This is a genomic window from Paracoccus sp. pheM1, from assembly GCF_018499825.1.
GTDB lineage: Bacteria > Pseudomonadota > Alphaproteobacteria > Rhodobacterales > Rhodobacteraceae > Paracoccus > Paracoccus versutus.
This window is the reverse complement of record NZ_JAGXCX010000001.1, coordinates 274,363-330,026: the sequence shown is the minus strand read 5'-3', so window position 1 is coordinate 330,026 and position 55,664 is coordinate 274,363. Positions and strand designations below refer to the sequence as shown.

53 protein-coding genes and 1 tRNA gene are annotated in these 55,664 nt (G+C 69.6%); 17 read left to right on the top strand and 37 right to left on the bottom strand.

All coding sequences use genetic code 11. From position 1 onward, the window contains the following. Positions 1 to 68: 68 nt before the first annotated feature. The 9 genes from secE to tuf form a co-directional block, all read right to left on the bottom strand. Entirely contained in the window at positions 69 to 263 is a 195-nt protein-coding gene (secE, locus tag KF941_RS01725) for a preprotein translocase subunit SecE (RefSeq protein WP_024845742.1), read from the bottom strand. 78 nt (positions 264 to 341) lie between these two features. After that, a complete protein-coding gene (locus KF941_RS01720) occupies positions 342 to 1,217 on the bottom strand; it encodes a hypothetical protein (RefSeq protein ID WP_114536195.1) in 876 nt (291 codons plus the stop codon). Between the two features lie 49 nt (positions 1,218 to 1,266). Beyond that, positions 1,267 to 1,342: transfer RNA gene (locus KF941_RS01715), tRNA-Trp, on the bottom strand. A gap of 50 nt (positions 1,343 to 1,392) precedes the next feature. After that, complete coding sequence (locus KF941_RS01710) at positions 1,393 to 3,234, bottom strand: ABC transporter ATP-binding protein (RefSeq protein ID WP_072464178.1); 1,842 nt, start codon at positions 3,232 to 3,234, stop codon at positions 1,393 to 1,395. Positions 3,235 to 3,291: 57 nt separating this feature from the next. Next, the gene (locus tag KF941_RS01705) at positions 3,292 to 3,945 is read right to left on the bottom strand and encodes a CatB-related O-acetyltransferase (protein ID WP_036754100.1); all 654 of its coding nucleotides are present in this window, start codon (positions 3,943 to 3,945) and stop codon (positions 3,292 to 3,294) included. 212 nt (positions 3,946 to 4,157) lie between these two features. Then, complete coding sequence (locus KF941_RS01700; RefSeq protein WP_116222134.1) at positions 4,158 to 4,571, bottom strand: GFA family protein; 414 nt, start codon at positions 4,569 to 4,571, stop codon at positions 4,158 to 4,160. After that, the gene (locus KF941_RS01695) at positions 4,568 to 4,960 is read right to left on the bottom strand and encodes a VOC family protein (protein WP_214272407.1); all 393 of its coding nucleotides are present in this window, start codon (positions 4,958 to 4,960) and stop codon (positions 4,568 to 4,570) included. Before KF941_RS01695 ends, KF941_RS01700 begins: the two co-directional genes overlap by 4 nt. 51 nt (positions 4,961 to 5,011) lie before the next feature. Beyond that, a complete protein-coding gene (yghX, locus tag KF941_RS01690) occupies positions 5,012 to 5,902 on the bottom strand; it encodes a YghX family hydrolase (protein WP_214272406.1) in 891 nt (296 codons plus the stop codon). A gap of 306 nt (positions 5,903 to 6,208) precedes the next feature. Then, complete coding sequence (tuf, locus tag KF941_RS01685) at positions 6,209 to 7,384, bottom strand: elongation factor Tu (protein WP_036754146.1); 1,176 nt, start codon at positions 7,382 to 7,384, stop codon at positions 6,209 to 6,211. A 208-nt stretch (positions 7,385 to 7,592) separates the two neighbouring features. Between tuf and KF941_RS01680 the strand changes: the two genes are divergently transcribed. Then, positions 7,593 to 8,534, top strand: coding sequence for a DUF533 domain-containing protein (locus tag KF941_RS01680; RefSeq protein ID WP_116171074.1), 942 nt, complete (start codon positions 7,593 to 7,595; stop codon positions 8,532 to 8,534). Here KF941_RS01680 and dinB read toward each other — a convergent pair. Genes dinB through KF941_RS01665 form a run of 3 tightly spaced genes read right to left on the bottom strand, consistent with a single transcriptional unit; the run spans position 8,525 to position 12,068 of the window. After that, positions 8,525 to 9,616: a DNA polymerase IV gene (dinB, locus tag KF941_RS01675; protein ID WP_036761287.1), complete on the bottom strand. Its 1,092-nt coding sequence runs from the start codon at positions 9,614 to 9,616 to the stop codon at positions 8,525 to 8,527. The genes KF941_RS01680 and dinB overlap by 10 nt on opposite strands. After that, positions 9,613 to 10,329, bottom strand: coding sequence for a folate-binding protein (locus KF941_RS01670; protein ID WP_214272405.1), 717 nt, complete (start codon positions 10,327 to 10,329; stop codon positions 9,613 to 9,615). The genes dinB and KF941_RS01670 overlap by 4 nt, the downstream gene beginning before the upstream one ends. Beyond that, positions 10,329 to 12,068 carry an ABC transporter transmembrane domain-containing protein gene (locus KF941_RS01665; RefSeq protein WP_072461597.1) on the bottom strand — a complete coding sequence of 580 codons (1,740 nt, stop codon included), beginning with the start codon at positions 12,066 to 12,068 and terminating at the stop codon, positions 10,329 to 10,331. The genes KF941_RS01670 and KF941_RS01665 overlap by 1 nt, the downstream gene beginning before the upstream one ends. Positions 12,069 to 12,348: 280 nt before the next feature. Between KF941_RS01665 and KF941_RS01660 the strand changes: the two genes are divergently transcribed. From KF941_RS01660 to KF941_RS01640, 5 genes are all read left to right on the top strand, one after another. Further along, positions 12,349 to 13,521: an aminotransferase class V-fold PLP-dependent enzyme gene (locus KF941_RS01660; RefSeq protein ID WP_214272404.1), complete on the top strand. Its 1,173-nt coding sequence runs from the start codon at positions 12,349 to 12,351 to the stop codon at positions 13,519 to 13,521. A gap of 60 nt (positions 13,522 to 13,581) precedes the next feature. After that, a complete protein-coding gene (locus KF941_RS01655) occupies positions 13,582 to 14,619 on the top strand; it encodes a siderophore-interacting protein (protein WP_214272403.1) in 1,038 nt (345 codons plus the stop codon). A 155-nt stretch (positions 14,620 to 14,774) separates the two neighbouring features. Continuing rightward, positions 14,775 to 16,046 (top strand): tonB-system energizer ExbB, encoded by a 1,272-nt coding sequence (gene exbB, locus KF941_RS01650; RefSeq protein WP_214272402.1) that lies wholly within the window; start codon positions 14,775 to 14,777, stop codon positions 16,044 to 16,046. Between the two features lie 3 nt (positions 16,047 to 16,049). After that, positions 16,050 to 16,595 (top strand): TonB system transport protein ExbD, encoded by a 546-nt coding sequence (gene exbD / locus KF941_RS01645; RefSeq protein ID WP_036752167.1) that lies wholly within the window; start codon positions 16,050 to 16,052, stop codon positions 16,593 to 16,595. After that, positions 16,592 to 17,428, top strand: coding sequence for an energy transducer TonB (locus KF941_RS01640; protein WP_036752170.1), 837 nt, complete (start codon positions 16,592 to 16,594; stop codon positions 17,426 to 17,428). The genes exbD and KF941_RS01640 overlap by 4 nt, the downstream gene beginning before the upstream one ends. On the opposite strand, the gene KF941_RS01635 is transcribed toward KF941_RS01640, so the two are convergent. After that, on the bottom strand, positions 17,409 to 18,392 hold the full coding sequence (locus KF941_RS01635) for a hydrogen peroxide-inducible genes activator (protein WP_214272401.1): 984 nt from the start codon (positions 18,390 to 18,392) through the stop codon (positions 17,409 to 17,411). The genes KF941_RS01640 and KF941_RS01635 overlap by 20 nt on opposite strands. Positions 18,393 to 18,461: 69 nt before the next feature. Next, positions 18,462 to 19,739 carry a hemolysin family protein gene (locus KF941_RS01630; RefSeq protein WP_036752176.1) on the bottom strand — a complete coding sequence of 426 codons (1,278 nt, stop codon included), beginning with the start codon at positions 19,737 to 19,739 and terminating at the stop codon, positions 18,462 to 18,464. A gap of 302 nt (positions 19,740 to 20,041) precedes the next feature. Between KF941_RS01630 and KF941_RS01625 the strand changes: the two genes are divergently transcribed. Next, the gene (locus KF941_RS01625) at positions 20,042 to 21,196 is read left to right on the top strand and encodes a patatin-like phospholipase family protein (RefSeq protein WP_116222124.1); all 1,155 of its coding nucleotides are present in this window, start codon (positions 20,042 to 20,044) and stop codon (positions 21,194 to 21,196) included. Between the two features lie 36 nt (positions 21,197 to 21,232). Here KF941_RS01625 and KF941_RS01620 read toward each other — a convergent pair whose 3' ends face one another. The 11 genes from KF941_RS01620 to hutI form a co-directional block, all read right to left on the bottom strand. After that, positions 21,233 to 22,336, bottom strand: coding sequence for an NADH:flavin oxidoreductase/NADH oxidase (locus tag KF941_RS01620; RefSeq protein WP_214272400.1), 1,104 nt, complete (start codon positions 22,334 to 22,336; stop codon positions 21,233 to 21,235). A 158-nt stretch (positions 22,337 to 22,494) separates the two neighbouring features. Continuing rightward, the gene (locus KF941_RS01615) at positions 22,495 to 23,265 is read right to left on the bottom strand and encodes an amino acid ABC transporter ATP-binding protein (protein ID WP_036752185.1); all 771 of its coding nucleotides are present in this window, start codon (positions 23,263 to 23,265) and stop codon (positions 22,495 to 22,497) included. A gap of 4 nt (positions 23,266 to 23,269) precedes the next feature. Continuing rightward, positions 23,270 to 23,932 (bottom strand): amino acid ABC transporter permease, encoded by a 663-nt coding sequence (locus KF941_RS01610; RefSeq protein ID WP_036752188.1) that lies wholly within the window; start codon positions 23,930 to 23,932, stop codon positions 23,270 to 23,272. After that, positions 23,932 to 24,579 (bottom strand): amino acid ABC transporter permease, encoded by a 648-nt coding sequence (locus tag KF941_RS01605; protein WP_072461605.1) that lies wholly within the window; start codon positions 24,577 to 24,579, stop codon positions 23,932 to 23,934. The genes KF941_RS01610 and KF941_RS01605 overlap by 1 nt, the downstream gene beginning before the upstream one ends. A gap of 59 nt (positions 24,580 to 24,638) precedes the next feature. Further along, the gene (locus KF941_RS01600; RefSeq protein ID WP_036752194.1) at positions 24,639 to 25,457 is read right to left on the bottom strand and encodes a transporter substrate-binding domain-containing protein; all 819 of its coding nucleotides are present in this window, start codon (positions 25,455 to 25,457) and stop codon (positions 24,639 to 24,641) included. A gap of 63 nt (positions 25,458 to 25,520) precedes the next feature. Next, the gene (gene hutU / locus KF941_RS01595; protein WP_036752197.1) at positions 25,521 to 27,185 is read right to left on the bottom strand and encodes a urocanate hydratase; all 1,665 of its coding nucleotides are present in this window, start codon (positions 27,183 to 27,185) and stop codon (positions 25,521 to 25,523) included. Between the two features lie 12 nt (positions 27,186 to 27,197). Continuing rightward, entirely contained in the window at positions 27,198 to 28,352 is a 1,155-nt protein-coding gene (locus KF941_RS01590; RefSeq protein WP_214272399.1) for an acyl-CoA dehydrogenase family protein, read from the bottom strand. Beyond that, positions 28,349 to 29,497, bottom strand: a complete 1,149-nt coding sequence (locus tag KF941_RS01585; RefSeq protein ID WP_214272398.1) for a CoA transferase — start codon at positions 29,495 to 29,497, stop codon at positions 28,349 to 28,351. The genes KF941_RS01590 and KF941_RS01585 overlap by 4 nt, the downstream gene beginning before the upstream one ends. Then, a complete protein-coding gene (gene hutG, locus KF941_RS01580; protein WP_036752206.1) occupies positions 29,494 to 30,285 on the bottom strand; it encodes an N-formylglutamate deformylase in 792 nt (263 codons plus the stop codon). Before hutG ends, KF941_RS01585 begins: the two co-directional genes overlap by 4 nt. Next, entirely contained in the window at positions 30,282 to 31,847 is a 1,566-nt protein-coding gene (hutH, locus tag KF941_RS01575) for a histidine ammonia-lyase (protein WP_214272397.1), read from the bottom strand. Before hutH ends, hutG begins: the two co-directional genes overlap by 4 nt. Next, positions 31,816 to 33,018 carry an imidazolonepropionase gene (hutI, locus tag KF941_RS01570; protein ID WP_214272396.1) on the bottom strand — a complete coding sequence of 401 codons (1,203 nt, stop codon included), beginning with the start codon at positions 33,016 to 33,018 and terminating at the stop codon, positions 31,816 to 31,818. The genes hutH and hutI overlap by 32 nt, the downstream gene beginning before the upstream one ends. Positions 33,019 to 33,114: 96 nt before the next feature. Here hutI and KF941_RS01565 point away from each other — a divergent pair, with 96 nt between their 5' ends. The 4 genes from KF941_RS01565 to KF941_RS01550 all read left to right on the top strand — a co-directional run bounded on the left by KF941_RS01565 (position 33,115) and on the right by KF941_RS01550 (position 37,053). Further along, complete coding sequence (locus KF941_RS01565) at positions 33,115 to 34,476, top strand: formimidoylglutamate deiminase (RefSeq protein ID WP_214272395.1); 1,362 nt, start codon at positions 33,115 to 33,117, stop codon at positions 34,474 to 34,476. Beyond that, on the top strand, positions 34,473 to 35,174 hold the full coding sequence (locus tag KF941_RS01560; protein WP_214272394.1) for a UTRA domain-containing protein: 702 nt from the start codon (positions 34,473 to 34,475) through the stop codon (positions 35,172 to 35,174). Before KF941_RS01565 ends, KF941_RS01560 begins: the two co-directional genes overlap by 4 nt. A 68-nt stretch (positions 35,175 to 35,242) precedes the next feature. Next, positions 35,243 to 36,031: an inositol monophosphatase family protein gene (locus KF941_RS01555; protein ID WP_036752221.1), complete on the top strand. Its 789-nt coding sequence runs from the start codon at positions 35,243 to 35,245 to the stop codon at positions 36,029 to 36,031. A 62-nt stretch (positions 36,032 to 36,093) separates the two neighbouring features. Beyond that, positions 36,094 to 37,053, top strand: a complete 960-nt coding sequence (locus KF941_RS01550) for a DMT family transporter (RefSeq protein WP_083539050.1) — start codon at positions 36,094 to 36,096, stop codon at positions 37,051 to 37,053. Here the strand turns inward: KF941_RS01550 and KF941_RS01545 are convergent. Continuing rightward, positions 37,007 to 39,160: a lytic transglycosylase domain-containing protein gene (locus tag KF941_RS01545; RefSeq protein WP_240540189.1), complete on the bottom strand. Its 2,154-nt coding sequence runs from the start codon at positions 39,158 to 39,160 to the stop codon at positions 37,007 to 37,009. The two genes, KF941_RS01550 and KF941_RS01545, sit on opposite strands and share 47 nt — an antisense overlap. Positions 39,161 to 39,263: 103 nt before the next feature. Between KF941_RS01545 and dapA the strand changes: the two genes are divergently transcribed. Continuing rightward, entirely contained in the window at positions 39,264 to 40,139 is an 876-nt protein-coding gene (dapA, locus tag KF941_RS01540; RefSeq protein WP_072461614.1) for a 4-hydroxy-tetrahydrodipicolinate synthase, read from the top strand. Between the two features lie 229 nt (positions 40,140 to 40,368). Here dapA and KF941_RS01535 read toward each other — a convergent pair whose 3' ends face one another. The 6 genes from KF941_RS01535 to KF941_RS01510 are packed head-to-tail and all read right to left on the bottom strand — an operon-like array spanning position 40,369 to position 46,310. Continuing rightward, positions 40,369 to 40,752: a Na+/H+ antiporter subunit G gene (locus tag KF941_RS01535; protein WP_214272393.1), complete on the bottom strand. Its 384-nt coding sequence runs from the start codon at positions 40,750 to 40,752 to the stop codon at positions 40,369 to 40,371. A 9-nt stretch (positions 40,753 to 40,761) separates the two neighbouring features. Then, positions 40,762 to 41,031 carry a K+/H+ antiporter subunit F gene (locus tag KF941_RS01530; protein WP_214272392.1) on the bottom strand — a complete coding sequence of 90 codons (270 nt, stop codon included), beginning with the start codon at positions 41,029 to 41,031 and terminating at the stop codon, positions 40,762 to 40,764. Next, positions 41,028 to 41,519, bottom strand: coding sequence for a Na+/H+ antiporter subunit E (locus tag KF941_RS01525; protein ID WP_036752230.1), 492 nt, complete (start codon positions 41,517 to 41,519; stop codon positions 41,028 to 41,030). Before KF941_RS01525 ends, KF941_RS01530 begins: the two co-directional genes overlap by 4 nt. After that, positions 41,516 to 43,090 (bottom strand): monovalent cation/H+ antiporter subunit D, encoded by a 1,575-nt coding sequence (locus KF941_RS01520; protein ID WP_072461617.1) that lies wholly within the window; start codon positions 43,088 to 43,090, stop codon positions 41,516 to 41,518. The genes KF941_RS01525 and KF941_RS01520 overlap by 4 nt, the downstream gene beginning before the upstream one ends. After that, on the bottom strand, positions 43,087 to 43,470 hold the full coding sequence (locus KF941_RS01515) for a Na+/H+ antiporter subunit C (RefSeq protein WP_036752235.1): 384 nt from the start codon (positions 43,468 to 43,470) through the stop codon (positions 43,087 to 43,089). The genes KF941_RS01520 and KF941_RS01515 overlap by 4 nt, the downstream gene beginning before the upstream one ends. Then, positions 43,470 to 46,310: a monovalent cation/H+ antiporter subunit A gene (locus KF941_RS01510; RefSeq protein ID WP_214272391.1), complete on the bottom strand. Its 2,841-nt coding sequence runs from the start codon at positions 46,308 to 46,310 to the stop codon at positions 43,470 to 43,472. The genes KF941_RS01515 and KF941_RS01510 overlap by 1 nt, the downstream gene beginning before the upstream one ends. Positions 46,311 to 46,435: 125 nt before the next feature. On the opposite strand from KF941_RS01510, the gene ruvC reads away from it, so the two are divergent. The 5 genes from ruvC to KF941_RS01485 are packed head-to-tail and all read left to right on the top strand — an operon-like array spanning position 46,436 to position 49,918. Next, a complete protein-coding gene (gene ruvC / locus KF941_RS01505) occupies positions 46,436 to 46,930 on the top strand; it encodes a crossover junction endodeoxyribonuclease RuvC (protein ID WP_036752241.1) in 495 nt (164 codons plus the stop codon). Between the two features lie 10 nt (positions 46,931 to 46,940). Next, positions 46,941 to 47,612, top strand: coding sequence for a Holliday junction branch migration protein RuvA (gene ruvA, locus KF941_RS01500; RefSeq protein WP_214272390.1), 672 nt, complete (start codon positions 46,941 to 46,943; stop codon positions 47,610 to 47,612). A gap of 5 nt (positions 47,613 to 47,617) precedes the next feature. Next, positions 47,618 to 48,493: a zinc metalloprotease HtpX gene (gene htpX, locus KF941_RS01495; protein ID WP_214272389.1), complete on the top strand. Its 876-nt coding sequence runs from the start codon at positions 47,618 to 47,620 to the stop codon at positions 48,491 to 48,493. Then, a complete protein-coding gene (gene ruvB, locus KF941_RS01490; protein ID WP_036752249.1) occupies positions 48,490 to 49,515 on the top strand; it encodes a Holliday junction branch migration DNA helicase RuvB in 1,026 nt (341 codons plus the stop codon). The genes htpX and ruvB overlap by 4 nt, the downstream gene beginning before the upstream one ends. Then, complete coding sequence (locus KF941_RS01485; protein WP_214272388.1) at positions 49,508 to 49,918, top strand: PaaI family thioesterase; 411 nt, start codon at positions 49,508 to 49,510, stop codon at positions 49,916 to 49,918. The genes ruvB and KF941_RS01485 overlap by 8 nt, the downstream gene beginning before the upstream one ends. A gap of 487 nt (positions 49,919 to 50,405) precedes the next feature. On the opposite strand, the gene KF941_RS01480 is transcribed toward KF941_RS01485, so the two are convergent. The 5 genes from KF941_RS01480 to pal form a co-directional block, all read right to left on the bottom strand. Continuing rightward, entirely contained in the window at positions 50,406 to 50,723 is a 318-nt protein-coding gene (locus tag KF941_RS01480) for a chorismate mutase (RefSeq protein WP_036752255.1), read from the bottom strand. A gap of 335 nt (positions 50,724 to 51,058) precedes the next feature. Then, the gene (gene ftsH, locus KF941_RS01475; protein ID WP_036752405.1) at positions 51,059 to 52,957 is read right to left on the bottom strand and encodes an ATP-dependent zinc metalloprotease FtsH; all 1,899 of its coding nucleotides are present in this window, start codon (positions 52,955 to 52,957) and stop codon (positions 51,059 to 51,061) included. 60 nt (positions 52,958 to 53,017) lie between these two features. Then, positions 53,018 to 54,247: a tRNA lysidine(34) synthetase TilS gene (gene tilS, locus KF941_RS01470; RefSeq protein WP_214272387.1), complete on the bottom strand. Its 1,230-nt coding sequence runs from the start codon at positions 54,245 to 54,247 to the stop codon at positions 53,018 to 53,020. Further along, positions 54,237 to 55,157, bottom strand: a complete 921-nt coding sequence (locus tag KF941_RS01465; RefSeq protein WP_114536491.1) for a tetratricopeptide repeat protein — start codon at positions 55,155 to 55,157, stop codon at positions 54,237 to 54,239. Before KF941_RS01465 ends, tilS begins: the two co-directional genes overlap by 11 nt. After that, positions 55,157 to 55,654 (bottom strand): peptidoglycan-associated lipoprotein Pal, encoded by a 498-nt coding sequence (pal, locus tag KF941_RS01460; RefSeq protein WP_240540188.1) that lies wholly within the window; start codon positions 55,652 to 55,654, stop codon positions 55,157 to 55,159. Before pal ends, KF941_RS01465 begins: the two co-directional genes overlap by 1 nt. Positions 55,655 to 55,664 lie beyond the last annotated feature (10 nt).

Sequence of the window (55,664 nt, the reverse complement as noted above, 5' to 3'; positions counted from 1 at the left end):
AATCGATGCACGCCGTATCACGGGCAGGTCGGGCGGACATAACGCCCCCTGCCCTTCAATGCAAGCCCTCAGCTGCCGACCAGGTTGATGACGACCGAAAGGCCGGTCTTGATCAGCAGGTCGACGAGGAAGAAGAAGATCGAGGCCAGCGTCGCCATGATGAAGACCATGATCGTGGTCGTCACCACCTCGCGGCGGGTGGGCCAGGTGATCTTGCCAAGCTCGGCGCGGACCTGGCTGATGAACTGGACGGGATTGGCCATGGGTTTTCCTTCGGTCTTGCAGCGGGTCAGATAGCCTGCGTCGGCCGGCATTTCAAGCGCCGATCTGAGCGGCGGCGATCACGGCTCCAGGAACTCGACCCCCGGCATGGCGCGCAGGGCGGCGATGTCCTGCGCATAGTTGCGGGCCGAGCGGGCATGGGTCTCGTCATCCAGCAGGCGCAGCCGGGCATGGCCCGAGGCGGGCTGGAACCGCTCGCGCGCACGTCGCGCCAGGGTGCACTGGTCGACGCCCTCGCCCGATGCGGCGCGGCGCAGCAGCCAGTCATAGCCGGCCTGGGTCAGGCTGACGTTGGCGGGCGGCGGGTCGGGCACCTTGGCGGCAAGGCCGGCGGGCAGCAGCCGTTCAAGCAGCCGCAGACGCAGCGCGGGATAATCCTCGTAGCGCCACAGCACGATGCGCGAGACGCCCTCGACCGCCGCCAGCCGCCCGACCAGCCCCGCCCAGGCCGAACGGGCCGGATCGCGGTCGCCCAGATAGGCGGCGATGTCGATTTCCTTGCCGCCGGCGACCTGGAGCGCGAAGGCCGAGACGATGAAGGAGGCCGGGTCGCGCAGCGACAGATACACCACCGCAGGCCCGCCGCCCGCCAGCGCGATGACATGCCGCAGCCGCTGCGCCGCGCGGGGATAGATCTCGCCGCGCCGGGAAAACAGCCGGCTGCGATGGGTCATGCCCAGGATGTTCTCTTCCGAGATCAGCAGATCGCGGCAGCCCTGCCGCATGTCCAGCAGCATCTGCCGGGCGGATTCCTGGTCCCGGCCGCCGATGCCCTGGGCCAGGACCGCGGACAGCGACAGCGGCTGGCCGCGCAGCATGGCCGGATCGACATAGGCCAGCCCGGCGCAAAGCAGCCGGTCGCGCACCTGGCGCAGGGAAAATTGCAGATGGGTCGAGGCGGTCTTGTGCGCCCCCAGATGTATGCTTAGCGCCATGGGATCTCGGCAGGGATCGGAAGGCACGCGGCATGACACGGAAGGCGGCTGGCAGGGGTTGGGGGACTCGAACCCACGACCCTCGGTTTTGGAGACCGATGCTCTACCAACTGAGCTAAACCCCTAAGCCGCGCGTCTGATTACGGCAGGTGAGGGCGCGGTTCAAGAGGGAAGATCACTCGGCCTCAAGAAACCCGCCCGATTGCCGCGCCCAAAGGCCGGCATAGATGCCGCCGCGCGCCAGCAGCGCCTCATGCGTGCCCTGCTCGACGATGCGGCCCTGCTCCATCACCACCAGCCGGTCCATGCGCGCGATGGTGGACAGCCGATGCGCGATGGCGATCACCGTCTTGCCCTGCATCAGCATGTCGAGCTGCGACTGGATCGCCGCCTCGACCTCGCTGTCCAGCGCCGAGGTCGCCTCGTCCAGCACCAGGATCGGTGCGTCCTTCAGCAGCACCCGCGCGATGGCGATGCGCTGGCGCTGGCCGCCCGACAGCTTGACCCCGCGCTCGCCCACATGCGCCTCCAGCCCGCGCCTGCCCTGCGAATCGGTCAGGGTGGCGATGAAATCCGCCTCGGCCAGTTCGGCCGCGCGCAGGATCTCGGCCACGGACGCATCCGGGCGGCCATAGGCGATATTGTCGCGGATCGAGCGGTGCAGCAGCGAGGTGTCCTGCGTCACCACGCCGATGGCCGCGCGCAGGGATTCCTGCGTGACCTGCGCGATGTCCTGGCCGTCGATCAGGATACGGCCCGATTCCAGGTCGTGAAACCGCAGCATCAGGTTCACCAGCGTCGACTTGCCCGCGCCCGAGCGCCCGACCAGCCCGATCCGCTCGCCCGGCGCGATGGTCAGGCTCAGGTCGTCCAGCACCGCGCCGCGGCCGGGCCGCGCCACCTCGCCATAGCGGAAGGTGACGCGGTCGAATTCGACCCGGCCCTCGGGCACCGCCAGCGGCCGGGCGCCGCGCACATCCGTCACCATGCGCGGCAAGGACAGCGAGCCGATGCCGTCGCGCACCGTGCCGATATTCTCGAAGAGCGTCGCGAATTCCCACATGATCCAATGCGACATGTTGCCCAGCCGCAGCGCCAGCGGGATCGCGACGGCCACCGCGCCCACGTCGATCTGGCCATGGGTCCACAGCCACAGCCCCAGCGCCGTGACGGCAAAGACCAGGCCCGAGTTCAGCGTCGACAGCAGGATGTTCTGGATCGAGGCCAGCCGCATCTGCCCATGCACGGTCTGCAAAAAACCGTCCATGCTTTCGCGGACATAGGCCTCCTCGCGCGATGAATGCGAGAACAGCTTGACCGTGGAGATATTGGTATAGCTGTCCACCACCCGGCCGGTCATCTGCGCGCGGGCATCGGCCTGCGCCTCGCTGATGCGGCCGATGCGCGGGATCAGCCACCACAGCAAGAGCCCATAGAACACGCCCCAGCCGACGAAGGGCAGCGCCAGCCAGCCGTCGGTCGAGGCCGCCAGCACCAGCGCGCCGATGAAATAGACGCAGACATAGGTCAGCACGTCCATGAACTTCATGGCGACTTCGCGCACGGCCAGCGCGGTCTGCATCAGCTTGGTGGCGATGCGGCCGGCGAACTCGTCCTGGAAATAGCTCATCGACTGGCGCAGCAGATAGCGATGCGCCTGCCAGCGGATGCGCTGCGGGAAATTCCCCATCAGCGTCTGGTGCATGAGCAGCGAGAAAAGAACCTGCAGCAACGGCAGGCCGATCACCAGGATGGCGCCCATCAGGATCAGGCGATTGCCCTCGAGCGCCCAGAAATTCTCGCGGTCGGCCGCGGCCAGCCGGTTCACCAGCTCGCCCAGATAGCCGAACAGCACCACCTCGGCCACGGCGATCAGGGCCGAGCAGGCGGCCATCGACAGCATGTAGCCCTCGGCCCCGCGCGAGAAATGCAGGATGAACCGCCACAGCCCCTGCGGCGGCATCCGCGGCGGATCGGCGGGATAGGGATCAAGCCGGCGCTCGAACCAGCTGAACATGACAGACCTCATTCGTATCAGGCCGGGCCCTTGCCCGGTTCGTTTCGTCGCACCGCCTCAGGCGGCCAGTTCCTCAAGCGCCGCGACATCGGCACGGGCCAGCGCGGCGGTGGCGCGGGCGATCCGCGCCACGGGCCAGTGCCACCATTGCAACGCCATGAGCCGGGCGATGGTGGCATCGTCAAAGCGCATCCGCATGACACGGGCCGGGTTGCCCGCGACCACGGCGTAATCCGGCACCACGCCGCCGACCACGGCGCCTGCGCCGATGATGACGCCGCTGCCGATCCGCGCGCCGGGCAGGATGATGGCGCCGTCGCCGATCCAGACGTCATGGCCGATCACCGTATCCGGCAGGCCGCTGATCTGGTCGATATAGTCGCCCACCCGCGCGTGATCGAAGATCGCAAAGGGATAGGTCGAGATCCCGGCCATCGGATGATTGGCCGAGGCGGTGACGATCCGCGCCCGATCGGCGATCTGGCAGAACCGCCCGATCACCAGCCGCTCGGGCGCGCCGGCATAGGTATAGGGCGCCAGCCGCGCCGCCCAGTCCTGCGGCGGGTCGAAGCTGCTGGCATAGGTGAAATCGCCGATCTCGATATTCGGATGGTCGATCACCCGGTTCAGATGCACCAGCCCCCGGTTCAGGGTGCCGTCGGGAAAGCGCATGGGATGGGGCAAAGCCGCATCAAGGAAGTCAGCCGTCATGGGAATCCTCTTCAATCCGTCCGTGAAAGGTCAGATCTGCGAGTTGTCCATGACACCGTTCTCCCCTGTTGCGGCGGGCACCATAGCCGGATTTCGCCGCCGAGGCAACCGGGGGCGCGGCGCCTGCGATCGGGGGCTCTGCCCCCGCCCCTGCGGGGCTCCCCCGGAGTATTTGGAAAACGGAGAAGGCGCATGCGGCGCGCGGCCTGCGGTCACAGGTGCCGCGTCTCGGGCGCGGGATTCCACCAGGCGTCATGCGCCCCGTCGGCATAGAACACCGGCGCGGCGATCAGCTCGGCCTCGGGCACGTCGTCCAGGGCGCCGACGCAGACCTGGACGAAGCGACCGCCCATCTCTTCCAGGTTGCCCTCGGTCCACAGCCGCGTGCCGCAACGGGCGCAGAACATGTGGTGCATGTCCACCCCGTCCTGCTGCCGGCGCGGGGTCTCGGCCAACATGCCGGCGCCATGGGTGATGCGGAAGCGCTCCGGGTCGGGCAGGCGCATCTCCCAATAGCGCATCTTGCGGCAGAAGCTGCAATTGCAGCGCATGGTGCCCTGCGACAGCTCGCCCTCGGCCTCGAAGCCGACGGCGCCGCAGAAGCAGGATCCGCGATAGAGGGTCATGCCGGTTCTCCGTGGTGGACGGCCTCGACATTGTTGCCGTCGGGGTCGAGGACGAAGGCGCCGTAATAGCCCGGATGATATTCCGGCCGCCGCCCCGGCGCGCCGTTGTCCTGCCCGCCCGCGGCCAGCGCGGCAGCATGGAAGGCGTCGTCCGTGGCGCGGTCGGGCGCGGCAAAGGCGACATGGGTGCCCGGACCCGCGGGCCGGCCGCTGCCGATCCAGAAGAACGGCTTGCCCGCGCGGCCATAGCCCAGATGCGCGCCATGGCCGCCGGTCATCTCCGCGGTCACCTCCATCAGCAGCTCGATCCCCAGGGGCGCCAGCGCCCGGTCGTAGAAGGCGCGCGAGCGGGCAAGGTCCGAGACGGGAAATCCGATATGGTCGATCATGCGAAATCTCCTTTCCCGGCAAGGATCGCCCCGCCCTGCTGACAATTCGCGTCAGGAGAGCTTTTCGGCAAAGAAGTCCAGCGTCCGCTGCCAGGCAAGCTCCGCCGCCGCCTCGTCGTAGCGCGGCGTGGTGTCGTTGTGGAAACCGTGCTGGGTGCCGGGATAGAAGAAGGCCTGGTATTCCTTGCCCTGCTCCTTCAGCGCCGCCTCGTAGGCGGGCCAGCCCGCGTTCACGCGCTCGTCGTTCTCGGCGTAATGCAGCATCAGCGGCGCCTGGATCTGCGCCACCTCCTCGGGCCGGGGCTGGCGGCCGTAGAAGGGCACCGAGGCGGCCAGTTCGGGATAGGCCACCGCCAGCGCGTTGCAGACCCCGCCGCCATAGCAGAAGCCGACTGCGCCCACCTCGCCGGTCGAATCGGCATGGTCGCGCAGGAATTCGTGGGCGGCGAAGAAATCCTCCATCAGCTTCACCGGGTCGAGGCTGGCCTGCATCTCGCGCCCCTGGTCGTCATTGCCGGGATAGCCGCCAAGCGGGCTCAGCCCGTCCGGCCCGAAGGCCAGGTAGCCCGTCTTGCCGAGCCGGCGCACGACATCCTCGATATAGGGGTTCAGCCCACGGTTTTCATGCACCACCAGCACGGCGGGAAGCTTGCCCTGCGCCCCGGCCGGCCGCGCCATCAGCCCGCTGATGCGGCCATTGCCCGCGGAACTGTCATAGCTCGCGGTCTGGGTCGCGATGGCGGGATCGTCGGGCGGCACCTGCTGGGCCAGGGCGTAATCCGGCCGCAGCGCCTCGAAGATCGCGGCGGCGCTCATCCCGGCGGTGGCGAATTGCGCCGCCTGCACCATGAAATCCCGCTTGCTGATTCGGCCATGCACGTAGCCGTCGAATATCTCGAGGATGCGGGGATGGAAATCGGAAGCCTTCCTGCGTTCGGTCATCGTCCTCTCCCTTTGCCTGCTGGCGCAAGGATAGCATGAAACCCCCTCTCCGCTCTTTTTCCCGCGCCGCTCTCCCGCCCGGCGCGGCGTGCGCTGCTTCTTTCGTGCCCCAATATCCCGGGGTCCGGGGCAGAGCCCCGGCAGCCGCGCCCGGCAAGCAACCCCGCGGCCACCACCCCCGCGGCAAGGAAAAAGGCCGCCCCCTGCGGAGCGGCCCCTCATCGCGATATCCCTCGTGGGATCACCCGATGCTCATCACCCGATGCTCCAGGCGGGGCCGCGGCTGGAAGCCGCCGCCCCAAAGGATCACTTCAGGATCTTCGACACCACGCCGGCGCCGACCGTGCGGCCGCCCTCGCGGATGGCGAAGCGCAGCTTCTCCTCCATCGCGATCGGCGCGATCAGCTCGACCGTGAACTTCAGGTTGTCGCCCGGCATCACCATCTCGGTGCCCTCGGGAAGCTTCACCGTCCCGGTCACGTCCGTCGTGCGGAAGTAGAACTGCGGACGGTAGTTCGCGAAGAACGGCGTGTGACGGCCACCCTCTTCCTTGGTCAGGATATAGGCCTCGGCCTCGAACTCGGTATGCGGCGTCACCGAGCCGGGCTTGGCCAGAACCTGGCCGCGCTCCACCCCGTCGCGCTCCACGCCGCGCAGAAGCGCGCCGATGTTGTCGCCGGCTTCCCCGCGGTCCAGCAGCTTGCGGAACATCTCGACACCGGTGCAGGTCGTCTTCTTGGTCGGGCGGATGCCGACGATCTCAAGCTCGTCGCCCACGTTCACCGCGCCGCGCTCGACACGGCCCGTCACCACCGTGCCCCGGCCCGAGATCGAGAACACGTCCTCGATCGGCATCAGGAACGGCAGGTCCACCGCGCGCTCGGGCGTCGGGATGTATTCGTCCACGGCGGCGATCAGCGCGCGGATCGAATCCTCGCCGATCTCCTTGTCGCGGCCTTCCAGCGCCGCCAGCGCCGAGCCCTTGATGATCGGGATGTCGTCGCCGGGATAGTCGTAGGACGACAGCAGCTCGCGCACCTCCATCTCGACCAGTTCCAGCAGTTCCGCGTCGTCGACCTGGTCCACCTTGTTCAGGTACACCACCATGTAGGGGATGCCCACCTGGCGGCCCAGCAGGATGTGCTCGCGCGTCTGCGGCATCGGGCCGTCGGCCGCGTTCACCACCAGGATCGCGCCGTCCATCTGCGCCGCGCCCGTGATCATGTTCTTCACGTAGTCCGCGTGGCCGGGGCAGTCCACATGCGCGTAGTGCCGGTTGGCCGATTCGTATTCCACATGCGCGGTCGAGATCGTGATCCCCCGGGCACGCTCCTCAGGAGCCCCGTCGATCTGGTCGTAGGCCTTGAATTCACCGAAATACTTCGTGATCGCAGCCGTCAGCGTCGTCTTGCCGTGGTCAACGTGACCAATCGTCCCGATGTTGACGTGCGGTTTCGTCCGTTCAAACTTTGCCTTTGCCATCATGGCCTCCTATCGGGGGGGCCACCCGCGCGACAGCCCCCGTCGTGAAACATCCGCCGCGACTTATAATCGTGCCGGGGAAAAATCAAGGGCGGCCGGGCCTTTGCCGCCGGGGCTGTGGCGGTGGAACCGGAACCCGGCGAATACGTTGGAATTGCGCAACAAGGCTGCCCGGCCCGCGGCCCCGCAGCGCTTTCGGAGGACCAAGATGAGCCTGATGAAATCCCTCGCCCGCGTCGCGGCCGGCGTCATGCTGGCCAAGGGGATCGGAACCATGATGAAGAACGCCCAGAACCGGCCGCAATCGGGCGGCGGGCGCAGCCCCGGCGGGCTGCTCGACGAGCTGTTCGGCAACAACACCGGCCAGGCCGGCGACCGCCGCAGCGGCGCGGGCGGGCTGGGCGACATGCTGGGCCAGGTGCTGGGCGGGCGCTCGGGCGGCGGCACGGCTTATGGCGGGCCGAACTCGCCCCGCCACAGCGGCACGGCCCAGGGCGGGCTGGGCGGTCTGCTCGACCAGCTGACCGGCGGTCGCGGCGGCTCGGGCACGGGATCGGGCGGGCTTGGCGGCGTGCTGGGCGGCGCGGCGGCGGGTGGCCTGGGCGGGATGCTGGGCGACCTGCTGGGCGGTCGCGGCGCGCAGCCGCAGGGCCAGCAGCCGCAGGGGCAGGCCCCGCAAGGCGGGGGCGGCTTGGCGCAAAAGGACGCGCAGCCGCAGAACGACGCCAGTTTCGGCGAACTCTTCAACGAGGCGCTGGCCAGCGGCGACGAGCCCTCGACCGCGCCCACGCCGGAACAGAACGCGCTGGCCGGGCTGATGCTGAAGGCGATGATCCAGGCCGCGAAATCCGACGGCGAGATCGACGAGGCGGAAAAGGCCAAGCTGATGGCCGAGTTCGGCGAGCTGGACGACGAGGAACGCGCCTTCATCCGCGAACAGATGGCCGCCCCGGTCGATGCCGCAGCCCTGGCGCGCGAGGTGCCGCAGGGCTTCGGCCCGCAGGTCTACCTGATGTCGCTGATGGCGATCGAGTTCGACAACCGCAAGGAGGCCGAATACCTGCACACTCTGGCGCAGGGCCTCGGCCTCGACAAGGAAACCGTGAACGGCATCCACCAGAAGGTCGGGGTGATCAACCTTTACGCCTGATCGAACAGGCCCAGCTGGCGCGGCGGCTCGTCCTGCCGCGCCTCTTCCAGCCCCGACAGCGTGATGCCCAAGAGCCGCACCCCATGCGGATCGGCAAAGACCGGGGCCAGCAATTCGCAGGCCATCTCCAGCATCTCGTCGCGGCTTTCGACCGGGCGCGGCAGCGAGCGCGCGCGGGTGATCTGGCGGAAATCGCCGTATTTCACCTTCAACGTCACCGTGCGGCCCCGGCGCGCGGCCGATGCGGCATGGCGCCAGACCTTGTCGGCCAGCACCGCCAGCGCCTCATGCGCCGCCGCGATCTGGCGCAGATCCTCGAAATAGGTGTTCTCGGCGCCGATGCTCTTGCGGATGCGGTCGGGCTTGACCTCGCGCGTGTCGATGCCGCGGGCGATGTTCCAGTAATAGCTGCCCGACTTGCCGAAGCGCGCGGTCAGGAACTCCAGGCTCTGCCGGGCCAGGTCGGCGCCGGTCAGGATGCCATGCGCCTCCATCCGCGCCGCCGTGGCCGGGCCGATGCCGTGGAAGCGGCCGATGGGCAGGCCCTGCACGAATTGCGCCCCGGCCTCGGGCGGGATCACGAAAAGCCCGTCGGGCTTGCGCTGGTCCGAGGCCAGCTTGGCCAGGAACTTGTTGTAGCTGACCCCGGCCGAGGCTGTCAGCCCCGTCGCCGCGCGGATGCGCGCCCGGATTTCCTGCGCGATGCGGGTGGCGGTGCGGCCGTCCAGGTGATCGGTCAGGTCCAGATAGGCCTCGTCCAGCGACAGCGGCTCGACCAGCGGGGTGTATTCGGCAAAGATCGCGCGGACCTGTTGGCTGACGGCGCGATAGACGTCGAAGCGCGGCTTCACGAAGACCAGGTCGGGGCACAGCCGCATCGCCCGCATCGAGGGCATGGCCGAGCGCACGCCATAGCGCCGCGCCTCATAGCTGGCCGCGGCGACCACGCCGCGCTGGATGCCGCCCACGGCGACCGGCCTGCCGCGCAGCGCCGGGTCGTCGCGCTGCTCGACCGAGGCATAGAAGGCATCCATGTCCACATGCACGATGCGGCGGACGCGTTCCTCGGCCGGGCCGGTCACGGGATGATGCGGGCATCCCCCGCCGTCAATCCCTCGCCCATGCGGTCGAAGCGCATATGGGCGATGGCGCGGCCGCCGGACTGGGTGAAAAGCGTGCCGGCCTCGCGCCCGTCCGCCATCAGGATCGGCGTGCCGACGGGGGCCGCGCCCTCGATGCCGACCGTCACCAGCCCCTTGCGCAATTCGGTCTTGTGCTTCATCCGCGCCGTGACCTCTTGCCCGACATAGCAGCCCTTGCGGAAATCGACGCCATGCAGGCGCTCGAACCCGGCTTCCAGGATGAAGGTCTCGTTCGGGATCAGCTCGACCAGGGTTTCGGGAATGCAATGCGCGACCCGGATGGCGTCCCAGTCGGTGCCGTCGTCCCCCTCGGCGCCGTAAAGCCGCCAGCCGAGCGCCGGGTGCCGCGGGTCGGCGATCGCCCCCGCCGGCGCCGGCCCGGTGCCGCGGGCGACGGCCAGATCCGTCGGCTCGATCGCAACCTTCGAGCGCAGCCGATACATCGACAGCCGCCGCGCCAGGTCGTCCGCCAGCCGCGCGTCCACGTCGATCAGCAGCCGCTCGCCCTCGGGCACGACCAGGAAATCCGCCAGATACTTGCCCTGCGGCGTCAGCAACGCCGCCCAGCACGGCGCCGGGCCGACCTTGTTCGTCACCAGCCCTTGCAGGAACTCGACCCGGTCCTCGCCCGAAACCGCCAGAATGCGCCGCATCAATCCTCTCCGAATTGCAACCGGACCAGCGCGGCATAGGCGCCGCCCTGGGCCATAAGCTGGTCGTGACTGCCTTCTTCGACAACCCTGCCGGCCTCGACCACCACGATCTTGTCGGCTTGCCGCACGGTCGAAAGCCGGTGCGCGATGACCAGCGTGGTGCGCCCGGCCGAAAGCTCGTCCAGCGCCTGCTGCACCACCCGCTCGCTTTGCGCGTCCAGCGCAGAGGTCGCCTCGTCCAGAAGCAGGATCGGCGCATTGCGCAGCACGGCGCGGGCGATGGCCACCCGCTGGCGCTGTCCGCCCGACAGGGCCGAGCCGCGCGGGCCCGCAGGCGTGTCCAGCCCCATCGGCAGGGCGTCGGTGAAATCGGCGACATGGGCGGCGACGACGGCGCGGCGCAGCGCCTCGTCGTCCTGGTCGTGGCCCAGCAGGATGTTCTCGCGCAGCGTCTCGTCGAACAGCGCCGCATCCTGGCTGACGGTCGAGAACTGGTCGCGCAGCACGCCCAGCTCATAGTCGCGCAAGGCCACGCCGCCCAGGGTGATCTGCCCCGATTCCGGGTCGACCAGCCGGGTCAGCAGGTTGAAGACCGTGGATTTCCCCGCCCCCGAAGGCCCGACCAGCGCGGTGGTCCGGCCCGCCTCGGCGGTAAAGCTCAGCCCGTTCAGCACCGGGTGGTTGGCATAGGCCAGCCGCACGTCCTGAAAGCGGATCGTGGTGTCGGGCGGCGGCTCGCGCCGCGAGCCCGAGGTGATGGTCGGCCGCAGGTCCAGCACGGCATAGATGCGCTCCAGGCTCGCGGCGGCGACCTGCCAGGTGCCGGTCAGCGCCCCCAGCCGGCGCAGCGGCTGGAAGGCCAGCGCCATGGCGGTAAAGAAGGACATGAAATCGCCCACCGTACGCTCGCCCCGCGTCACCTCGGCACCGCCAAGCGCCAGCACGCCGATAAAGCCCAGGCCGGTGACGACATCGACCAGCGCCGGCACGGTGGCGCCGATGCCGGACATCTTGACCTCGGCCTGGCGGATGCGGGTGACGATCTGGGCAAAGCGGCCGGCCTGGTAATCCTCCATCCGGTTCAGCTTGACGGCGTTGATGCCGTGCAGCACCTCGTCCAGCCGGGTGGCGCGCTGGCTGGCGTTGACGCGGTTCTGCCGCATCTTGCGCCGGATATAGCGCTGCACCACCAGCGTCGGCAGGATCAGAAGCGGCGCGCCCACCAGCGCCGCCATGGTCCACCACGGATCGACGGCCAGCGCCACCCCGAACAGCGACACCAGCGAGACCATGTCCCGCCCCGCGCCCGAGATGAAGGTGGTCCAGACCCCCTGCACCGCCATGGTGTCGCCCTGCACCCGCTCGATCAGCGCGCCGGGGGGGTTCTGCTGGAAGAAGCCGCCGTCCAAGGTCATGATATGGCGCAAAAGGTCGGTCTGCATCGAGGTCGAGACCGCCAGCGAGACCGAGGTCATCAGGCTGCGGTTGACGACGAAGGTGGTGGCGCGGATCAGGAACAGGCCAAAGATCGCGCCGCCGACCCACCAGATCGCATCGGTGTCGCCGCCGACGAAGACCCGGTCGAACAGCGGCTTCAGCATCCAGCTGAGCATGCCCAGGGTCGAGCCCTCGATGACCAGGAACAGCAGCGCCAGCAGGATGCGGCCCCAATAGGGCCGCAGATAGTCGCGCCACATGCGGGCGAACAGATTGGCCGTCCTGTGAAGTCTGTCCGCCATCGCATCCCCGATCCTCGGTCAGGGCAAGGGATAAGGCGCAAGCCGCGCGGGGGCAAGCCGCCCGCGACGCAGTGCCCCGGCGGGCCCTGCCGAAGGCCCCACCCGGCCCTTTCCGTTTCCCAAATGCCCATCCCGCCCGTGCTGCCCGCCCCGGCCTCGCCGCCCCAGGCCCAGCCCTTCTTCGTTGCCCAAATACCCATGCCCCGCACCTCGCCCGCCCCCGGTTGACCCGGCGCGGGGCCCGTCCTACGGATGACGGATCATCAGAAAGGCATTTCCCATGAGCTTCGCCCAAGGCGCCGCCGTCCTTGCCATTCCCGGCCCCTCGCCCGCGCCCGACCGCGTGCTGCGCGCCATGCACCGCGCCTCGCCCGACATCTACGGCGAAGCGCTGGCGGCCGAGAACCGGGCGATGATCGCCGGGCTCAGGCGGCTGGCCGGGACCACGGGCCATGTCGTGCCCTATATCGGCAACGGCCATGCCGGCTGGGAGGCGGCGAACGTCAACCTGCTCGACCGGGGCGAGCGGGCGCTGGCGCTGGTCTCGGGCCATTTCGGCCGCGGCTGGGCCGCCACGGCCCGCGCGCTTGGGATCGAGGTCGAGGAGCTGGACTTCGGCCTCGCGCCCCCCGACCCGCAGCGGCTGGCCGACCGGCTGGCGCAGGACCGCGAGGGGCGGATCCGGGCGGTGCTGGTCTGCCAGGTCGATACCGCCAGTTCCGCCCGCGCCGACATTCCCGCCCTGCGCGCGGCCATGGGCGGCCATCCCGCCTTCCTGGCCGTCGATGCCATCGCCTCGCTGGGCTGCGAGCCCTTGCGGATGGACGAATGGGGCGTGGACCTGCTGGTCTCGGCCAGCCAGAAGGGGCTGATGGTGCCGCCGGGGCTGGCCTTCGTGTGGTTCTCGGACCGGGTGAAGGCGCGCGGGCGCAGCGGCCTTGCCACGCCCTATTGGGACTGGACCCCGCGGGCCGAGGCCGAGGCGCTGTGGCAGTTCTGGGGCGGCACGCCGCCCGTCCAGCACATCTTCGGCATGAACGAGGCGCTGCGGATGCTTCTGGACGAGGAAACCCTGCCCGCCGCCTGGGCCCGGCACGAGGGGCTGGCGCGGGCGACATGGGCGGCACTGGAGCGCTGGGGCGCGGACCATCCCGGCATCGGCGCGCTGATCGCCGATCCCGCCGGCCGCGCCCGCTCGGTCACCGCGGCCCGGCTGCCGCAGGCCGGCGCCCTGCGCGAATGGACCGCCGCCCGCGCGGGGGTGACGCTGGGCATCGGCCTGGGCGCCGCCGATCCCGACAACGCGCTGCGCATCGCCCATATGGGCCATGCCAATGCGCATCAGCTGCTGGGCGTGCTGGCGGTGGTCGAGGCCGGGATGACGGCGCTGGCGATCCCGCATGGCAAGGGCGCGCTCGAGGCGGCGGCGGCCGAGATCGCGCGGCTCGCCTGAGCCCTTGCGGCAGGGCGCCGCAGACCCAACCTTTCCGGGGCAAGGCACGAAAGGCGACAGATGCGCATCACCCCCCTGCCCGAGTTCCAGTCCGAGGTCCTGCTGCCCGGCCAGGATTTCGCCCCGATCGAGCGGCTGATCCGCGACGAGGCCCAGGAACACGGGCTGGAGCTGCATACCGGCCATGGCCGCTCGATCTGGTGCCAGGTCGAGATGGGCGAGTTCGGCGCCAAGCGGCGCGGCGACGGCGTGCTGGTCTTTGCCCGCGCCCATCGCGCCGAATGGCTGGGCGCGATGCAGCAGGCGATTTCCGAACATCTTGGCCAGCACCTGCCGGCGGCGGCGGCAGCGCTGCGCTGGCCCTCGGCCGCCGATGCCGGCAAGCCGCCCGGCAATTTCAGCCTGGCCGAGGTCGTCGGGGTCCAGCCGCTCTGCCCGGATTTCCTGCGCGTGCGGCTGGCCGCGCCCGACCTGCACCGGCTTGCGACCGAGGATTCGCTGCATTTCCGGCTGGTCCTGCCGCAGCCCGGCGACGACGCGCCGGAATGGCCGCGTCTCGGCGCCAACGGCCAGATCCTCTGGCCCAGGGGCGACAAGGCGCTGCACCGCCCGGTCTATACCGTGCGCCGCATCGACGCCGATGCCGGCTGGCTGGAGCTGGACGTTTTCGACCATCCCGGCGGGCGGGCGGCGCATTGGGCACAGAGTGCCCGGCCGGGCGCGCGCATCGGCCTGCTTGGCCCCAGCGGCGGCGGCATCCCGCAAGCCGCGCAGCTGATGCTTGCCGGGGACGAGACCGCCTGGCCCGCCATGGCCCGCATCCTCGAATCGCGCGCCGGCAGCGCGCGGGGCCAGGTCTTCCTGCTCGGCGCCCGGCCCGGCTATCCGCTGCCCCGGCCCGCGGGCTTCCGCATATGCCACCTGCCCGGCGGAACCGCGGCGCTTTGCGCCCTGCTGCGCGACGAGCCGCCCTTGCCCGGCAGCTATCTGTGGGCGGCAGCGGAAAAATCCGAGATTGCCGCGCTTCGCGCCCTGCTGCTGGAAACGCTGGGCCACGACAGGGCGCAAAGCCACCTGGCCGCCTATTGGTCGGCATAAAGCGCGGCAGCCCGTCCGCGGAATAGTTGACAATTTTACCTTGGTGATCGATACGAAGCCCAAACCGCGGCCAGAGGGTCGGCGGCATGCCAGTTTGCATGTGCCGCGCCCAGCAAGATGCGGACGGATCGAATGCCGGAACTATAAGGATCGCCATGACCCAGAAGTCACTGCCGCGCCGTAGCGCGGGGACCGCCGTTGCTTTGACCTGCCTGCTGCTTGCCACGCCGATCGCGGCGCAGGAAGCCGCCACGGGCGGCCAGACCAGCCCGGCGCCCGAGGTCCAGACCCAGCCGGCCGCCCCCGCCGGCGAAACCGCGGCCCCGCAGCCCCAAGTCCCGCAGCCCGCGACGCCGGAAGCGGCGGCCCCCGGCACGGCAGCACCCGAAGCGGCAAGCACGACCCCCGCCCCGGCGGCCGAGACGACCCCGCCCGAAACCCCCGCACCCGCGGCAACCGCACCGGAAGCCGCCCCGCAGGAAACCACCGCGCCGGTAACGACCGCGCAGGAAACAACCACACCGGCCCCCGCCGCCGATACGCCCGCGGCGGCGCCCGAAACCGCGCCCGCCACCGCCCAGGCCCCGGCGGCATCGGAAACCCCGGCGGCACCGGAAGCCCCCGCCCCCACCGCGCCCGAAGCGGCCGAGCCCGCCGGCTCCAGCATCCTGCCGCAGGCGGTGCAGGACGCGCTGTCGCCGATGCTGAACCCGCCGGAACGCGACCCGAACCTGCCGCACGACCTGTCGCCGATGGGCATGTTCGTTGCCGCCGACTGGGTGGTGAAGGCGGTGATGATCGGCCTGGCCTTCGCCTCGGTCGTGACCTGGACGGTGCTGGTCGCCAAGGTGCTGGAACTGCTGGGGGCCATGCAGCGCGCCCAATCCGGCATCCGCCGGGTCGAAGCGGCGGCGAACCTGCCCTCGGCGCTGGCTTCGGCCGGCAACCGCCGCGACCCGGTCTCGCGCATGATCCGCGCCGCGGCCGCCGAATACGACCGCTCGGCCCCGGCGCTGGACCAGGCCGGCGACGCGGGCGTCAAGGAGCGCGTCGATTCGCATCTGGACCGGATCGAGGCCATCGCCGGCCGCCGCATGAGCCGGGGCACCGGCGTTCTGGCCACCATCGGCTCGACCGCGCCCTTCGTCGGCCTGTTCGGCACCGTCTGGGGCATCATGAACAGCTTCATCGGCATCTCGCAGGCGCAGACCACCAACCTTGCCGTCGTGGCGCCGGGCATCGCCGAGGCGCTGCTGGCCACCGCCATCGGCCTGGTCGCGGCCATCCCGGCCGTGGTGATCTACAATGTCTTTGCCCGCGCCATCACCGGCTACCGCCTGCGGCTCGCCAATGCCGCGGCCGGGGTCAAGCGCCTGGTCAGCCGCGACCTCGACTTCCGCGGCACCGTCTCGCGCACGGAGGTCTGAGCCATGGCCGGCGGCATCCGCGAAACCCAAGGCGACGATCTGGTCGAGAACCACGAGATCAACGTCACGCCCTTCATCGACGTGATGCTGGTGCTGCTGATCATCTTCATGGTGGCGGCGCCGCTGGCGACGGTGGATGTGAACGTGGACCTGCCGGTCTCGAACGCGACCCCGGCGCAGCGCCCCGACCAGCCGGTCTATATCACCGTCAAGCCCGACCTGACGCTTGCCCTGGGCAACGAGGACGTGCCGGCCGGCGGGCTGGCCACGGCGCTGGCCGCCGCGACCCAGAACAACCGCGAGGAGCGCATCTTCCTGCGCGCCGACAGGGAGGTGTCCTATGGCGACCTGATGGGCGTCATGAACACCCTGCGCGAAACCGGCTATCTCAAGATCGCCCTGGTCGGGCTTGAAACCACCGGCGGGGGGGTGGCGCCCGCCGCCCAGCCCGCCGATGCCGAGCTTGATGCGCCCGCGGCAGCACCCGCCGCAGCGCCGGCCCAGCAAACCGCCTCGACCCCGTCAAGCGGAGGAGCCCCCACGCCATGAGTTGGAAGCCTTCCCCGGCCCTGCGCGACAGCGCGCTATGGGGCACCGCCGCAGCGGTGGCCCTGGCCGCGCATATGGGCGGCGCTCTGTGGATCCTGCAACGCGCCGAAGCCGCCGCGCCCCCCGGCCTGCCCGACCCGGTCTATGTCGAGCTGGCACCGATGCCCGAGGCGGCCGCCCCGCCGGACGAGGCCGAGACCCCGGAAATGACCGAGGCCGAACCGGAACCCGAGCCCGAACCGGAACCCGAGCCCGAACCGGAACTCGCCATGCCGCCGCTTCAGGAACTGGAACCGCTGGCGGACATGAACTCGCTGTTCCCGCCGCCGCCCGATGCGGTGGTGCTGCAGAAATCCGAACGCCCGCCCGAGCGTCCCGACCCCGAGCCGGAGCCCGAGCGGAAGGTCGTCGAAAAGCAGCCCGAGCCCAAGAAGCGCGAGAAAAAGGAAAAGGCCCCGGAAGAGCAGCCGGCCCGCCAGGCCACCACCAGGGTCCGGGCGCCGCAATCCGACCGCACCGCCGCACCCCAGGCGCAGGCCGGCACGCCCAGCCCGCGGCAGGTGGCCAGCTGGCAGTCCAAGGTGCAGGCCGCGGTGGCGCGCCACATGCAGCGCACCCGCTTCAACGGGCGCGGCGACACCATGACCGTGACCGTGCGCTTCAGCGTCGATCCCAGCGGCCGCGTGGCCGGGGCGTCGCTGGCAAGCTCGACCGGGGATGCCAGGATCGATTCTGCGCTGAACCGCCAGGCCTCGCGCATGCCGCGCCTGCCGGCGCCGCCCTCGGGCAAGACCACCGCGCTGGTGCTGCCGGTCAAGATCGTGCTGCGCTGATCCTTTTGCGGGCCGGCGCATCGGGTGCCGGATCCGGCACCGGGCAGGGGATCGGCTCGACCCCCAGCACCGGGGCCAGATCGCGCACCACCTGGGCCAGGGCCCGCGCATCCGCCCCGGCCTCGGCATTGCGGCGCCAGACCACGGCCAGATCGCGCGAGGGCGCCGGCTCGGTAAAGGGCACGATGCGCAGCCGGCCGTCGCGGTTCTCGTCCGCCAGGGCCAGCCGCGGGATCAGCGTCATGCCCATGCCGCTGGCCACCATCCGCATCAGCGTCGTCATCGAGGCCGCTTCCAGGTTCAGCTTGCGCCGCGGGCTGCGCAGCCCGCAGACCTCCAGCGCCTGGTCGCGCAGGCAATGGCCGTCGGCCAGCAGCAGCAGGCGGTCCGCCTCGATGCTTTCGGGCCGGGCCGGGCCGGACAGCAGCGTGGTGTCGCTGCCCGACAACGCGACCAGGAAGGCGTCGCGCAAGACCGTCTCGGCCTCGATCCCCGGCTCGTTGACCGGCAGGGCCATGATCCCGGCATCGAAACGGTGGCTCAGCACGCCCGAGACCACCTCGTCGGTCGCGATCTCGTGCAATTCCAGGTTCAGCATCGGATGGCTGGCACGCAACGCCGGCACCAGGTGCGGGATCAGATAGGGGGCGACCGTGGGAATGATCGCCAGCCGCAGCCGCCCCGACAAGGGCAGCCGCCCCGCCCGCGCCAGCGCCTCCAGCCGCTTGGCGGTATCCATCAGCTCCTGCGCCACCGGCAACAGCCGCTCGCCCAGCGCGGTCAGCCGCACCGGCCCCGCGCCGGCGCCGCGTTCGAACAGCGCCCCGCCCAGCCGCGCCTCGAGCTGGGCGATCTGGCTGGACAGGCCCGGCTGCGAGACATGCACCGTCTCGGCGGCGCGGCCGAAATGGCCCAGCCGGGCGACGGCAAGGAAATAGGTGATCTGGCGCAGGGTGAAGTTCATAACCAAGCGTTATCAAACCCGCGGGAAATCACAAGCGTTCTTTCCCGCCCGCCGGCGCGGCCCTGCGGATCAGCCCGGCAGGCGCTGGACCAGCAGCTTGTCGATGCGGCGATGGTCCATGTCCACCACCTCGATGCGCCAGCCCTGCCAATCCACGCGGTCGCCCGCCTGCGGCAACCGGCCGGCCAGGTCCAGCACCAGCCCGGCGACGGTGGAATAGTCGCGATCCTCGTCCAGCGAGACCGAAAGCCGGTCGGCGAATTCGTCGACCGGCATCCAGCCTGCGACCAGCAGGCTGCCGTCGTCGCGCTCGACCAGCTTCGGCTCGTCGTCGTCGAGGCCGGCGAACTCGCCGGTGATCGCCTCCAGCACGTCCATCGGCGTCACCACGCCCTCGAAATGGCCGTATTCGTCATAGACCAGCAGCATCTGCCCCGGCGCGGCACGCAGGCGCGCGATGACCTCGGGCGCGTCCATGGTCTCGGGGATGATCGGGGCGGGCTGCATCACCTGGCGCAGGTCCACCGCCTCGGCGCGGCTTTGCGACATCAGGTCCACGCTGGCGATCACGCCGATCAGGTTGTTCGGGTCGCCGTCGCTGACCGGCAGGCGGGTGCGGCGGCCGTCGCGGAACTTGCGCGCCATCTCTTCCCAGCTGTCGCCGACATCCACCGCCTCGATCTCGCGCCGGGGCGTCATCAGCCCGCGCGCGCTGCGGTCGGCGATGCGCATGACGCCGGCGATCATCTCGGTCTCGGCGCGGTGCATGACGCCCGCGGTCTCGGCCTCCGAGATCACCAGCTTGATCTCTTCGTCGCTGATGGTCTGCCGGTCCTCGCCCGATTGCCCCAGCGCGGCCAGGACCAGCTTGCCCGAACGGTCCAGCAGCCAGACCAACGGCGCCGCCCCGCGCGAGATGGCCAGCATCAGGGGCGCCATCCGCACGGCGACGCGCTCGGGCGCCTTCAGCGCCAGCTGCTTGGGCACCAGTTCGCCCACGATCAGCGACAGGTAGGTGATGGCCACGACCACGCCGCCCATGCCCAAGGGCTGCGCCAGCGAGGGCGGCACCCCCCAGCCCGGCAGCGCCGCCGCCAGCCGCGCGCCCAGCGTCGCGCCGGAAAAGGCGCCCGACAGGATGCCGACCAGCGTGATGCCGATCTGGACCGAGGACAGGAACCGCCCCGGCTCCTCCCCCAGCGCCAGCGCGGTGGCGGCGGCCCGGTCGCCGCGTTCGGCCAGGACTTTCAGCCGCGCCGGCCGGGCCGAGACGATGGCCAGTTCAGACATGGCCAGAAGCCCGTTGAGCAGGGTCAGGACAAGGACGACAAGGACTTCGATCCACATCAAAGGGGCTCGCTCGGGTCAGGGGGATGCCGGGAAGCAGCGGGGCGCAGCAGGCCGCGCCTGTCGGAAGGGTCGTCGATCATGCGCTTGTCGGCGGCTGGCTCCGGCTGTGTCATGCCCCAATATATCGGCTGGCGCGGCCGTGACAATCACCCAGGCGGAAATTGCGCAGGACGCAACGTCACTCGCGCTTTTTTACGCGATTTTTTGCGTTTTTTTCTTTCGTTTCCCGCGGCATTATGGAAATTTTCCATCCCCGGCCATGGCGCGACGGGACCGAACCACAGGATTCGAGGGGGCAGATGAAGGACAGAACCGGGGAAGTTACCGAGAAGATCGTCTTCGTCCTCCAGGGCGGCGGCGCGCTGGGGGCGTTCCAGGCCGGCGCATATGAGGCACTTTGCCGCGCCGGGCAGGAACCGGAATGGCTGGCGGGCATCTCGATCGGATCGATCAACGCGGCGCTGATCGCCGGCAACCGCCCCGGCCAGCGGCTGGAGGCGCTGCGCCGCTTCTGGGAAGAGGTGACGGGCGCGCCCTGGCTGCTGGGCTCGTGCTTCGAGGGCGGGCCGCTGCACGAACAGATGCGGGCCGTCTGCAACGAAAGCCGCGCCACCATGTCCACCATGCTGGGCGCGCCCGGCTTTTTCCGCCCGCGCATCCCGGACCTGTTCTCCTTCCTGCCCGGCCTGATGCGGCAGACCAGCTGGTATGACACCTCGCCCCTGCGCGATACGCTGCTGGCCTTGGTGGATTTCGACTATCTCAACGCCCAGGGCCCGCGCCTGTCCGTCGGCGCGGTGGATGTCGAGACCGGCAACTTCACCTGTTTCGACAGCCGCGAGACGCGGATCACCGTCGATCACGTCATGGCCTCGGGCGCGCTGCCGCCGGGCTTTCCCGCGGTCGAGATCGAGGGGCGGCACTACTGGGACGGCGGGCTGGTCTCGAACTCGCCGCTGCAATTCGTGCTGGCCAAGCCCTGCGACCGGCCGCTGTGCATCTACCAGGTGGACCTCTACCCGTCGCGCGACATCCTGCCCCGCACCATGGCCCAGGTCGAGCAGCGCGAACGCGAGATCCGCTTTTCCAGCCGCACCCGGCTGAACACCGACGAATTCCGCATCCGCCATGCGCTGGCCAGCGCGGCGCGGCGGCTGCACGCGCGGCTGCCGGCCCCGTTCCGCGACGACCCGGACCTGGCCATGCTGATCGAATCCGGCCCGGCCCATCCGGTCAGCCTGATGCACCTGATCTATCGCCATGCCGATTACGAAAGCGCGTCCAAGGACTACGAATTTTCGCGCCTGTCTATGCTGGACCATTGGCGAGACGGGCTGCAGGACGCGGAACGCTCGCTTGCCGATCCGCGCTGGACCCAGCGGCAGGTGCCCGAGGACGGGCTGATGATCTTCGACCTCCACGACCCGCACCGGCAAGAGGCGAAGGCGGTCTGAGCCCCCGCCGCCATGCCGGCGCCCGGCGCGGGCCGGCTATTTGCGGAACAGATCCCGCAGCCCCGAGGGCTGGCTGCGCCAGAACTGCGGCGGCGCCGAGACGCTGGCGCCCAGCCTGGCCGCCGCATGCCAGGGCCAGCGCGGATCGTAAAGCACCGTGCGGGCCAGCGCGACCATGTCGGCATCGCCGGTGGCGACGATGGCCTCGGCCTGCTCGGGCTCGGTGATCAGGCCGACGGCGATGACCGGGATGCCGACCGCCTGCCTGACCGCCCGCGCCAGGGGCACCTGGTAGCCGGGACCGACGGGGATCTGCTGGCGCCGGTCCAGCCCGCCGCTGCTGACATGGATCGCCGCGCAGCCCCGCGCCGCGAGCGCCTGGGAAAAGGCGATGCTGCCCTGGATGTCCCAGCCGCCCTCGACCCAATCGGTGCCCGAGATGCGGACCGTGACCGGATAGCCCGCCGGCACCGCGTCCCGCACCGCCTCGAAGACCTCCAGCGGAAAGCGCATGCGGTTTTCCAGGCTGCCGCCATAGTCGTCCTCGCGCCGGTTCGACAGCGGCGACAGGAACTGGTGCAGCAGATAGCCATGCGCGGCATGGATCTGGATCGCGTCGATCCCCAGGCGCACGGCGCGGCGCGCGGCCTGGGCAAAGGCGTCGCGCACCCGCGCCAGCCCGGCGCGGTCCAGCGCCAGCGGCGGGTTCTCGCCCTCGGCAAAGGCCAGGTCCGAGGCCGAGACGGTCTGCCAGCCATGCGGCGCATCCGGCGCGATCTGCGCCCCGCCCTCCCAGGGCTTCGCGGTCGAGGCCTTGCGCCCGGCATGGGCCAGCTGGATGGCGATGGGCATGTCCGACCAGGCGCGCACGCCCTTCAGCACCCGGTCCATCGCCGCCTCGGTCGCATCGTCCCACAGGCCGACGTCGGCATAAGAGATGCGGCCCTCGGGCAGGACGGCGGTGGCCTCGATGGTCAGGATGGCCGCGCCGGAATGCGACAGCGCGCCCAGGTGGATCAGGTGCCAGTCGGTCATCCGCCCGTCCTCGGCCGAATACATGCACATGGGCGCGACGACGATCCGGTTGGCAAGGGTCCGGCCACCGATGGCGATCGGCTCGAAAAGCTTGGGTTGGGGCATGAGGGGCATCCTTGCTGCTACCCGTCTCAGATAAACCGCAGCCGCCCGGCCGCAAGCCCCGGCCCGCGCGCTTCTTTCGTGTGCAAATATCCTGGGGGAACGCCGGGCCGGCCCCGTCGAGGGGCCGGCCCGGCGTGGGGGCAAAGCCCCCCTCCCGCTCAGAAGCTGTTGCGTTCGTGATAGGTGCGCAGGAAGCCCTGGATGCGCGGATCCTCGGGGTGGTGCAGGATGCGGCCGGGGCTGTCCACGCCGACAAGCTCGCCCTTTTCCATGAAGGCGACCTGGTCGGCGACATGGGCGGCAAAGCCCATCTCATGCGTGACCACCACCATGGTCATGCCCTCGCCGGCCAGCGTCTTCATCACGTTCAGCACCTCGCCCACCAGTTCGGGGTCGAGCGCCGAGGTCGGCTCGTCGAAAAGCATCAGCCGCGGCTCCATGGCAATGGCGCGGGCGATGGCGACGCGCTGCTGCTGGCCGCCCGACAGGCGCGCGGGGTGGTTGCCCATCTTGTCGGCCAGCCCGACCTTGGCCAGCGCCTCGGCGGCGCGGGCCTGGGCCTCGGCTTTCGACAGGCCGCGCACCCGGACCAGCCCCTCGGCCACGTTGCCCAGCGCCGTCATGTGCGGCCACAGGTTGAACTGCTGGAACACCATGCCGATCGAGCGCCGCATCTCGCGCAGCTTGCGCCCCGACATCTTTCGCCCCGGCGCCTCGTAGCCGATCAACTGCCCGTCGATGCGGATCTCGCCCGAATCGTATTCCTCGAGGAAGTTGATGCAGCGCAGCAGCGTGGACTTGCCCGAGCCCGAGGGCCCGATCAGGCAGGTCACCTTGCCAGGCGGGATCGCCAGGTCCACGTCCTTCAGCGCATGGAAGGGGCCGTAATACTTGTTGACCTTGCGAATATCGACGGCAGAAGCCTGCATCGGCTCAGGTCCTTTCGATCAGGTGTTTGGTGATGCGCGCCTCGAACCGGCGGCCGACGCGCGAGATGGTCTCGACCAGCGCCCAGAAGAACAGCGCCAGCACCAGGTTCGCCTCGAGATAGCGGAAGGTCTCGGTGGACATGCGGCTGACCTGGTACATCAGCTCTGGCACGGTGATGATGGACAGGATCACCGTCTCCTTGGTCAGGATGATCGAGAAATTGACCAGCGCCGGCAGCGCCGAGACCAGGCCCAGCGGCAGCAGGACGCGGCGCACGATGGTCGGCTCGGCCATGCCGATGGCGCGGGCGGCCTCGATCTGGCCATGCGGCACGGCGCGAAAGCCCGAGCGGAAGATTTCGGCGAAATAGGGGCTGCCATAGATGGTCAGGCCCAGAAGCCCCGCCGGCAGCGCGTCCAGCCGCAGCCCGACCAGCGGCCCGCCGTAATACAGCACGAACAGCTGCACCAGAAAGGGCGTGCCGCGGATCACCTCGATATAGGCCTGGATGATCCAGCCCAGCCAGCGCGGCCCGTAGCGCTGCATCAGCGCGATCACCAGACCCAGCGCCATGCCGAAGATGGTGCCCAGGATCCAGCACAGCACGGTGACGCCGAAGCCCCTCAGCAGGGCGGGGCCGTATTGTTCAAGGATGCTCCATTCCATCAGACGGCCGTCCTGTGTTCAAGGTAACGTCCCAGCGCCGCAAGGCACAGGTTGATCGCCAGGTAGATGCAGGCGGCGGCGATATAGACCTCCAGCGGGCGGAAGGTGGTCGCGGCCTGCGCCTGGCTGGCGCGGGTCAGTTCCAGGATGCCGACGACCGAGACCAGCGAGCTGGCCTTGACCAGCAGGATCAGCTCGTTGACCAGCGCCGGCAGCGACAGGGTGAAGGCCTGCGGCAGGATCACCCGCATCCAGACGTCGCGCGGGGTCATGCCGATGGCCACGGCGGCCTCGGCCTGGCCCCTGGGCAGCGCCGCGATGGCGCCGCGCCAGATCTCCGAGATATAGGCGCTGGCGCAGATGCCCACGGTAACGACCGCCGCGAAGATCGCCGGCACGTCGATGCCGATCACCGGCAGCGTGTAGTAGAACACCAGCAGCTGCACCAGCAGCGGCACCCCGCGCAGGAAGCTGACCCAGATCCCGCCGAGGCCGCGCAGGACCGGATAGGGCGACAGCCGCGCAGCGCAGACCAGCGTGCCGATCACCAGCCCCAGCGCGATGCCGAGCCCCGAGATCAGCAGCGTATAGCGGGCCGCCCAGAACAGCGGCTCGAAACTTTGAAGAAAGACCGGGATCGAAAACATGCGCGCCTCGCCTTGGCCCTTGGGGGAACGGGCGGGACCAGGCCCCGCTCGCCAGCGACTTAGTTCGCGGGGACTTCGCGGGGCAGTTCGGTATAGCTGCCCAGCCATTTCTCCTGGATCGCCTTGACGCGGCCGTCATCGGTCATCTTCAGCAGCGCGTCGTTGATGGCCTTGGCAAAGCTTTCGCTGCCTTCCTCCTTGCGCAGCACCCAGGCGAAATAGGTGGGCTGGCCGAACTGGGCCGGCTCGAACAGCGCGAAGGTCTCGGGGCGGTTCTTCACCAGATAGGTCAGGTTCGGCAGCGAACCCGCCACCGCGTCCAGACGGCCCGCGGCCAGGTCGGCATAGGCTTCGTCCGTGGTGCCGTATTCCTTGACGTTCACGCCGCCCAGGCTTTCGCCATAGGCCTGCAGCTGGCGGAACTGCGCGGTCCCCTGCTGGACGCCGACGGTCTTGCCCTTGATGTCCTCGGGCTTGGCCAGCTCGGTGTTCGAGGCGGCGCGGACCAGCGAGACGGTGGCATCGGCGATCGGCAGGGTGAAGGTATAGCGCTCCAGCCGCTCGGGGGTGATCGTGACCGGCGCGATCACGATGTCGAACTTGCCGACCTCGAGGCCCGGCAGCTCGGCGGTCCAGGGGATGTCCTGATAGACCGGCTCGACGCCGATTTCCTTGCTGACCTCGTCGAACAGGTCCTTGGTCATCCCCTCGTAGGTGCCGTTGTTCAGCATGTCGAAGGGGGCATAGTGCATGTCGGTCGCGGTGACGATCTTGCCCGCCGCCTTGATGTCGTCAAGCTGGTCGGCCGAGGCCGCCGAGCCGAGCGCAAGCGCGGAAAGCCCGAAGAGCGCGGCCTTGAGGCTGGTGTGGAAGGTCATGTCTGTCTCCTTGTTGGACGGTAGGGGGCGCGGCCCGGTGCGTTGCGGCGCCGCGCCTATGGATCAGAGAATGGCGGGCAGATTCAACCCGTGCTCCCGCGCGCAGTCCAGCGCGATCTGATAGCCAGCGTCGGCATGACGCATGACGCCGGTGGCCGGGTCGTTCCACAGCACGCGGGCCAGGCGCGCATCGGCGTCCTCGGTCCCGTCGCAGCAGATCACCATGCCGGAATGCTGCGAAAAGCCCATGCCCACGCCGCCGCCATGGTGCAGCGACACCCAGGTCGCCCCCGAGGCGGTGTTCAGCAGCGCATTCAGCAGCGGCCAGTCGGAAACCGCGTCCGAGCCGTCCTGCATCGCCTCGGTCTCGCGGTTGGGCGAGGCGACCGAGCCCGAGTCGAGATGGTCGCGGCCGATGACGATGGGCGCCTTCAGCTCGCCGTTGCGGACCATCTCGTTGAAGGCCAGGCCCAGCTTGTGGCGGATGCCGAGGCCGACCCAGCAGATCCGCGCCGGCAGGCCCTGGAAGCTGATGCGCTCGCGCGCCATGTCCAGCCAGTTGTGCAGATGCGGGTCGTCCACCAGTTCCTTGACCTTCTGGTCGGTCTTGTAGATGTCCTCGGGGTCGCCCGACAGCGCCGCCCAGCGGAACGGGCCGATGCCCTTGCAGAACAGCGGCCGGATATAGGCCGGCACGAAGCCGGGGAAGGCGAAGGCGCGCTCGAAACCCTCTTCCAGCGCCATCTGCCGGATGTTGTTGCCGTAATCGACGGTCGGGATGCCCTGGTCGTGGAAGGCCACCATCGCCTCGACCTGCTTGCGCATGGATGCGCGGGCGGCACGTTCGACGGCCTTGGGGTCGGTTTCCTGGCGCGCGCGCCATTCGGCCACGGTCCAGCCCAGCGGCAGGTAGCCATGCACCGGGTCATGGGCGCTGGTCTGGTCGGTCACGATGTCGGGACGCACGCCGCGCTTGACCAGTTCCGGGAACACATCGGCGGCATTGCCGATCAGCGCCACGGATTTCGCCTCGCCGGCCTTGGTCCAGCGGTCGATCATCTCCAGCGCTTCATCGAGCGAATGGGTCTTTTCGTCGACATAGCGGGTGCGCAGGCGGAAATCGGCGCGGGTCTCGTCGCATTCGACGGCCAGGCAGCAGGCCCCGGCCATGACGGCGGCCAGCGGCTGGGCGCCGCCCATGCCGCCAAGCCCGGCGGTCAGGATCCACTTGCCCTTGAGGTTGCCGCCGTAATGCTGGCGCCCGGCCTCGACGAAGGTCTCGTAGGTGCCCTGCACGATGCCTTGCGACCCGATATAGATCCAGGAACCTGCGGTCATCTGGCCATACATGGCCAGGCCCTTCTTATCCAGCTCGTTGAAATGGTCCCAGTTCGCCCAATGGGGAACAAGGTTCGAGTTGGCGATCAGCACGCGGGGCGCGTCCTTGTGGGTCTTGAACACGCCCACGGGCTTGCCGGACTGCACCAGCAGGGTCTCGTCGGTTTCCAGCTTGCGCAGCGCGTCGACGATCAGGTCGAAATCCTTCCAGGTGCGGGCGGCGCGGCCGATGCCGCCATAGACCACCAGCTCATGCGGGTTCTCGGCCACGTCGGGATGCAGGTTGTTCATCAGCATCCGCATCGGCGCCTCGGTCAGCCAGCTTTTCGCGGTGATCTCGGTTCCGGTGGGCGGGAAGATGTCGCGGGTGTTGTGACGGGGATTGTCCATGTCTCTCTCCGTTCAGGCCAGCATGTTGCCGGAAATGATGATGCGTTGGATTTCCGAGGAGCCCTCGTAGATGCGCATGATGCGCAGGTCACGGGCGATCCTCTCGATGGGGAAGTCGCGAGTGTAGCCATAGCCGCCATGCAGCTGCAGCGCGGTGTCGGCGATCCGGCCCGCCGCCTCGCTGGCGGCAAGCTTGGCCATGCTGGAGGCCAGCGAGAAGCGCCCGCCGTGGTCATGGGCGTGCTGGCGCTGCCGCGCGGCGTCCTGCGACAAGAGCAGAGCTTGGCGATAGGCCAAGCCCATGTCGGCGATCATCCAGCGGATACCCTGCCGGTCGGAAAGCCGCTCACCGCCGATCACGCGGTCCTTGGCATAGGCGATGGCGGCGTCCATCGCCGCTTTCGCCAGCCCCAGGCATTGCGCGGCGACCTCGATGCGGCCGTTGTCCAGGACCTGCATGGCGGTGCGGAAGCCCCTGCCCTCTTCGCCCAAGAGCGCGCCCTCGGGCAGGTGGCAGTCGAGGTTCAGGGTGAACACATGCCCGCCCTTCAGCCCCATCGTGCGCTCGGCCGCGCCCGGCTCCAGCCCCGGCGTGCCCTTGGGCAGGATGAAGGCCGAGATGCCCCTATGCGCCTTCTCGGGATCGGTCACGGCATAGACGACGATGAAATCCGCCACGCCGCCGTTCGAGATGAAGCATTTCGTGCCCTTCAGGTGCCAGCCGCTCTCGGTCCGGCGGGCGCGGGTCTTCATGTCGGCGGGGTCGGAACCGGCGGTGGGCTCGGTCAGGGCGAAGGCCCCCAGCGCCTCGCCCGCCGCGGCTTTCGGCAGCCATTCCTGTTTCTGCGCCTCGGTCCCGCCCAGCAGGATCGAATCGGTCGCCAGGTAATGCGCCGTGAGCGCCGAGGCGGTCGAGCCGCAGGCCCCCGCCACGATGGCGACCGCGCGCAAAAGCGCCGGGGCCGAAATGCCGCTGCCGCCATGTTCCTCGGGCAGGTTCGCGCCCATCATCCCGGCCTCGCCCAGCACGGCAAGCTGGTCGTGGACGAAAGCCGAGGTCTCGTCGGTTTCCGCCGCCTTGGGCGCGATCCGCTCGGCGCAGATACGCTCCAGCACGTCGCAGAACAGCCGTTCCTCCTCGGCCAGCATGCGCCAGTCGTCGCTCATGCGGTCTCCTCCAATCCGAATGCGCGCAGGATGGCGGCGCGGTCGCCGCCAAGGCGCGGGGCCGAGGTCTCGGCCACGGGTTTCTCTGCATCGAAGCGCACCGGCTGGCCGACGGTCGGCGCCAGCCCCAGCACCGGATGCGGCAGGCGGCTGACCAGCCCGCGCGTCAGCGCATGCTCGTTGCCCGCCGCCTGGGCGATGTCCCAGATCGGCGCGGCAGGCAGCCCGGCGCCGGCCAGCGCGGCGACGGCTTCCTCGGTGGTCAGCCGGCGCGACCAGCTCTCGATCAGGCGCTTGAGGTCCGGCTCATGCGCGGTGCGGCTTTCGTCGCTGGCAAAGCGCGGGTCGCCGGCGGCCTCGGGCGCGCCGATCAGCGTGGCGAGCGCGGCGAACTGGCGCGGGTTCAGCACCGCGATCACCACCTGCCCGTCCTGCGTCGCAAAGCAGCCGAAGGGGGTGGACAGGGGATGGCGGTTGCCCACCCGCTGCGGCAACTGGCCGGCATAGAGATGCAGCGCATGGCTGGTGGTCAGCATGGAAAACAGCGCGTCATACATGGCCACGTCCAGCGTGGCGCCCTGCCCGGTGGCGTTGCGGTTGACCAGCGCCGCCATGACCGCCCAGCTGCCGAACAGGCCGGCGATCAGGTCGGCCATGCTTTCGCCGGTCTTCAGCGGCGCGCCGCCTTCCTCGCCGGTGCCGGCCATCAGCCCGGACATGGCCTGCACCACCAGGTCATAGGCCGGCAGGTCGCGGAACGGCCCCTGCTGGCCGAAGCCCGAGATCGAGCAATAGACCAGCCGCGGATTTTCCGCCCGCAGCGCCTCGGCCCCCAGGCCCAGCCGGGCGGCGACGCCGGGGCGGAAGTTCTCCACCACCACGTCGACGCGCGCGGCGATGGCCTTGGCCAGCGCCAGGTCGGCGGGATCCTTCAGGTCCAGGACCAGGCTCTGCTTGCCGCGGTTGTTCAGCGTGAAAAGCGCGCTTTCGCCGTCCTTGAACGGGCCGATATGGCGGTAGTCGTCGCCGGCGGGAGGCTCCAGCTTGATGACCTCGGCCCCCAGGTCGGCCAGAAGCGCGGTGCAATAGGGCCCCGCCAGCACGCGGGACAGATCCAGCACCCTGATGCCTTGCAGCGGCTTCATGCCCGCAACTCCGGCGCCAGCGCGGCAAGGCGCTCCAGGATCGCCTTCAGCGTCGCGCGCAGGGTTTCGGCCTTGGCCTCGTCATAGGCAAAGGGCGGGGCCTCGGTCTCCAGATGCGTCGCCTGCGCCAGTTCCATCTGGATCGCGTGGACGCCCTGTCCGGGCTGGCCGTAATGCCGCGTCGTCCAGCCGCCCTTGAAGCGCCCGTTCAGAACATGGGTCCGGCCCGTCGCGGCTGCGACCTCCTGCGTGGCGGCCTCGATGGCCGGCGCGCAGGAGCGCCCGCCGTTGGTGCCGATGTTGAAATCCGGCAGCACGCCGTCGAACAGGAACGGGATCACCGAGCGGATCGAGTGGCAGTCGTAAAGGATCGCCACCCCGTGACGCGCCCGCACCCGTTCGATCTCGGCGGCCAGCGCCGCGTGATAGGGGGCGTGGAAACGCGCCTTGCGCTCGGCGATGTCCTCGGCCGCGGGTTCGGTTTCCCAGATCGGCTCGCCGTCGAAATCGGTCAGCGGCACCAGTCCGGTGGTGTTCTGGCCGGGATAGAGGCTCGCGTCGTCCGGCCCGCGATTGGCGTCGATGACATAGCGGTGGAAGGTCGCGCGCACCGTGGTCGCGCCGGGCAGAAGCCCGTCATAGAGCCGATGAATATGCCAGTCGGTATCGGCCAGCACCTGCCCGCGCGGGTTCAGCCGGGCGCGGATGTCGTCGGGCAGCCAGGTTCCGGTATGCGGCAGGCCCAGGATGACCGGGCTGTCGCCCTGCGCGACTTCGACGGGGTTCACGGCCGCACCTCGTCCAGCAGGCTGGCGGGGACGGCGCCGACCAGCACGCCCTCGCGCACCAGCCGGGCGGATTCGGCCAGGTCGGGGGCAAGGTAGCGGTCCTGTTCCAGCGCCGGCACCGTCTGGCGCAGCGCGGCGATCACCGCCTGCAACGGGGCCGAGGTCGCCAGCGGCGCGCGGAACTCGACGCCCGCGCTGGCGCAAAGCGCCTCGATGCCCAGGATCTGCGCCAGGTTCGCGTTCATCCGCTTCAGCCGCCGCGCGCCATGCGCGGCCATGGAGACGTGATCCTCCTGGTTGGCCGAGGTCGGCGTCGAATCGGTGCTGCACGGCGTCGCCAGGTGCTTGTTCTCGCTCATCAGCGCCGCGCTGGTCACTTCCGCGATCATCAGCCCCGAGTTCAGCCCCGGATCGGGGGTCAGGAAGGGCGGCAGGTCATGGCTCAGCGCCGGATCGACCATCAGCGCGATGCGGCGCTGGGAAATGGCGCCGATCTCGGCGATGGCCAGCGCGATCTGGTCGGCGGCGAAGGCCACCGGCTCGGCATGGAAATTCCCGCCCGAGACGATGCGGTCGGCCCCGACCAGCACCAGCGGGTTGTCGGTCGCGGCGTTCGATTCGATCTCCAGCGTGCGCGCGGCCTGCCACAGCAGGTCGATGCAGGCCCCCGTCACTTGCGGCTGGCAGCGGATGCAATAGGGATCCTGGACGCGGGTATCGCCGATCCGGTGGCTCTCGCGGATCTCGGACCCCTCCATCAGCGCCCGGATGGCGCGGGCGGCGGCGATCTGGCCGCGATGGCCGCGCAGGGTGTGGATCTCGTCCAGGAAGGGCGCGGTCGAGCCCATGATGGCATCGGTCGAAAGCGAAGACGTGACCAGCGCCGCGCGGGCACTGGCGAAAGCCTCGAAAAGCCCCGCCAAGGCGAAGGCGGTCGAGACCTGGGTGCCGTTGATCAGCGCCAGCCCCTCCTTGGCGGCCAGCACCACGGGCGAAAGCCCCGCGGCCGCCAGCGCCTCGGCCGAGGGCATCTCGCGGCCCTCATAAACCGCCCGGCCCTCGCCCAGCATGGCGGCGGCCATATGCGCCAAGGGCGCCAGGTCACCCGAGGCGCCGACCGATCCCTGCGCCGGGATCACCGGCAACACGCCGCGCGCCAGCATGTCCTCGATGAGCGCGATCACCTCGGGACGCACGCCCGAGGCACCGCGGCCCAGCGACAGAAGCTTCAGCACCATGATCAGCCGCACGGTTTCCGGCTCGACCGACTCGCCCACGCCGCAGCAATGCGACAGGATCAGATTGCGTTGCAGCGTGGCGGTATCCCGCGCCGCGATCTTGATCGAGGCGAGCTTGCCGAAGCCGGTGTTCACGCCATAGACCGGCGCCTCGCCATTGGCGGCGGCGGCGATGCGGGCGGCGGATTCGGCGATGCCGGGACGGGCGCTGTCGGCCAGGCGCACGGCCAGCCCCTTGCGCCAGACCTGCTCAAGCTCGGCCAGGGTGGTTTCACCGGGGGTAAGGATCAGTTCAGACAAATTCGCCTCCGACGATGCGGGCATGAAGGGGGTTGAAACCGATGCGATAGGTCAGCTCGGCCGGGTGGCGGATGTCCCAGACCGCCAGGTCGGCGCGCATGCCGGGTGCCAGCCGGCCGCGATCCGCCAGGCCCAGCGCGCGGGCGGCGTGGCGCGTGACGCCGGCCAGGCATTCGGCCGGGGTCATGCGAAACAGCGTCGCGCCCATGTTCATGGTCAGCAGAAGCGAGGTCAGCGGCGAGGTGCCGGGATTGCAATCCGTGGCCAGCGCGATCGGCACGCCGGCCTCGCGCAGGGCGTCCATCGGCGGATATTGCGTCTCGCGCAGCGTATAGAAGGCGCCGGGCAGCAGCACCGCCACGGTGCCCGCGGCCGCCATGGCCTCGATCCCGTCCTGGCCCAGATATTCCAGGTGATCCGCCGACAGCGCCCCGTGCCGCGCCGCCATGGCCGCGCCGCCCAGGTCGGAAAGCTGCTCAGCATGCAGCTTGACCGGCAGGCCCAGCCCGGCCGCATGGTCGAAGATGCCGGCCATTTCCTCGCGCGTGAACGCGATGCCTTCGCAGAACCCGTCCACCGCGTCGATCAGCCCCTCGGCATGGCCGCGCCGCATCCCGGCGACCACCACATCGCGGACATAGCCCGCGCGGTCGTCCTTGTATTCCGGCGGCAGGGCATGGGCGGCCAGCCAGGTCGTGCGGACCGTCACCGGGCGCGCCTGCCCGATGCGGCGGGCGACGCGCAGCATCTTCAGCTCGCTGTCCACGTCCAGCCCGTAGCCCGACTTGATCTCCAGCGTGGTCACGCCCTCGGCCAGCAGCGTATCGACGCGCGGCAGGGCGGATGCCAGCAGCGCCTCTTCATCCGCCTCGCGGGTGGCGCGGACGCTCGACAGGATGCCGCCGCCGGCGCGGGCGATTTCCTCATACGAGGCGCCTTCCAGCCGCATCTCGAACTCGCGGGCGCGGTCGCCGCCAAAGACGATATGGGTGTGGCAGTCGATCAGCCCCGGCGTCACCAGCCGCCCGCCCAGGTCATGCCGCGTCGCATCGGCATAATGCGCGGGCAGATCCGATTCGGCGCCGATCCAAGCGATTCGCCCGGCCTCAATCACCAGCGCCCCCTGCTCGATCAGGCCGTAACCACCTGATTCTTCGTCCATCGTGACAAGCTGGGCGTGGTGGAGAAGCTGCATCGGATCGCATCCCGGATTGATTTCTCGGTCGTTCTATGTCTAAACTTATTTCATCTCTATGTCTAAACTTATTTTGGCACAAAGAAGGGCGACGGGATGACGGTTATCTGGGCGGAGCGGGCCTTGTTGCCCGATGGATGGGCAGAAAATGTCCGGGTGACGGTCGAACAGGACCGAATCGCGGCGGTGGAAAAGGACGCCGCCCCGCAGGGCCATCGCACGGGCCTGCTGCTGCCGGCGCTTGCCAACCTGCACAGCCACGCCTTCCAGCGCGCCATGGCCGGCCTCAGCGAAGCGAAGGGCCCCGAGCCGCGCGACACCTTCTGGACCTGGCGGCAGATCATGTATCGCTTCCTCGACCACCTGACGCCCGAGGATGTCGAGGCGATCGCCGCGCTGGTGCAGATGGAGATGCTGGAGGCCGGCTATGCCACCAATGTCGAGTTCCATTACCTGCACCACCGCCCCGGCGGCGCGCATTACGACAATATCGCCGAGATGGGCGAACGCATCGCCGCCGCCGCCGGGCGCACCGGCATCGGCCTGACGCTCTTGCCGGTGCATTACCAGTTCGGCGGCGTGGACCGCCGGCCGCTCGCCCCCGGCCAGAACCGCTTCGGCACCACGCCCGAGGAATTCCAGCGCCTGCTGGACGGTTGCGAGGCCGCGCTGCGCGCCCTGCCCGCCGATTCGGGCATCGGCGTCGCCCCGCATTCGCTGCGCGCGGTCAGCCCCGAGGGCCTGCAAGCCTGCGTCGCGCTGCGCCCCGGCCGGCCGCTGCACATGCACCTGGCCGAGCAGCTGCCCGAGATCGAGGAAATCAGCGCCGCCTATGGCCGCCGCCCGGTCGAATGGCTGCTGGACAACCACCAGCCCGACCGGCGCTGGACGCTGATCCACCTGACCCACATGACCGAGGACGAGACCCGCCGCCTGGCCGCCACCGGCGCCGTGGCGGGGCTGTGCCCGATCACCGAATCGTCCTTGGGCGACGGCATCTTCAACGGCACCATCTGGGCCGAGGCGCAGGGCCGCATCGGCTTCGGCTCGGACAGCAACATCCGCATCTCGCTGGTCGAGGAACTGCGGACGCTGGAATACAGCCAGCGCCTGCGCGACCGCGGCCGGGCGATCCTGGCCCAGCCGGAACGCTCGACCGGGCGGGTGATCTACGAGGCCGGGCTCGACGGCGGCGCCACGGCGGCGGGGCGCGAGACGGGGGCGATCCGGCCCGGCCTATGGGCCGACCTGGTCGCGGTCGGGCTGGACAATCCGGTCATGGCCGGGCGCAAGGGCGACCAGCTGCTCGACAGCCTGGTCTTTGCCGGCCATGACGGGCTGGTGCGCGACGTCTGGTCGGCGGGCCGCCATGTCGTGCGGGACGGCAGGCATATGGACCGCGACCGCATCATCGCCGATTATCTGGCAACCATAGCCCGGCTTCAGGATCGCATGTGACCGAAAGAAACGCCTCCAAGGCGCAAGCCATCACCAGCGAGGTGCGCCGCCGCATCGTGGACCGCGAATGGCGGCAGGGCGACCGCATCCCGGACGAGGCCGAACTGGCCGTCGAGTTCGGCGTCGCCCGCGCCACGGTGAACAAGGCGCTGCAGATGCTGGCCGAAGAGGGGCTTCTGGACCGCAAGCGCCGCGCCGGCACCCATGTGACGGTGAACCCGGCGCGCAAGGCCACGCTGACCATCCCCATCGTGCGCGAGCAGATCGAGCAGGCGGGGATGGAATACAGCCACCGCGTCGTCGCGCAGCGCCGCAGCCCGCTGCCGGCCGATGTCGCCGCCCGCATGACCCTGCCCGAGGGGCGCGAGCTGATCCACCTGCGCACCGTGCATTACGGCGACGACAAGCCCTTCCAGGCCGAGGACCGCTGGATCAACCCCGCCGCCGCGCCGGGGGCCGAGGCGGTGGACTTCCAGCGCATCACCGCCAACGAATGGCTGGTCAGGAACTTTCCCTGGCTGCACGCCGACATGGCGTTCTCGGCCGAGAACGCCAGCGCCCGCGACGCCCGGCTGCTGGAGACGCGGCAGGGCACCGCGCTTCTGATCCTGCAGCGCACCACCTTCAACGACCTGGGCGCCATCACCTCGGTCCGGGTGGCCTTTCATCCCGGCTATGCCATGATCGCAACGCACTGACCGCCGCGCCGGCTTCACTTTGCGCGGCCCTTCGCCTAATAGGCTGGCAATCCCAAAAAGGAAAAGCCATGGCCAGCGCCAATCTCAACATCATGATCAAGGCCGCGCGCAAGGCGGGCCGCAGCCTCGTCAAGGACTTCCGCGAGGTCGAGAACCTCCAGGTCTCGGTCAAGGGCGCGGGCGATTTCGTCAGCCGCGCCGACCGCGAGGCCGAGCGCATCATCAAGGAAGAGCTGCGCACCGCCCGCCCGAACTACGGCTGGATCGGCGAGGAAACCGGCGAGGAAGCCGGCGAAGACCCGACCCGGCGCTGGATCGTCGACCCGCTGGACGGCACCACCAACTTCCTGCACGGCCTGCCACATTGGGCGGTCTCGATCGCGCTGGAGCATAAGGGCGAGATCGTTGCATCCGTGGTCTTCGACGCCGCCAAGGACGAGCTGTTCACCGCCGAGCGCGGCGACGGCGCCTTCCTGAACGACCGCCGCATCCGCGTCTCGGGCCGCCGGCAGATGATCGAATCGATCTTTGCCACCGGCGTGCCCTTTGCCGGGCGCGGCACCCTGCCCGCGACGCTGCGCGACCTGTCGCGGCTGATGCCGCTGACCGCGGGCGTCCGGCGCTGGGGCGCGGCCTCGCTGGACCTCGCCTATGTCGCGGCCGGCCGCTACGAGGGCTATTGGGAACGCGGCATCAAGTCCTGGGACGTGGCCGCCGGCATCCTGCTGGTGAAAGAGGCCGGCGGCTTCGTCGAATCGATCCGGCCCGAGCAGAGCGCGATCGAATCGGGCTCGATCGTCGCCGCCAACCCGCAGCTTTTCGACGAGTTCGCAGGATTGGTGCGTCAGCGCGACTGAGCCCGGCTTGACCTTTGCCGCGTGCAAGGGCATGGGCGAAACTCAAGACTGGGATATCCGCAATGCCCAACAACCGCCAGACGGGGCCGCTGATGGCCCCGGCAGCCAGCCCGCCTGCCGTCCCGCCGCCGCTTGCCGTGCCGCGCGCCGAACGGCAGGGCGCGGCGATCCTGATGATCTGTGCCTCGGCGCTGATCTTTGCGGCGCAGGACGGCATCTCGCGCTATCTGGGCGCCACCTATTCGCCGATCTTCGTCATCATGCTGCGCTTCTGGTTCTTCGCGGCCTTCGTGATCCTGCTTTGCGCACGGGCACCGGGCGGACTGGGCCGCGCCGTCCGTTCAAAACGGCCCTGGACGCAGATATTCCGCGGCGTGCTGCTGGTGGCGGAGGTCGTGGTCACGGTCGAGGCTTTCGTGCGGCTGGGCCTGATCAACACCCATGCGATCTTTGCCTGCTACCCGTTGCTGATCTCGGCGCTGTCCGGGCCGGTCCTGGGCGAAAAGGTCGGCTGGCGCCGCTGGGCGGCGGTCGCCGTGGGCTTCGTCGGCATCCTGATCGTGCTGAAACCGGGCAGCGGCGTCTTCAGCGCCGATGCGGTGCTGCCCTTCGTCGGCGCGGCCATGTTCGCGGTCTATGGCCTGCTGACCCGGATGGTCGGGCGCGACGATCCGGCCATGGTCAGCTTTTTCTGGACCGGCATCGCCGGGGCCGTCGCCATCACCCTGGTCGGCATCTGGCATTGGGAGCCCATCGCCGGGCGCGACATCCCCTGGCTCCTGCTGCTCTGCTTTGCGGCGGTGGTGGCGCATTTCATGCTCATCAAGGCCTATGAGCTGGCCGAAGCCTCGGCCTTGCAGCCGTTCTCCTATACCCAGCTCGTCTGGGTCAGCCTCTTTGGCGTGGTGATCTTTGGCGAGACGCTGGCGCCGAACGTCGCCCTCGGCGGCCTCATCGTCGTCGGCGCCGGCCTGTTCACCTGGTGGCGCGCTCGCCAGCGCGAGCGGGCCGGGCGGCACTAAGCGGGGCGGCGCTGGCCTCCTCGACCGGCGCCGGGCCCAGCACCTCGGCCAGCACGCCGCCCGCGGCATAGGCCGCCAGCCGGCGCGCCGGCATCGACGGCCGGGACGAGGCGACCAGCCGGATCGGCGGCGGCGCCGGCGCGGGCTTCATGCCGCCCCCGGTCAGATCCCATGTCGGCACCAGCGGCACCGGCTGGCCCTTGATGCGGGCGCGATAGACCGGCAGCGCCTCGGCCACGCGCATGACGTAGTTGCGCGTCTCGTCGAAGGGGATCATCTCGACCCAATCGACCGGGTCCACCTGCCCGCGCAGGTCGCCGAACTCGTCCAGCCAGCGGGCCGAGCGCCCCGGCCCGGCATTGTAGCCCGCCGCGACCAGCGCGATCGAGGGACCGAAGCGGTCGCGCAGCCCCGCCAGATAGGCAGCGCCCAGCCGGGCGTTATAGGCGGCGTCGCGGGTCAGCCGCGCCTGTTCGAAGGGCTCGCCGACCTTGCGCGCCATGGAACGCGCGGTGTCGGGCATGACCTGCATCAGCCCCAGCGCCCCGGCATGCGAAGAGACGGTATGGTTGAACTCGCTTTCGCGCCGGGCGATGGCCATGACCAGCTCGGGCGGCAGGCCCAGCTCGCTGTTCTCAAGGCCCGTCAGCGGGAAATAGGCGGCCGGATAGACCGCGCCCTTGGCGGCGGCGGCCTTGGCCAGGCGCAGCGCGTGCCAGGGCTGCCGCATCTCCAGCATCATCCGCGCCATGCGGCCGATGTCCTCGGGCGCGGCGGTCTCGGCCAGGTGCAGGAAGAAGCGCGCGCCCTGGTCGGGCTCGCCCGCCGCGACCAGCCAGGTGCCGGCCTGCCAGACCGGATTGGCGCGCAGCGGGCTGCCGCGCCAGTCGGGCAGGCTGGCCTCGCTGCGCCCGGCGACGGCCAGCGCGGGCTGCATCGGCAGGCCCAGCCTTTCGGCGGCCAGCTGACCATACCAGGCGGATTGGTATGCGGCGGCGCGTGCATAGGCCGCCGCGGCGCCGGCCCCGTCACCCACGGCCTCCAGCGCCCTGCCCTGCCAGTAATGCGCGCGGGACAATGAGATCGGGCTCGCCACCGCCTGCTCGAGCGTGCGGAAATGCTGGAGCGCCCGGTCCGCCGCGCCGCCGCGCAGCGCGGCATAGCCCGCCAGCCACTCCAGGTCGGAAAAGGCATCACTGCCCGGCGGCAGGAAATGCCCGGCGGCCAGCCTTTCGGCCAGGGCCCAGTCGCCCTGCCGCAGCGCAAGGCGCGCGTAATCGGCGCGCTTGCCGGCCCAGGCCGCGGGATCGCGCAGCGCCTCGGCGCTGGTCGAGCGCTCCAGCATCAGGTCGCGCGCCAGTTCGGGCATCTTGGCCCAGACCCGCCAGCGGAAACGGTCGAGCGCGAGGCCCGCATCATCCCGCTGCACCTCGGGCAGGGCCAGGATCAGCGCATCCACCCCGGCCTGCCCCGATTGCAGCGCCAGCCGGGCGCGGCCCAGGGCTTGCGCCGGCGCCGAGGCCATGGGCAGCACCACCTGTGCCGCCTGCCATTCGCCCAGATCCAGAAGCCGCATCAGCCGCGCATCGTGCAGCCCGGCAACCTCGGCGCCATGGGCGGCCAGAAAGGCGTCGGCCTCGGGCTTGGTCAGCGCCTGCTCGGTCCAGAACCGCGCGATCTCGGCCCTGGCGGCCGCGGGGTCGGTCGCCTGCAGGGCCACGATCAGGGCCGTGGCACCGTTCAGCGTGTCGGGCCGGCGGGTGCCGAACCACTCGATCACCTCGGCCGGAGGCAGGTCGGGGCGCAGCACCGCGTCGCCGCGCTTCCAGAACAGCGCCATGCCGGGCCAATCCGCATGGCGGCGGGCAAAGTCGCGATATTCCGGCCAGCCGCCCTGCCCGGCCCGCAGCCGCTGCCAGGCAATCAGGTCGCGAGCGATGGGCCCCGAGGCTTCGGCCGCGGCCGCGGCGCTGGTCCAGTCGCGCATCGCCGCCGCCGCCAGGGCGCGGGACAGATGCCCGGCATCCTCGGCCCCGGCCGGCAGGGCGAGGCTCAGCGCAAGGGCCAGTGCCGGCCCCAGGATCCTGTCGCGGAAAGGATACATCATGGCCCCATTTCTGCGAGGTTCCGCCGCGCGGCGCAACTCACATCCTTGGCAATCCGCGCATCCGCATGTAAGCCGCCATCAGAGGCAAATTCAGGATACCCACATGTTCAGAGGCTCGCTGCCCGCGCTGGTCACGCCCTTCACCCCGGACGGGGAGCTGGATCTCCCCGCGCTGGAAAAGCTTGTCGAGTGGCATGTCGACCAGGGCAGCCACGGGCTGGTGCCCGTCGGCACCACCGGCGAAAGCCCGACGCTGAGCCATGAGGAACACCGCAAGGTGATCGAAGAGGTCGTGCGCATGGCCGCCGGCCGCATCCCGGTCATCGCCGGCGCCGGCTCGAACTCGACGCGCGAGGGGATCGGGCTGGTGCAGCACGCGCAGGCGGCGGGCGCCGATGCGGCACTGGTGGTGACGCCCTATTACAACAAGCCGACCCAGGCCGGGCTGGTCGCGCATTACACCGCGCTGCACGACGCAAGCGACCTGCCGATCATCATCTACAACATCCCCGGCCGTTCGGTCATCGACATGGCGCCCGAGACCATGGGCGAACTGGCCCGGCTGCCGCGCATCATCGGCGTCAAGGACGCGACCGGCAAGCTCGAGCGCGTCTCGATGCAGCGCGCGGCCTGCGGCAAGGATTTCGTCCAGCTTTCGGGCGAGGACGCGACGGCGCTGGGGTTCAACGCCCATGGCGGCGTCGGCTGCATCTCGGTCACGGCGAACGTGGCGCCCCGGCTCTGCGCCGCGTTCCAGGAAGCGACGTTGGCGGGCGATTACGCCCGCGCGCTGGACTACCAGGACAAGCTGATGCCGCTGCATGTGGCGATCTTCCTGGAGCCGGGGGTGGCGGGCGCGAAATACGCCATGTCGCGGCTGGGCCTTTGCAGCGACGCCGTGCGCCTGCCGCTGGTCGGGCTGACCGATGCGACCAAGGCCCGCGTCGACGCGGCGCTGGCCCACGCCGGGCTGATCTGAACCGCGCATCAGGCCGGAACGAGAGGGGGCGGGCTTTCCGCCCTTTTTTCATGGCCGGACCGGCGGGACCGGCGCAGCCGGGGGCTTTGCGCCCCCGGACCCCCGCAGGATACTTAAGCACAAAAGAAGCGGCCGCACCGGCTTTCCCGCCTGGCTTCTTTCGTGGATAAACATCCTGGGGGAGCGCGGAACGCGCGGGGGCAAAGCCCCCAGCAAGCGTGCCGCCTGGCTAGTCCCCTGGCTGCCGGTCGACCAGGCTTTCCTTGTCCGGGTCGCAGAAGGTCGCCCAGTCCTTGCCGGGCGCCGGGCGGGGCAGGTCGTCGCGGCTCCAGCCCAGGTGCATATGCGCCTTGGCGATGAAATAGCCGGTGACCGGCGCGGTCAGGAACAGGAACAGCGTGATCAGCAACTCGTGCCAGGTCAGCACCCCGTGCCGCGCCGGGAACCAGATCAGCGAGGCGACCAGCACCGCCCCGACGCCCAGCGTCGCCGATTTCGTCGGCGCGTGCAGCCGGGTCATCGGGTCGGGCAGCTTGATCAGCCCGTAGGAGCCGACGAGGCCGAAGAACCCGCCCAGCACCAGCAGGACCGAGACGATGATTTCCGCGATCATGCCCATCCCCTATTCGATGATGTCGCCGCGCAGGACGAATTTCGCATAGGCCACGGTCGAGATGAAGCCGACCATGGCGAACATCAGCGAGGCCTCGAAATACATCGTCGTGCCCTTGTCGATGCCGAACAGCGTCAGGAGCGCGATCATGTTGATCGCCATGGTGTCCAGCGCCAGCACCCGGTCCGACAGACCCGGCGCGAAGACCACCCGGTAAAGGCAGAACAGCAGCCCCAGCGAAAAGCAGCCATAGGCGAAGAGCAGCGCGTATCCGATCATTCGAAGATCTCCTTCAGCCGGGCCTCGTAGCGGGTCTTGATCTCGTCCAGCACCGCATCCGGGTCGGGGGCGTGCATGGCATGGACCAGCAGGGCGCGCCCGTCCTCGGACAGGTCGCAGCTGACCGTGCCGGGGGTCAGGGTGATGGTCGCGGCCAGGGCCGTGATCGCCTCGGGGTGGCGCAGCTCCAGCGGCACGGCGATCCAGGCCGGCCGAAGCGCGCGGCGCGGCATGAACAGCACGATCCGCGCCACGGTGAAATTCGCCTTGGCGATGTCCCACAGGACCATGGCCAGATAGGCGGGGATCCTGGAGGGCGCGCGATAGCCGTTCGTGCCGGGCCAATAGGGCGCGGTGACCAGTGGCACCACCACGCCGATCATCGCGGCAAAGACCAGCGAGCCCACGGCCCAGCGATTGACCAGGGCCATCCAGACCAGCGCCAGCGTGAAGGACAGCCAGGGATGCGGGAACAGCCGGCGGATCATTTCGTGCCCTCCTGCCCTTCCAGCACGGCCGAGACATAGGCGTCGGGGTCGTGAAGCTGCGCCGCCGTCGCCTCGGCCAGGCGCATGGCGGGGCCGGCGAATGCGGTCAGCGCGACGATGCCCGACAGGAGCAGCACCACCGAGGCCACCGCCAGCCAGTTCGCCGGCGCATCGCCGAGATCCTGGACCGGCTCGTCCGGCTCCAGCTTGGGGCCAGCCGCGGCTGCCGCAGGCGGAACGGGGGCCAAGCCAAGCTCGAAGCTTTTCCAGAACAGGATGGTGCCGGCCCGCGACAGGGCATAGATCGCGACCAGCGAGGTGATCAGGATGATCGCCCAGATCCAGACCATCGCCGGCGCCCCCCCGGTCGCCTGCATCACCAAGAGCTTGCCGACGAAGCCCGAGAAGGGCGGCATCCCCACCACGGCGATGGCGGCGACGAAATACAGCGCCGCGACGAGCCCGTTGCCCGGCATCACCCGGTCCAGCCGCAGCCACAGGTCGCCACGGCGCGCGCCGATCATGTCCATGACCAGGAACAGCGCGCCGGCCGCCAGCGTCGAATGGACCAGATAATAGACCGCGGCCGAGGTGCCTTGCGGCGTGAATTGCGCCACCGCGATCATCAGCGTGCCGATCGAGCCGATGGCGGCGAAGGCGGCCAGCCGGCCCAGGTGGCGGGTGCCGAGGATGCCGACCTGGCCGATGGCCAGGGTGAACAGCGCCGCGGGCAGCAGCAGGTCCGCCACCACGCTTTGCGTGACCGCATCCTGCGGAAAGACCAGGGTGAAGAAGCGGATGATGCCATAGACCCCCACCTTGGTCATGATGGCGAACAGCGCCGCCACCGGCCCCGGCGCATTGGCATAGGTCGAGGGCAGCCAGAAATGCAGCGGCACCAGCGCCGCCTTGATCGCAAAGACCAGCATCAAGAGCACCGCGCCGACGCGCAAGAGCGCCGTGTCCTCGGCCGGCATCGCCGCCACGCGCAGCGCCATGTCGGCCATGTTCAGCGTGCCGGTGACGGAATAGAGCACCCCCAGCGCCGCCAGGAACAGGGTCGAGCCGGCGAGGTTGTAGGCGATGTATTGCACGCCGGCGCGCAGCCGCATCTCGCCCCCGCCGTGGATCATCAGCCCGTAGCTGGCGATCAGCAGGATCTCGAAGAACACGAACAGGTTGAAGGCGTCGCCGGTCAGGAAGGCGCCGCAGACCCCCATCAGCTGGAACTGCCAGAGCGCATGGAAATGCCGGCCCTTGCGGTCCCAGCCCGAGCCCATGGCGTAAAGCTGCACCGCCAGCGCCAGAAGCGCGGTCAGAAGCAGCATCAGCGCCGCCAGCCGGTCCAGCATCAAGACGATGCCGAAGGGCGCGGCCCAGTTGCCCAGGCGATAGACCTGCACCTCTCCGCCCGCCGCCAGCAGGTTGAGGTAAAGCGCAACCCCGGCCAGCGCCGCGGTCGCGGCGACCGAGAACACCCGCTGCAGCAGCAGGTCGTGGCGCATCCACAGGATGATGAGCGGCCCGATGACCGCGGGCAGGACGACGGGGGCGATGATCAGGTGGCTCATGCGTCACCATCCCCGGACATGCGATCGGCAGAAAGGGAATCGGCCGGCAGGCGGTCGGCGCGCGGCATGTCCACGCGGTCGTCGCCCCCTTCCAGGAAGGCACCCAGCGCCATCATCACCACCACCGCGGTCATGCCGAAGGAAATCACGATGGCGGTCAGCACCAGCGCCTGCGGCAGCGGGTCGGTATAGCTCGCCGCCCCGTCCCGCAGCACCGGCGGCGCGTTCACCACCAGCCGCCCGGTCGAGAACAGGAACAGGTTGATGGCATAGCTGAGCATGGTCATGCCCAGCACCACGGCAAAGCTGCGCCGGCGCAGGATCAGATAGACCCCCGCCGCGGTCAGCATGCCGATCGCGCTTGACAGCAGCAGTTCCATCAGCGCCGCGCCTCCTTGCTGGGGTCGATGTCCATCGGGTGCAGGTTCACTGTCTCGCCCGCCGTCCGCGCGATGCGCGACAGCGAGTTCAGCGCCAGCATCACCGCCCCCACCACGCACAGGAACACGCCCAGGTCGAAACCCATGGCCGAGGCCAGCTCGAACTCCTCGAGCCCCGGCAACTTCACATAGCCATAGATCGAGGTCAGGAAGGGCAGCCCCGCGAACCAGGCGCCGATGCCGGTCAGCCCGGCGGCGATGACGCCGGCGCCGATCAGCGCGTGATAGTTGATCTTTTGCCGCTCCTGCGCCCAGGCAAAGCCCGAGGCCATGTATTGCGACACCAGCGCCACCGAAACCACCAGCCCGGCGACGAAGCCGCCGCCCGGCATGTTGTGGCCGCGCAGGAAGATATAAAGCCCCACCACCAGCGCGATGGGCAGGACCAGCCGCGTCACCACCACCAGCATCAGCGGATGGCGGTCGCCGGCGCGGCGGCTGTCATGGATCCAGTTGCGCAGCCGCCGGCCGCTGGCGCCGGCCAGCAGCGTCTCGGTCAGGGCGAATATGGTCAACGCGGCGATGCCCAGCACGGTGATCTCGCCGAAGGTATCGTAGCCGCGGAAGTCCACCAGGATCACGTTGACCACGTTGTCGCCGCCGCCCAGCTTGTAGCTGTTGGCCAGCATGTATTCCGAGATCGGGGAAAAGGCGAAGTCGCTGCGCATGATGACATAGGCCAGCGCGCCAAAGCCCAGCCCGGTCAGCGTGGCGATGAAGGCGTCCAGGCCGCGCTTGCGGTCGGGGCTTTCGATCACGGTGAACTTGGGCAGGAAGTTCAGCGCCAGCAGCAGCAGGACCACCGTCACCACCTCGACCGAGATCTGCGTCAGCGCCAGGTCCGGGGCCGACAGGTAGATGAAGCTGACCGAGACCATCAGCCCGATGATGCCGACCAGCACCAGCGCCAGGATGCGGCGGCGGTGAAAGGCGACCATGCAGCAGGTCGCCACCATCAGCAGCACCCAGCCGACCAGCGGCACCGGCTGGATGGGCAGCATCGGCCGCGTCGCGCCCTGCCAGCCCCCGGTCGAGAAGGCCCAGAGCCCGCAAAGCACCACGGTCAGCGAAAAGGCGGCAAAGGCCCGCGCCATGGACCCGTTCGTCAGCCGGTCGGTCAGGAAGCCAGCCGCGCAGGTGACTGCGCGGGTGATGGCATCGAAGATCGCCTGGGCCTCGGGCCATGCCATTGCCGCGCGCAGGGCCAGCAGCCGGCGGTTCAGCGCCAGCAATGCCACCCCGCCCGCCAGCGCGACGGCCGACAGCATCAGCGCCGGCGTCACGCCATGCCACAGCGCCAGATGCGGATGCTGCGCCGTGCCGGTGACGGCACTGGCCGAGGCCGCGACCAGCCAGCCGGCCATTGGGTCGGGAAACAGCCCGATCAGCACCACCAGCACCGCCAGCAGCGCCGGGGCGGACCACAGGCCGAAGCCCGGATCATGCGGGCGGTGCGGGTAATCCTGGCGCTCGGGGCCCAGGAACACCTGCCAGACGAAGCGCAGCGAATAGCAGACCGAGAACAGCGCCCCCAGCGTGGCCATCGCCGCGACCAGGCCCGGATGGCCCTGCCACGCGGCATGGGTGGCCTGTTCCAGCATCAGCTCCTTTGACAGGAAACCGTTGAGCGGCGGGATGCCGGCCATGGACAGCGCCGCCACGGTGCCGATGACGAAGGTGATCGGCATCAGCCGGCGCAACCCGCCCAGCCGGGCGATGGAGCGGGTGCCGGCCTCGTGGTCGATGATGCCGGCGGTCATGAACAGCGCCGCCTTGAAGGTGGCGTGGTTGACGATATGGAACACGGCCGCCACCGCCGCCGCCTCGGTGCCGAAGCCCAGGAGCATGGTGATGAGGCCCAGGTGCGAGACGGTGGAAAAGGCCAGCAGCGATTTCAGGTCGTCGCGGAAGATGGCGATCCAGGCCGCCAGCACCATGGTCACAAGCCCGGTGGTGGCGACGATATAGAACCATTCCGGCGTGCCCGACAGCACCGGCCACAGCCGCGCCATCAGGAACAGCCCCGCCTTCACCATGGTCGCCGAATGCAGATAGGCCGAAACCGGCGTCGGCGCCGCCATCGCATGCGGCAGCCAGAAATGGAACGGGAACTGCGCCGATTTGGTGAATGCCCCCAGCAGGATCAGCAGCAGCGCGGGCAGGTAATAGGGACTGGCCTGGATCGCCTCGCGCGCCTGCAGGATGTCGGTGATGTCGAAGCTGCCGGCGATATTGCCCAGGATCAGCATCCCCGCGATCATGGCCAGCCCGCCCATGCCGGTCACGGTCAGCGCCATGCGCGCGCCCTGCCGCCCCTCGGGCAGGTGCTTCCAGTAGCCGATCAGCAGGAAGGACGACAGCGAGGTCAGCTCCCAGAACACCAGCAGCAGCAGGATGTTGTCGGACAGCACGATGCCCAGCATCGCGCCCTGGAACAGCATCAGGTAGGTGTAGAACACGCCCGCCGGATCCTGGCGCGACAGGTAATGGCGCGCATAGGCGATGATCAGCAGGCCGATGCCCAGGATCAGGATGCCGAACAGAAGGCCCAGCCCGTCGATGCGGAAATTCGCGTTCAGCCCCAGCGAGGGCAGCCATTCGAAACGCGCCGTGACGACCTCGCCCGCCATGACCGCCGGGATATGCAGGCAAAGCCCCAGAAGCGCGATGAACGTCGCCGTCGCGCAAGAGATGGCCGCGACGTCGCGTCCCGAACGGATCAGCAATCCGGGCAGCAGCGCCCCGATGAACGGAAGCGCGGCGATCAGTGCTGGCGACATTGTCCCTCGTCCCCTTTTCGTGCCCCTCTGTTCGCGGCGGGGGGCCGGGATGTCAAGCGATTGACAAAGCAACTAGGCGATGTTCGCCTTTCGTGCTAACGCTGGATCAAAACAAGGGAACAGGCATGAAGATCATCGGCATAGACCCCGGCCTGCGCAACATGGGCTGGGGGGTGATCGCGGTCGAGGGGCCGCGCCTGCGGCACCTGGACAACGGCATCGTCCATTCCGAGGCGGGCGATCTGGGGCCGCGCCTCGCCGCGCTTTACCGCGGGCTTTGCGCGGTGATCGCCCGGCACGCCCCCGATGCCGCCGCCGTCGAGCAGACCTTCGTGAACAAGGACGCCTTGGGCACGCTGAAACTGGGCCAGGCGCGCGGCATCGCCCTGCTGGCCCCGGCCGAGGCGGGGCTGGAGATCGGCGAATACGCCCCGAACGCGGTCAAGAAGACCGTGGTCGGCGTCGGCCATGCCGCCAAGGAACAGATCCAGCACATGGTCCGCTTCATGCTGCCCGGCGTCGAATTCGCCGGGCCGGACGCGGCAGACGCGCTGGCCGTGGCGATCTGCCACGCCCATCACCTGCAGGGCCGCGCCCTGCGCATCAAGGCCAGCGCATGAGGGACGGGGAATGATCGGACGCATCGCCGGAGTGATCCTGCACCGGGCGCAGGATCATGTGCTGATCGACGTGCGCGGCGTGGGCTATATCGTCCATGTCAGCGAACGCACCGCCGCCAGCCTGCCCCCCGCCGGGCAGGCAACGGCGCTTTATGCCGAATTGCTGGTGCGCGAGGATCTGCTGCAGCTTTTCGGCTTTCCGACGCTTCTGGAAAAGGAATGGCACCGGCTCCTGACCTCGGTGCAGGGGGTGGGGGCCAAGGTGGCACTGGCGATCCTGGGCACGCTGGGGCCCGACGGGCTGTCGCGGGCGCTGGCGCTTGGCGACTGGTCGGCGCTGCGCAAGGCCCCCGGCGTCGGCCCGAAACTGGCGCAGCGCGTGGTGATGGAACTGAAGGACAAGGCCCCGGCGGTGATGGCGCTTGGCGGCGCGCTGACCGTCGATCCCGGCCCCCTGCCCGAGGTCGAGCTGGTCGAAACCGCCGCCCCCGCGCCCGCCCCCGCGCATTCGGCCCCCTCCTCAGCGCAGGCGACGGCGGATGCGCTCTCGGCGCTCGGCAATCTGGGCTATGCTCCGTCCGAGGCCGCCTCGGCGGTGGCCGAGGCCGCGGCACGGGAACCCGCCGCGCCGACCGCCGTGTTGATCCGCGCGGCCCTGCGGCTGCTGGCGCCCAAGGAGTAAGGACGATGACCGGAAACCTGCGCACCTTCATCCTGATGGCCGCCCTGACGGCGCTGGTCATGGGCATGGGCTGGCTGATCGGCGGCCAGGGCGGCGCGGTGATCGCGCTGCTGGTCGCCGGGGCGGGCAATGTCTTCGCCTGGTGGAACAGCGACAAGATGGTGCTGCGCCAGCAGGGCGCGCATCCGGTCACGCGCCAGCAGGCGCCGGAACTGGTCGACATGGTGGCGGCGCTGGCGCAGCGGGCCGGCCTGCCCATGCCCAAGGTCTATGTGCTGGAAACCGAACAGCCCAATGCCTTCGCCACCGGCCGCAACCCGGAAAACGCCGCCGTCGCGGTGACGCAGGGCATCATGCGGGTTCTGAACCGCGACGAGCTGGCCGGGGTGATCGCGCATGAGCTGGCGCATATCAAGCATCGCGACACGCTGGTCATGACGGTGACGGCCACCATGGCCGGCGCCATCGCCATGCTGGGCAACATGCTGATGTTTTCCAGCATGTTCGGCGGGCGCGACGACAATCGCGGCGGCGGGCTGGCAGCGATCCTGGCGATGATCTTCGCGCCCCTGGCGGCGGCGCTGGTGCAGATGGCGATCTCGCGCACCCGCGAATACGAGGCCGACCGCATCGGCGCCGAGATCTGCGGCCGGCCGATGGCGCTGGCCGGCGCTCTGGCCAAGATCTCGCGCGCCGCAGGCCAGGTGGTGAACATCCCGGCCGAGCGCAACCCGGCCGCGGCCAGCCTGTTCATCGTGAACCCGCTGCATGCGCTGCGCATGGACCGGCTCTTCGCCACCCATCCCCCGACCGAGGAGCGCATCGCCCGGCTGCAAGCCATGGCCGCAGGCACGGGCGCCGGCCCCTGGGGCGCAAGATGAGCCAGCCCGACCCGATGCTGCGCCCCGAACCGCTGGAAAGCGACGGCGAGGACCGTGCGCTGCGCCCGCAGCGGCTCGAGGATTTCGTCGGCCAGGCCGAGGCGCGGGCGAATCTGCGCGTCTTCATCGAAAGCGCGCGGATGCGCGGCAAGGCCATGGACCACACGCTGTTCCACGGCCCCCCCGGCCTCGGCAAGACCACGCTGGCGCAGATCATGGCACGCGAGCTGGGGGTGAACTTCAAGATGACCTCCGGCCCGGTGCTGGCGCGGGCGGGCGACCTGGCCGCGATCCTGACCAACCTGGAAGCCCGCGACGTGCTGTTCATCGACGAGATCCACCGCATGAACCCCGCGGTCGAGGAGATCCTCTATCCGGCGATGGAGGATTTCGAGCTGGACCTGGTGATCGGCGAAGGCCCGGCGGCGCGAACGGTGCGGATCGAGCTGCAACCCTTCACCCTGGTCGGCGCCACCACCCGGCTGGGCCTGCTGACCACGCCCCTGCGCGACCGCTTCGGCATCCCGACCCGGCTGCAATTCTACACCATCGAGGAACTGGACCTGATCGTGACCCGCGGCGCCCGGCTGATGGGCATCCCCTCGGAACCCGAGGGCACGCGCGAGATCGCCCGCCGCGCCCGCGGCACGCCCCGCATCGCCGGCCGGCTCTTGCGCCGCGTGGTGGACTTCGCGCTGGTCGAGGGCGACGGCAGGCTGACCCGCCAGATCGCCGATTCCGCCCTGACCCGGCTTGGCGTCGATCACCTGGGCCTCGACATGGCCGACCGGCGCTACCTGACGCTGATGGCCGAACATTACGGCGGCGGCCCGGTCGGGGTCGAGACGCTTTCGGCCGCGCTGTCGGAAAGCCGCGATTCCATCGAAGAGGTGATCGAGCCCTACCTGATGCAGCAGGGCCTGGTCGCCCGCACGCCGCGCGGCCGCATGCTGGCGCGGCTGGGCTGGCGCCACCTGGGCCTCGACGCCCCCCGCACGCAGGAGAGCCTGTTCGATGAATGACCTGGAAAGCCGCATCCGCGCCAGTTTCGACCGCCAGAGCATGATGCGCACCCTGGGCGCGCGGCTGGAAAGCGTCGGGCCCGGCCAGGTCGCCATCGCCGCGCCGATCCTGCCCGGCTCGCTGCAGCAGCATGGCGCGGGCCATGCCGGCCTCGCCTTCTCGATCGGCGATTCGGCGGCAGGCTATGCCGCGCTGACGCTGATGCCCGCGGAGGCCGAGGTGATGACGGTCGAGATGAAGATCAACCTGATGTCCCCCGCGACCGGGGACCGGCTGGTGGCCGAGGGAAGGGTGATCCGCCCCGGCCGCCGCATCCTGGTGGTCGCCACCGATGTCTGGGCCGAAACCGGGGACAGGCGCAAGCATGTCGCCATGCTCCAGGGCACGATGATTCCGGTCTGAGAATGCCCCCTTGTCCAGCCTGGGCAATGTCGCAGCCGGGGGCTTTGCGCCCCCGGACCCCCGCAGGATATTTTTCCACGAAAGAACGGGCCAATCGTCCCCCGGCTTCTTTCGTGGACAAATATCCTGGGGGAGCGCGGAACGCGCGGGGGCAAAGCCCCCGGCACGCTTCATCACCGGCACAATGGGCATTCCCCGGACCCTTACGGCCCCGGCGAGTGTTGGCCGACGGCCCCGGCGGCCGTTTGGCGCGAAGTGGCAGAGGTGCTTGCGGCGGTTTTTGGGGGTTGGTCGTGACATCGCAAAGGCCCTGCCGCGCCACGATGGAGTGCAAGGGACAGCGGAATTCTATCGGCGGCTACGCAGATCTCGGGGCTGATCCGCCTTCGCAGCGCACCGGCTTGGCCCTTGGGTGCCCCCTCCGCTGGCGACCTGCTACCGCCCTGAGGCACCGGAATCATCGGCTAAATCCGGTTCAGGCGGCAGCCTAGTCGCGGCGGGGATCGGAAAGCACCCGGTCCTCCTGGGCGATGAAATGCTCCATCATCACCCGCCACAGCCGTTCCGCCAGGTCGGGATCCAGCCCCTGGCGCAGGGCAAGCCGGCGGGCATTGGCGGCGACCTCCTCGACGCGGCTGTCGATGCGGGCGGGCAGGTTCTCGCGCAGCTTGATCCGCGCCGCCTCGTCGATCAGCGCCGAGCGTTCCGCCAGCAGCGCCACCAGCCGCGCATCCAGCGCGTCGATGCGCGCGCGCAGTTCGGGCATGGCAGAGTTCGGCGGCAGTTCGGGTTCGGGGCGGCTCATATCCCGTCCCATGCCCTGCCCCGCCGTCCGGTGCAAGCCCCGGCTGTGTCGAAATTGCCGCAGGCGATAGGCGGATTTCCGCCGAATAGGGAACGCCTTGGCCCGAATCGGCGTTTTGCCGTCAACTGGGGAAAGGAGCCGCCCCGCTTTGGAAAGGATACCGGATGAAACCAGCAAGCCTTGTCATCAACCTGGGTTTCGGCCTGGGCCTCGCGCTGGGCGCGGTCGCGCTTTTGCTGTTCTGACCCGCCGCATCTTTCCCGGCCCTCGCAGGCTCCGCCAATGAAAAAGCCCCCGGAGCCGATCCGGGGGCTTTCCTGTTTCCGACCGGGGCGTCAGCCCTGCGGCTGGGGCGCGGCGTCCGGCGCGGGCTTGGCGGCGCCCGCCCGCGGAATCGCGCTGACCGAGGGGATCGAGGAGCCGGGCGCATCGTCGTCGCCGCCCAGCGGCTCGCCCCGGATCACCCGGCCGATGTCCTCGCCGGTCAGGGTTTCGTATTCCAGGAGCCCCTTGGCCAGGCGCTCGAACTCTTCCTGCTTCTCGTTCAGGATGCGATAGGCCTCGCGATAGCCTTCCTCGATCAGGTCATGGACCTCTTGCTCGATCAGCTCCTTGGTCGCGGCCGAGACCGAGAAGCCGCCGGTATTGCCGGAATAGCCCTCATGCGCCTCGGCATAGTCGATGTTGCCGACCTTGTCGGACATGCCCCAGCGCATCACCATGGCGCGGGCCAGCGCGCTCGCCTGCTGGATGTCGCCGGCCGGGCCGTTCGACACCCCTTCCTCGCCGTATTTGATGATCTCGGCGGCCTTGCCGGCCATGGTCATGGCCAGCTTCTGCTTGGCCTCGTCCTTGTGATAGTTCAGCCGGTCCATTTCCGGCAGGCTGACCACCATGCCGAGCGCGCCGCCGCGCGGGATGATCGTCGCCTTGTAGACCGGGTCGCATTTCGGCAGCGACAGGCCGACGATGGCGTGGCCGGCCTCGTGATAGGCGGTCTTTTCCTTCTGCTCGGGGGTCAGGACCATGCTGCGGCGCTCGACGCCCAGCATGACCTTGTCCTTGGCGTTCTCGAAATCCTCCATGGTCACGAAACGGCGGCCGATGCGCGCGGCCATCAGCGCGGCCTCGTTGACCAGGTTCATCAGGTCGGCGCCGGAAAAGCCCGGCGTGCCGCGGGCGATGATGCGCAGATCCACGTCGGGGCCGACCGGCACCTTGCGCGAATGCACGCCGAGAATCTTTTCGCGGCCCTTGATGTCGGGGTTCGGCACATAGATCTGGCGGTCGAAGCGGCCTGGGCGCAGAAGCGCCGGGTCCAGCACGTCCTTGCGGTTGGTGGCGGCGATGATGATGACGCCTTCGTTGGCGTCGAAGCCGTCCATCTCGACCAGCAGCTGGTTCAGGGTCTGTTCGCGTTCGTCATTGCCGCCGCCGATGCCGACGCCGCGGGCGCGGCCGACCGCATCGATCTCGTCGATGAAGACGATGCAGGGGGCGGATTTCTTGGCCTGCTCGAACATGTCGCGGACGCGGCTGGCGCCGACGCCGACGAACATCTCGACGAAATCCGAACCCGAGATGGTGAAGAAGGGCACGCCAGCCTCGCCGGCGATGGCGCGGGCCAGCAGCGTCTTACCCGTGCCGGGCGGGCCGACCAGCAGCGCGCCTTTCGGGATCTTGCCGCCGAGGCGCGAGAATTTCTGCGGGTTGCGCAGGAATTCGACGATCTCTTCCAGCTCTTCCTTGGCCTCGTCGATGCCGGCCACGTCGTCGAAGGTCACGCGGCCGTGCTTTTCGGTCAGGAGCTTGGCGCGCGACTTGCCGAAGCCCATGGCCCCGCCCTTGCCGCCGCCCTGCATGCGGTTCATGAAGAAGATCCAGACGCCGATCAGCAGGATGAAGGGCAGCCAGACGCCCAGGAGCGACATGAAGCCCGATTGCTGCTGGCGCTCGACCTTGACCTCGACGCCCTTGCCGATCAGCCGGTCCGCGATTTCTTCGCCCTGCGGCCGCACGGTGGCATATTGCTTGCCGTCCTTGGCGATGATGCCGACGTTTTCGCCGTCGATGGTGACGGCCGTGATCTCATCCTTTTCCACCCGCTGGATGAAATCGGAATAGCTGATCTGGCGGCTGTTCATCTGGGCCGATCCGTCGCTGAACAGGTTGAACAGGGCCAGGATCATCAGAAACAGCACCACCCAGAAGGCGATATTGCGCGCGTTGCCCAAAGGCATGTCCTCCGCGGGTAAACAGGCTTCCGCCTGAAAATAGGGATTCCGGCGTCAGGTTCAATGCGTATAGAGCAGCGCGCCGAATTCCTCCATCCCGCGCAGCGGCTTTGCGCCGCAATCCGGCACCGGCCGCAGCACGGGCGCCGCGATCAGCCGCCCGCCCGCCCAGATGCCGGGGCTGGAGGCCGCCTCGTCCCGGGTCAGGCCGGCGCCGCGCCAGTCCAGCCCCGGCAGCGGGTCATGGCCAAGCGCGCGCACCTGCTGGCCCGCGCGCAGGCCGTCCACGCGCCAGCGCCGGTCCCAGACCGCATCGGCACCTTCGGCGGCGGGGCTGCGGGCGGCGGCGGCCGGTTCGCGGACCAGCCACAGGAACCCGTCCCGCGGCTCGGCGATGACGCCCTCCAGCGTCAGGCGCGCGCCGGTTTCCAGCGCCGCAAGCGCGTGCAGCACCGCCTCGCGCCGGGGGGGATAGGCGGCACCAGAGACGAAGCGCAGCCCTGCGACAAGAAGCCGCCGCCGGATCTCCAGCGGCGCGGCGCGAAAGGGGTCGAGCGGCAATGCCAGCGAGCCGGCGCGGCTTCGCGCCCCCTGGGCCACCTGCGCGGCGAAGGCGCAAAGCGCATCGCGCGCCATGGCGAGATTCGCCGCCGATTGCGCCAGCTGCCGCATCGGCAGGTCCAGCGCGGCGATGGTCTTGCGCACTCGCACCCGCTCGAATCCCTCGTTCTCGTTCGAGGGATCGTCGGCCCAGCCGAGCCCGCGCGCCGCAAGCCATTGCCGCAGTTCGGCGCGGCCGACGTCGAGCAGGGGGCGCAGCCAGGTCACGCCAAAAGCCTCTCGCGCGGGTGCCATGGCGGAAAGCCCGTCCACGCCAGCACCCCGGTTCAGGCGCATCAGCACGGTCTCGGCCTGGTCGTCCAGCGTATGGCCCAGAAGCACGGCGGACAGGCCGTGCCGCCCGGCCCAATCGGCCAGAAGGCCCAGCCGCGCCTCGCGCGCGGCGGCCATCAGGTTGCCGCCGTCCCGGCGGGTCCAGCGCAGGGTTTCATGGGGAATGCCCAGGGCCGCGGCCGCCCGCCCGGCCTCTTGCGCCTCGGCGGCCGAGCCGGGGCGCAGCCCGTGATCGACGGTCGCCGCCAGCAGGCGCGCGCGGCCCCAGCCATGGGCCAGGTGCAGCAAGGCGGTGGAATCGCCGCCCCCCGACAGGGCGATGCCCAACGCGGGGCGGGTGCCGGCCAGATGGTCCAGCGCGGCATGGACCCGCGCCGCGACCGGCTCAGCCGTCATCCGCCATGTCCGCGGCGGCCTCGGGGTCCAGATCCTCGTCCAGCGGCTCGGCCGGCGCGTCGCAGCCGGTCTCGGCGATGCGCCGCTCGGCCTCGGCCGCCTGCGGGGCGGCGGGGAAGCGGGCGATGATTTCCTGAAGATAGAAGCAGCCTTCCTGCGGGCCGGCCTTGGCGGACATGGCCCGCGACAGGCCCAGAAGCGCATCCGCCGCCTGCGGCCCGTTCGGGTTGGCGGCAAAGCTTTCCAGCCAGGCCACGCCCGCGCCTTCCAGGTCGCCGGCGGAATCCAGCGCCGCCCCGCGCAGGAACAGCGCCTCGGCGGTCAGCGGGCCGCCAGCATGGGTTTCGGCAATGGCCGCGAAGAGTTCCGCAGCACGGTGAAAGTCACCTTGACCGAGCACCTCCCGAGCCCGGTCGAAATCGGCCTTTTCCGCCGCGGTCGCGGCAGCCCCGGCCGAAGGGGTCTTGGGTTGCGCCAGCGCGCCCTGCTGGTCCGAGGACGGCAGGGGCGCCGATCCGCCCTGCTCGCCCAGCGTCGGCGTGGTCAGGCTGCCCAGGTCGCAGCCCTCCTCCATCTCGCACAGGCGGAACTCGATGTCGCCGATGCGGGTGGTGCCGTCTCGGACGATGCGGTCGATGCGGTTCTGCAATTGCTCGGTCTGGCCGGTCAGCTGCGCCAGCCGCGCCTCCATCGCGTTCATGCGGTCGATGGCGCTGTCGCCGCCCGCCGCCGCGAAACCGGCCGGCCCCGAGGCGACAAGCTGCGCGCGCAGGCTTTGCAGGTCGGACGAAAGCTGGGACAGCTCGGCCCGGATGTCGGCCAAGGTCCGCGCATCCTGCGCCGCCGCGGGCCAGGCCGCCAGCGCGAAACCGGCGGCCAGCAGCAGCCCCCTGAAACCCCAGGCCGCCATCACATGCCCGCCCCTGGGCTGACCACGGTCACCGCGCGGCGGTTCTTGGTAAAGCATTCCTCGGTCGAGCAGATCGCCAGCGGGCGCTCCTTGCCATAGCTGACGGTGCGCAGCCTTCCCGGCGCGATGCCTTGCGAAATCAGGTATTCCTGCACCGAATTGGCGCGCCGGGCACCCAGGGCGAGGTTGTATTCGCGGGTGCCCTGCTCATCGGCATGGCCCTCGATCACGGCCGAGAAGCCCTGGTTCTGGTTCAGCCAGCCGGCCTGGTTGGCCAGGGTCATCCGCGCCTCGGCGGTCAGGGTGGACTGGTCCAGCGGAAACAGGACGGTATCGCCGACGCTGGCCTTGAAATATTCGGCCGTGCCCGGCAGCGCGGTCGCGCCCACCCCGCCCAAGCCGCCCGCCCCGGCATAGGGATCCTGGACCTGCATGTCCTGTGCCGGCCGGGCGCAGGCCGCAAGCGCGAGAACAGCGCCGATCGCGGCAATTTTCATGAAAGTTTTC

Coding starts and splice junctions, on each gene's coding strand:
- secE (WP_024845742.1), bottom strand. CDS start 263: ATGGCCAATCCCGTCCAGTTCATCAGCCAGGTCCGCGCCGAGCTTGGC.
- KF941_RS01720 (WP_114536195.1), bottom strand. CDS start 1,217: ATGGCGCTAAGCATACATCTGGGGGCGCACAAGACCGCCTCGACCCAT.
- KF941_RS01710 (WP_072464178.1), bottom strand. CDS start 3,234: ATGTTCAGCTGGTTCGAGCGCCGGCTTGATCCCTATCCCGCCGATCCG.
- KF941_RS01705 (WP_036754100.1), bottom strand. CDS start 3,945: ATGACGGCTGACTTCCTTGATGCGGCTTTGCCCCATCCCATGCGCTTT.
- KF941_RS01700 (WP_116222134.1), bottom strand. CDS start 4,571: ATGACCCTCTATCGCGGATCCTGCTTCTGCGGCGCCGTCGGCTTCGAG.
- KF941_RS01695 (WP_214272407.1), bottom strand. CDS start 4,960: ATGATCGACCATATCGGATTTCCCGTCTCGGACCTTGCCCGCTCGCGC.
- yghX (WP_214272406.1), bottom strand. CDS start 5,902: ATGACCGAACGCAGGAAGGCTTCCGATTTCCATCCCCGCATCCTCGAG.
- tuf (WP_036754146.1), bottom strand. CDS start 7,384: ATGGCAAAGGCAAAGTTTGAACGGACGAAACCGCACGTCAACATCGGG.
- KF941_RS01680 (WP_116171074.1), top strand. CDS start 7,593: ATGAGCCTGATGAAATCCCTCGCCCGCGTCGCGGCCGGCGTCATGCTG.
- KF941_RS01670 (WP_214272405.1), bottom strand. CDS start 10,329: ATGCGGCGCATTCTGGCGGTTTCGGGCGAGGACCGGGTCGAGTTCCTG.
- KF941_RS01665 (WP_072461597.1), bottom strand. CDS start 12,068: ATGGCGGACAGACTTCACAGGACGGCCAATCTGTTCGCCCGCATGTGG.
- KF941_RS01660 (WP_214272404.1), top strand. CDS start 12,349: ATGAGCTTCGCCCAAGGCGCCGCCGTCCTTGCCATTCCCGGCCCCTCG.
- KF941_RS01655 (WP_214272403.1), top strand. CDS start 13,582: ATGCGCATCACCCCCCTGCCCGAGTTCCAGTCCGAGGTCCTGCTGCCC.
- exbB (WP_214272402.1), top strand. CDS start 14,775: ATGACCCAGAAGTCACTGCCGCGCCGTAGCGCGGGGACCGCCGTTGCT.
- exbD (WP_036752167.1), top strand. CDS start 16,050: ATGGCCGGCGGCATCCGCGAAACCCAAGGCGACGATCTGGTCGAGAAC.
- KF941_RS01640 (WP_036752170.1), top strand. CDS start 16,592: ATGAGTTGGAAGCCTTCCCCGGCCCTGCGCGACAGCGCGCTATGGGGC.
- KF941_RS01635 (WP_214272401.1), bottom strand. CDS start 18,392: ATGAACTTCACCCTGCGCCAGATCACCTATTTCCTTGCCGTCGCCCGG.
- KF941_RS01630 (WP_036752176.1), bottom strand. CDS start 19,739: ATGTGGATCGAAGTCCTTGTCGTCCTTGTCCTGACCCTGCTCAACGGG.
- KF941_RS01625 (WP_116222124.1), top strand. CDS start 20,042: ATGAAGGACAGAACCGGGGAAGTTACCGAGAAGATCGTCTTCGTCCTC.
- KF941_RS01620 (WP_214272400.1), bottom strand. CDS start 22,336: ATGCCCCAACCCAAGCTTTTCGAGCCGATCGCCATCGGTGGCCGGACC.
- KF941_RS01615 (WP_036752185.1), bottom strand. CDS start 23,265: ATGCAGGCTTCTGCCGTCGATATTCGCAAGGTCAACAAGTATTACGGC.
- KF941_RS01610 (WP_036752188.1), bottom strand. CDS start 23,932: ATGGAATGGAGCATCCTTGAACAATACGGCCCCGCCCTGCTGAGGGGC.
- KF941_RS01605 (WP_072461605.1), bottom strand. CDS start 24,579: ATGTTTTCGATCCCGGTCTTTCTTCAAAGTTTCGAGCCGCTGTTCTGG.
- KF941_RS01600 (WP_036752194.1), bottom strand. CDS start 25,457: ATGACCTTCCACACCAGCCTCAAGGCCGCGCTCTTCGGGCTTTCCGCG.
- hutU (WP_036752197.1), bottom strand. CDS start 27,185: ATGGACAATCCCCGTCACAACACCCGCGACATCTTCCCGCCCACCGGA.
- KF941_RS01590 (WP_214272399.1), bottom strand. CDS start 28,352: ATGAGCGACGACTGGCGCATGCTGGCCGAGGAGGAACGGCTGTTCTGC.
- KF941_RS01585 (WP_214272398.1), bottom strand. CDS start 29,497: ATGAAGCCGCTGCAAGGCATCAGGGTGCTGGATCTGTCCCGCGTGCTG.
- hutH (WP_214272397.1), bottom strand. CDS start 31,847: ATGCCCGCATCGTCGGAGGCGAATTTGTCTGAACTGATCCTTACCCCC.
- hutI (WP_214272396.1), bottom strand. CDS start 33,018: ATGCAGCTTCTCCACCACGCCCAGCTTGTCACGATGGACGAAGAATCA.
- KF941_RS01565 (WP_214272395.1), top strand. CDS start 33,115: ATGACGGTTATCTGGGCGGAGCGGGCCTTGTTGCCCGATGGATGGGCA.
- KF941_RS01555 (WP_036752221.1), top strand. CDS start 35,243: ATGGCCAGCGCCAATCTCAACATCATGATCAAGGCCGCGCGCAAGGCG.
- KF941_RS01550 (WP_083539050.1), top strand. CDS start 36,094: ATGCCCAACAACCGCCAGACGGGGCCGCTGATGGCCCCGGCAGCCAGC.
- KF941_RS01545 (WP_240540189.1), bottom strand. CDS start 39,160: ATGATGTATCCTTTCCGCGACAGGATCCTGGGGCCGGCACTGGCCCTT.
- dapA (WP_072461614.1), top strand. CDS start 39,264: ATGTTCAGAGGCTCGCTGCCCGCGCTGGTCACGCCCTTCACCCCGGAC.
- KF941_RS01535 (WP_214272393.1), bottom strand. CDS start 40,752: ATGATCGCGGAAATCATCGTCTCGGTCCTGCTGGTGCTGGGCGGGTTC.
- KF941_RS01530 (WP_214272392.1), bottom strand. CDS start 41,031: ATGATCGGATACGCGCTGCTCTTCGCCTATGGCTGCTTTTCGCTGGGG.
- KF941_RS01525 (WP_036752230.1), bottom strand. CDS start 41,519: ATGATCCGCCGGCTGTTCCCGCATCCCTGGCTGTCCTTCACGCTGGCG.
- KF941_RS01520 (WP_072461617.1), bottom strand. CDS start 43,090: ATGAGCCACCTGATCATCGCCCCCGTCGTCCTGCCCGCGGTCATCGGG.
- KF941_RS01515 (WP_036752235.1), bottom strand. CDS start 43,470: ATGGAACTGCTGCTGTCAAGCGCGATCGGCATGCTGACCGCGGCGGGG.
- KF941_RS01510 (WP_214272391.1), bottom strand. CDS start 46,310: ATGTCGCCAGCACTGATCGCCGCGCTTCCGTTCATCGGGGCGCTGCTG.
- ruvC (WP_036752241.1), top strand. CDS start 46,436: ATGAAGATCATCGGCATAGACCCCGGCCTGCGCAACATGGGCTGGGGG.
- ruvA (WP_214272390.1), top strand. CDS start 46,941: ATGATCGGACGCATCGCCGGAGTGATCCTGCACCGGGCGCAGGATCAT.
- htpX (WP_214272389.1), top strand. CDS start 47,618: ATGACCGGAAACCTGCGCACCTTCATCCTGATGGCCGCCCTGACGGCG.
- ruvB (WP_036752249.1), top strand. CDS start 48,490: ATGAGCCAGCCCGACCCGATGCTGCGCCCCGAACCGCTGGAAAGCGAC.
- KF941_RS01485 (WP_214272388.1), top strand. CDS start 49,508: ATGAATGACCTGGAAAGCCGCATCCGCGCCAGTTTCGACCGCCAGAGC.
- KF941_RS01480 (WP_036752255.1), bottom strand. CDS start 50,723: ATGAGCCGCCCCGAACCCGAACTGCCGCCGAACTCTGCCATGCCCGAA.
- tilS (WP_214272387.1), bottom strand. CDS start 54,247: ATGACGGCTGAGCCGGTCGCGGCGCGGGTCCATGCCGCGCTGGACCAT.
- KF941_RS01465 (WP_114536491.1), bottom strand. CDS start 55,157: ATGGCGGCCTGGGGTTTCAGGGGGCTGCTGCTGGCCGCCGGTTTCGCG.
- pal (WP_240540188.1), bottom strand. CDS start 55,654: ATGAAAATTGCCGCGATCGGCGCTGTTCTCGCGCTTGCGGCCTGCGCC.